Origin of the sequence: Alsobacter ponti, from assembly GCF_024294805.1 — a bacterium.
Lineage (GTDB): Bacteria > Pseudomonadota > Alphaproteobacteria > Rhizobiales > Beijerinckiaceae > Alsobacter > Alsobacter ponti.
Map to the genome: position 1 here is coordinate 57,222 of NZ_JANCLU010000011.1, position 56,455 is coordinate 113,676.

The 56,455-nt window shown below is 67.7% G+C and carries 51 protein-coding genes and 1 tRNA gene (1 of these 52 running past the window's edge); 17 read left to right on the forward strand and 35 right to left on the reverse strand.

What is annotated here, in order from left to right; translation table 11 throughout:
• The 6 genes from scpB to NK718_RS12595 form a co-directional block, all read right to left on the reverse strand.
• Positions 1–594: the 5' portion of an SMC-Scp complex subunit ScpB gene (gene scpB, locus NK718_RS12570; RefSeq protein ID WP_254742659.1), read on the reverse strand. Its footprint begins 183 nt before the window's first position; 594 of the gene's 777 nt are visible here — the first part of the coding sequence; it begins with the start codon at positions 592–594; its stop codon lies off the left edge, out of view.
• Between the two features lie 29 nt (positions 595–623).
• Entirely contained in the window at positions 624–1,406 is a 783-nt protein-coding gene (locus NK718_RS12575; protein WP_254742662.1) for a segregation and condensation protein A, read from the reverse strand.
• 62 nt (positions 1,407–1,468) lie between these two features.
• Positions 1,469–2,488 (reverse strand): beta-N-acetylhexosaminidase, encoded by a 1,020-nt coding sequence (nagZ, locus tag NK718_RS12580; protein WP_254742665.1) that lies wholly within the window; start codon positions 2,486–2,488, stop codon positions 1,469–1,471.
• A gap of 25 nt (positions 2,489–2,513) precedes the next feature.
• On the reverse strand, positions 2,514–3,998 hold the full coding sequence (locus tag NK718_RS12585) for an SPOR domain-containing protein (RefSeq protein WP_254742668.1): 1,485 nt from the start codon (positions 3,996–3,998) through the stop codon (positions 2,514–2,516).
• A 140-nt stretch (positions 3,999–4,138) separates the two neighbouring features.
• A complete protein-coding gene (gene argS, locus NK718_RS12590; protein ID WP_254742671.1) occupies positions 4,139–5,890 on the reverse strand; it encodes an arginine--tRNA ligase in 1,752 nt (583 codons plus the stop codon).
• Between the two features lie 99 nt (positions 5,891–5,989).
• On the reverse strand, positions 5,990–7,216 hold the full coding sequence (locus tag NK718_RS12595) for a deoxyguanosinetriphosphate triphosphohydrolase (protein WP_254742674.1): 1,227 nt from the start codon (positions 7,214–7,216) through the stop codon (positions 5,990–5,992).
• Positions 7,217–7,346: 130 nt separating this feature from the next.
• On the opposite strand from NK718_RS12595, the gene erpA reads away from it, so the two are divergent.
• The 3 genes from erpA (at position 7,347) to NK718_RS12610 (ending at position 10,786) form a co-directional block, all read left to right on the forward strand.
• Positions 7,347–7,691, forward strand: coding sequence for an iron-sulfur cluster insertion protein ErpA (gene erpA, locus NK718_RS12600; protein WP_254742677.1), 345 nt, complete (start codon positions 7,347–7,349; stop codon positions 7,689–7,691).
• 145 nt (positions 7,692–7,836) lie between these two features.
• On the forward strand, positions 7,837–8,730 hold the full coding sequence (locus NK718_RS12605; protein ID WP_254742680.1) for a sugar kinase: 894 nt from the start codon (positions 7,837–7,839) through the stop codon (positions 8,728–8,730).
• Positions 8,731–8,815: 85 nt separating this feature from the next.
• Positions 8,816–10,786: an aq_1923 C-terminal domain gene (locus NK718_RS12610; protein WP_254742683.1), complete on the forward strand. Its 1,971-nt coding sequence runs from the start codon at positions 8,816–8,818 to the stop codon at positions 10,784–10,786.
• Between the two features lie 24 nt (positions 10,787–10,810).
• Here the strand turns inward: NK718_RS12610 and NK718_RS12615 are convergent, their stop codons facing one another.
• The 3 genes from NK718_RS12615 to aspS form a co-directional block, all read right to left on the reverse strand.
• Complete coding sequence (locus NK718_RS12615; RefSeq protein ID WP_305883671.1) at positions 10,811–13,099, reverse strand: NADP-dependent malic enzyme; 2,289 nt, start codon at positions 13,097–13,099, stop codon at positions 10,811–10,813.
• A 135-nt stretch (positions 13,100–13,234) separates the two neighbouring features.
• Positions 13,235–13,504, reverse strand: a complete 270-nt coding sequence (locus NK718_RS12620; RefSeq protein WP_254742689.1) for a hypothetical protein — start codon at positions 13,502–13,504, stop codon at positions 13,235–13,237.
• A gap of 116 nt (positions 13,505–13,620) precedes the next feature.
• Entirely contained in the window at positions 13,621–15,393 is a 1,773-nt protein-coding gene (aspS, locus tag NK718_RS12625; protein ID WP_254742691.1) for an aspartate--tRNA ligase, read from the reverse strand.
• 166 nt (positions 15,394–15,559) lie between these two features.
• On the opposite strand from aspS, the gene rnd reads away from it, so the two are divergent.
• Positions 15,560–16,705, forward strand: coding sequence for a ribonuclease D (rnd, locus tag NK718_RS12630; protein WP_254742693.1), 1,146 nt, complete (start codon positions 15,560–15,562; stop codon positions 16,703–16,705).
• A 6-nt stretch (positions 16,706–16,711) separates the two neighbouring features.
• On the opposite strand, the gene ppx is transcribed toward rnd, so the two are convergent.
• The 5 genes from ppx to NK718_RS12655 all read right to left on the reverse strand — a co-directional run bounded on the left by ppx (position 16,712) and on the right by NK718_RS12655 (position 22,970).
• Entirely contained in the window at positions 16,712–18,241 is a 1,530-nt protein-coding gene (ppx, locus tag NK718_RS12635; protein ID WP_254742696.1) for an exopolyphosphatase, read from the reverse strand.
• Positions 18,242–18,332: 91 nt separating this feature from the next.
• Positions 18,333–20,540: an RNA degradosome polyphosphate kinase gene (locus tag NK718_RS12640; RefSeq protein WP_254742699.1), complete on the reverse strand. Its 2,208-nt coding sequence runs from the start codon at positions 20,538–20,540 to the stop codon at positions 18,333–18,335.
• Positions 20,541–20,621: 81 nt separating this feature from the next.
• Entirely contained in the window at positions 20,622–21,326 is a 705-nt protein-coding gene (locus tag NK718_RS12645) for an HdaA/DnaA family protein (RefSeq protein ID WP_254742702.1), read from the reverse strand.
• Complete coding sequence (locus NK718_RS12650) at positions 21,323–22,411, reverse strand: AI-2E family transporter (protein WP_254742705.1); 1,089 nt, start codon at positions 22,409–22,411, stop codon at positions 21,323–21,325. The genes NK718_RS12645 and NK718_RS12650 overlap by 4 nt, the downstream gene beginning before the upstream one ends.
• A 28-nt stretch (positions 22,412–22,439) precedes the next feature.
• A complete protein-coding gene (locus NK718_RS12655) occupies positions 22,440–22,970 on the reverse strand; it encodes a CDP-alcohol phosphatidyltransferase family protein (RefSeq protein ID WP_254742926.1) in 531 nt (176 codons plus the stop codon).
• Between the two features lie 135 nt (positions 22,971–23,105).
• Here NK718_RS12655 and purM point away from each other — a divergent pair, with 135 nt between their 5' ends.
• The 6 genes from purM (at position 23,106) to NK718_RS12685 (ending at position 28,284) form a co-directional block, all read left to right on the forward strand.
• On the forward strand, positions 23,106–24,203 hold the full coding sequence (purM, locus tag NK718_RS12660) for a phosphoribosylformylglycinamidine cyclo-ligase (RefSeq protein WP_254742708.1): 1,098 nt from the start codon (positions 23,106–23,108) through the stop codon (positions 24,201–24,203).
• A gap of 7 nt (positions 24,204–24,210) precedes the next feature.
• Entirely contained in the window at positions 24,211–24,882 is a 672-nt protein-coding gene (purN, locus tag NK718_RS12665; RefSeq protein WP_254742711.1) for a phosphoribosylglycinamide formyltransferase, read from the forward strand.
• A 29-nt stretch (positions 24,883–24,911) separates the two neighbouring features.
• On the forward strand, positions 24,912–25,124 hold the full coding sequence (locus tag NK718_RS12670) for a hypothetical protein (protein ID WP_254742714.1): 213 nt from the start codon (positions 24,912–24,914) through the stop codon (positions 25,122–25,124).
• A 131-nt stretch (positions 25,125–25,255) separates the two neighbouring features.
• Positions 25,256–25,678: a nucleoside-diphosphate kinase gene (ndk, locus tag NK718_RS12675; protein WP_254742717.1), complete on the forward strand. Its 423-nt coding sequence runs from the start codon at positions 25,256–25,258 to the stop codon at positions 25,676–25,678.
• 110 nt (positions 25,679–25,788) lie between these two features.
• A complete protein-coding gene (locus tag NK718_RS12680; protein WP_254742720.1) occupies positions 25,789–27,876 on the forward strand; it encodes a molybdopterin-containing oxidoreductase family protein in 2,088 nt (695 codons plus the stop codon).
• Between the two features lie 57 nt (positions 27,877–27,933).
• Positions 27,934–28,284: a hypothetical protein gene (locus tag NK718_RS12685; protein ID WP_254742723.1), complete on the forward strand. Its 351-nt coding sequence runs from the start codon at positions 27,934–27,936 to the stop codon at positions 28,282–28,284.
• On the opposite strand, the gene NK718_RS12690 is transcribed toward NK718_RS12685, so the two are convergent.
• Positions 28,268–28,834 carry a dihydrofolate reductase family protein gene (locus NK718_RS12690; RefSeq protein ID WP_254742725.1) on the reverse strand — a complete coding sequence of 189 codons (567 nt, stop codon included), beginning with the start codon at positions 28,832–28,834 and terminating at the stop codon, positions 28,268–28,270. The two genes, NK718_RS12685 and NK718_RS12690, sit on opposite strands and share 17 nt — an antisense overlap.
• Positions 28,835–28,944: 110 nt before the next feature.
• Here NK718_RS12690 and xth point away from each other — a divergent pair, with 110 nt between their 5' ends.
• Entirely contained in the window at positions 28,945–29,730 is a 786-nt protein-coding gene (xth, locus tag NK718_RS12695; RefSeq protein ID WP_254742728.1) for an exodeoxyribonuclease III, read from the forward strand.
• 18 nt (positions 29,731–29,748) lie between these two features.
• Here xth and NK718_RS12700 read toward each other — a convergent pair whose 3' ends face one another.
• Complete coding sequence (locus tag NK718_RS12700; RefSeq protein ID WP_254742731.1) at positions 29,749–30,597, reverse strand: tetratricopeptide repeat protein; 849 nt, start codon at positions 30,595–30,597, stop codon at positions 29,749–29,751.
• Between the two features lie 485 nt (positions 30,598–31,082).
• Here NK718_RS12700 and recG point away from each other — a divergent pair, with 485 nt between their 5' ends.
• On the forward strand, positions 31,083–33,185 hold the full coding sequence (gene recG / locus NK718_RS12705) for an ATP-dependent DNA helicase RecG (protein ID WP_254742734.1): 2,103 nt from the start codon (positions 31,083–31,085) through the stop codon (positions 33,183–33,185).
• A 6-nt stretch (positions 33,186–33,191) separates the two neighbouring features.
• On the opposite strand, the gene NK718_RS12710 is transcribed toward recG, so the two are convergent.
• The 3 genes from NK718_RS12710 to glmU all read right to left on the reverse strand — a co-directional run bounded on the left by NK718_RS12710 (position 33,192) and on the right by glmU (position 37,468).
• Complete coding sequence (locus NK718_RS12710; protein WP_254742738.1) at positions 33,192–33,890, reverse strand: DUF502 domain-containing protein; 699 nt, start codon at positions 33,888–33,890, stop codon at positions 33,192–33,194.
• A 168-nt stretch (positions 33,891–34,058) separates the two neighbouring features.
• The gene (gene glmS / locus NK718_RS12715; protein WP_254742741.1) at positions 34,059–35,885 is read right to left on the reverse strand and encodes a glutamine--fructose-6-phosphate transaminase (isomerizing); all 1,827 of its coding nucleotides are present in this window, start codon (positions 35,883–35,885) and stop codon (positions 34,059–34,061) included.
• A gap of 215 nt (positions 35,886–36,100) precedes the next feature.
• Positions 36,101–37,468, reverse strand: coding sequence for a bifunctional UDP-N-acetylglucosamine diphosphorylase/glucosamine-1-phosphate N-acetyltransferase GlmU (gene glmU, locus NK718_RS12720; RefSeq protein ID WP_254742744.1), 1,368 nt, complete (start codon positions 37,466–37,468; stop codon positions 36,101–36,103).
• A 371-nt stretch (positions 37,469–37,839) separates the two neighbouring features.
• Between glmU and NK718_RS12725 the strand changes: the two genes are divergently transcribed.
• The 4 genes from NK718_RS12725 (at position 37,840) to NK718_RS12740 (ending at position 42,066) form a co-directional block, all read left to right on the forward strand.
• Positions 37,840–39,384, forward strand: a complete 1,545-nt coding sequence (locus NK718_RS12725; protein WP_254742747.1) for an OpgD/OpgG family glucan biosynthesis protein — start codon at positions 37,840–37,842, stop codon at positions 39,382–39,384.
• Positions 39,360–41,537, forward strand: a complete 2,178-nt coding sequence (gene mdoH / locus NK718_RS12730; protein ID WP_256515598.1) for a glucans biosynthesis glucosyltransferase MdoH — start codon at positions 39,360–39,362, stop codon at positions 41,535–41,537. Before NK718_RS12725 ends, mdoH begins: the two co-directional genes overlap by 25 nt.
• Before the next feature lie 67 nt (positions 41,538–41,604).
• Positions 41,605–41,680: transfer RNA gene (locus tag NK718_RS12735), tRNA-Lys, on the forward strand.
• A gap of 134 nt (positions 41,681–41,814) precedes the next feature.
• Positions 41,815–42,066, forward strand: coding sequence for a hypothetical protein (locus tag NK718_RS12740; protein ID WP_254742750.1), 252 nt, complete (start codon positions 41,815–41,817; stop codon positions 42,064–42,066).
• Positions 42,067–42,077: 11 nt separating this feature from the next.
• Here NK718_RS12740 and NK718_RS12745 read toward each other — a convergent pair whose 3' ends face one another.
• From NK718_RS12745 to NK718_RS12755, 3 genes are all read right to left on the reverse strand, one after another.
• Positions 42,078–42,557 carry a hypothetical protein gene (locus NK718_RS12745; RefSeq protein ID WP_254742753.1) on the reverse strand — a complete coding sequence of 160 codons (480 nt, stop codon included), beginning with the start codon at positions 42,555–42,557 and terminating at the stop codon, positions 42,078–42,080.
• Between the two features lie 197 nt (positions 42,558–42,754).
• On the reverse strand, positions 42,755–42,985 hold the full coding sequence (locus NK718_RS12750; RefSeq protein ID WP_254742756.1) for a hypothetical protein: 231 nt from the start codon (positions 42,983–42,985) through the stop codon (positions 42,755–42,757).
• A complete protein-coding gene (locus tag NK718_RS12755) occupies positions 42,982–43,230 on the reverse strand; it encodes a hypothetical protein (protein WP_254742759.1) in 249 nt (82 codons plus the stop codon). Before NK718_RS12755 ends, NK718_RS12750 begins: the two co-directional genes overlap by 4 nt.
• Positions 43,231–43,349: 119 nt before the next feature.
• Between NK718_RS12755 and NK718_RS12760 the strand changes: the two genes are divergently transcribed.
• The gene (locus tag NK718_RS12760; RefSeq protein WP_254742762.1) at positions 43,350–43,613 is read left to right on the forward strand and encodes a helix-turn-helix domain-containing protein; all 264 of its coding nucleotides are present in this window, start codon (positions 43,350–43,352) and stop codon (positions 43,611–43,613) included.
• A gap of 116 nt (positions 43,614–43,729) precedes the next feature.
• Here NK718_RS12760 and NK718_RS12765 read toward each other — a convergent pair whose 3' ends face one another.
• The 13 genes from NK718_RS12765 to NK718_RS12830 form a co-directional block, all read right to left on the reverse strand.
• On the reverse strand, positions 43,730–43,957 hold the full coding sequence (locus NK718_RS12765) for a hypothetical protein (RefSeq protein ID WP_254742766.1): 228 nt from the start codon (positions 43,955–43,957) through the stop codon (positions 43,730–43,732).
• A gap of 44 nt (positions 43,958–44,001) precedes the next feature.
• Positions 44,002–44,370, reverse strand: coding sequence for a response regulator (locus NK718_RS12770; RefSeq protein ID WP_254742769.1), 369 nt, complete (start codon positions 44,368–44,370; stop codon positions 44,002–44,004).
• A 129-nt stretch (positions 44,371–44,499) separates the two neighbouring features.
• The gene (locus tag NK718_RS12775; RefSeq protein WP_254742772.1) at positions 44,500–46,935 is read right to left on the reverse strand and encodes a tape measure protein; all 2,436 of its coding nucleotides are present in this window, start codon (positions 46,933–46,935) and stop codon (positions 44,500–44,502) included.
• A 50-nt stretch (positions 46,936–46,985) separates the two neighbouring features.
• Positions 46,986–47,879 carry a hypothetical protein gene (locus tag NK718_RS12780; RefSeq protein WP_254742775.1) on the reverse strand — a complete coding sequence of 298 codons (894 nt, stop codon included), beginning with the start codon at positions 47,877–47,879 and terminating at the stop codon, positions 46,986–46,988.
• 8 nt (positions 47,880–47,887) lie between these two features.
• A complete protein-coding gene (locus tag NK718_RS12785) occupies positions 47,888–48,187 on the reverse strand; it encodes a hypothetical protein (RefSeq protein ID WP_254742778.1) in 300 nt (99 codons plus the stop codon).
• Between the two features lie 15 nt (positions 48,188–48,202).
• Complete coding sequence (locus NK718_RS12790; protein ID WP_254742781.1) at positions 48,203–49,612, reverse strand: phage terminase large subunit; 1,410 nt, start codon at positions 49,610–49,612, stop codon at positions 48,203–48,205.
• Positions 49,609–50,088, reverse strand: a complete 480-nt coding sequence (locus NK718_RS12795) for a hypothetical protein (protein ID WP_254742783.1) — start codon at positions 50,086–50,088, stop codon at positions 49,609–49,611. The genes NK718_RS12790 and NK718_RS12795 overlap by 4 nt, the downstream gene beginning before the upstream one ends.
• A 586-nt stretch (positions 50,089–50,674) precedes the next feature.
• On the reverse strand, positions 50,675–51,226 hold the full coding sequence (locus NK718_RS12800) for a recombinase family protein (RefSeq protein ID WP_254742785.1): 552 nt from the start codon (positions 51,224–51,226) through the stop codon (positions 50,675–50,677).
• Positions 51,227–51,845: 619 nt separating this feature from the next.
• Positions 51,846–52,937 carry an AAA family ATPase gene (locus tag NK718_RS12805; protein WP_254742787.1) on the reverse strand — a complete coding sequence of 364 codons (1,092 nt, stop codon included), beginning with the start codon at positions 52,935–52,937 and terminating at the stop codon, positions 51,846–51,848.
• Positions 52,930–53,403 (reverse strand): RuvC family protein, encoded by a 474-nt coding sequence (locus NK718_RS12810; protein WP_254742789.1) that lies wholly within the window; start codon positions 53,401–53,403, stop codon positions 52,930–52,932. The genes NK718_RS12805 and NK718_RS12810 overlap by 8 nt, the downstream gene beginning before the upstream one ends.
• Positions 53,400–53,960: a hypothetical protein gene (locus NK718_RS12815; protein WP_254742792.1), complete on the reverse strand. Its 561-nt coding sequence runs from the start codon at positions 53,958–53,960 to the stop codon at positions 53,400–53,402. Before NK718_RS12815 ends, NK718_RS12810 begins: the two co-directional genes overlap by 4 nt.
• Positions 53,961–54,473: 513 nt before the next feature.
• The gene (locus tag NK718_RS12825) at positions 54,474–55,184 is read right to left on the reverse strand and encodes a hypothetical protein (RefSeq protein ID WP_254742795.1); all 711 of its coding nucleotides are present in this window, start codon (positions 55,182–55,184) and stop codon (positions 54,474–54,476) included.
• Positions 55,181–56,407, reverse strand: coding sequence for a tyrosine-type recombinase/integrase (locus tag NK718_RS12830; protein ID WP_254742798.1), 1,227 nt, complete (start codon positions 56,405–56,407; stop codon positions 55,181–55,183). The genes NK718_RS12825 and NK718_RS12830 overlap by 4 nt, the downstream gene beginning before the upstream one ends.
• Between the last annotated feature and the right edge of the window lie 48 nt (positions 56,408–56,455).

Here is a 56,455-nt window from a genome sequence, read left to right on the forward strand (position 1 = left end):
GTCGAGGCCCGGCAGGTCGTCGATGCGCGACAGGCCGAAATGCACCAGGAACTGCTCGGTCGTGCCGTAGGTCACCGGCCGGCCGGGCGCGCGCCGGCGGCCGCGCAGGCGAACCCAACCTGTTTCGAGCAGCACGTCGAGCGTGCCCCGGCTCAGCGACACGCCCCGGATATCCTCGATCTCGGCGCGCGTGACGGGCTGGTGATAGGCGATGATCGACAGCGTCTCGAGCGCCGCCCGCGACAATTTGCGCGGCTCGACCGCCTCCCGCGAGAGCAGGTAGCCGAGGTCGTCCGCGGTGCGGAACGCCCATTTCCCCGCGAGTTCGACCAGATTGACGCCCCGCGAGGCGTATTCCTTCTGGAGAGTGCGCAGCACGCTCAGCACGGGCACGTCGCCCGGCAGCCGGCTGGCGATCGCTTCGGCGGCCAGCGGCTCGGACGAGGCGAACAGCAGGGCTTCGCCGATCCGGCACGCTTCCCCGAACGCCCGCAACGCCGCGGCGTCCTCGGCGACGTCCCGCGCGACGGCTTCGAGCGCCCCGGTGAGAGCCTCGGCCTCGTCGTCCTGGATCGCGATGGCCAGTGATTTCATGACGGGTCCATGTCCTTGCGACCGCGCGATCAGGCCGCCCGCGAGCGGATCCAGATCGGCGCGAACGCCCTCTCCTGCTGCACCTCCAAGAGGCCTTCGCGCACCATCTCGAGCGTCGCCGAGAACGCGGAGGCCCTCACGGTCGCGCGCATCGACGGCTCGACCACGAAGCGTGTGAGATAATCATCCAGGACGGTCCAGTCCACCGCCTGCCCGACGAGCCGCTCCAGCGCCTGCCGCGCCTCCACCAGAGACCAGAAATGGCGCTTCTTCATGGTGACGCGCGAGAACGCGTGCTTTTGCCGCTCCTGCGCGTAGGCCTTGAGCAGATCGTAGAGGCTCGCCTCCCAGGCCGGCGTCCTGGTCACGACGACAGGCTCCGGCATGCCGCGCGCGAAGACGTCCCTGCCCAGACGATTGCGCTCGACGAGCTTGCGCGAGGCCTCGCGGATCAGTTCGAGCCGTTGCAGGCGGAACGCCAACATGCCCGCCATGTCCTCGGCGCTCGGTTCGCCGGCCTTGGGCGGCTCGGGCAGCAGCAACCGCGACTTCAGAAACGCCAGCCAAGCCGCCATGACGAGATAGTCGGCGGCAAGCTCCAGCCGGAACCGCCGGGCCTGCTCGATGAAGGTCAGGTATTGTTCGGCGAGCGCCAGGACCGAGATCTTGTGGAGATCGACCTTCTGGCGTCGGGCGAGTTCGAGCAGCAGGTCGAGCGGCCCGGAGAATCCTTCGATGTCCACCACCAGCGAAGGTTCGGAATCGCCCTTTTCCAGCGGTACGGGATCGTCGAAGTCGAGCTGGCGGCTCATGCCGTGGCCCTTGGCTCCTGCTGATTCGCGGGCCCGACGCCCGTCGAATCAACTTGGCCGGGTCACGCCGCTACGGCAAGCGCGGCGTCCAGCCGCGCGCGGGCTTCCACAACATCTAGTGGCTCCGGCCGATGGCGGATCCTGCCCATGGCGGCTTCGACCCTCCGCAACGTGATGTCGGAGAGGTCCGGGGCGGCTTCGGCCACCTCGCGCATCTCCTCCATCGCGCCGTTGCAGTGCAGGACGACATCGCAGCCGGCGGCCAGCGCCGCCTCCGCCCTGTCGCGAAACGAGCCGCTCAACGCCTTCATGGAGAGGTCGTCACTCATCACCAGCCCGTCATATCCGAGCTCGCCCCGGATGATCCGGGCGAACACCTCCGGAGAGGTGGTGGCCGGCCTCGCGGCGTCGATGGCCGTGAACACGACATGGGCGGTCATGGCCAGCGGCATATCCGCCAGCATGGCGAAGGGCGCGAAGTCCCGCGCGCGCAGTTCGTCGAGCGGCGCGTCGACCACGGGCAGGGCCTCGTGGCTGTCCGCGCGGGCGCGACCGTGGCCGGGCATGTGCTTCATCACGGGAAGGACGCAGCCGGCCATCAGGCCGTCTGCCGCCGCCCGCCCAAGCACGGCGATGGCGTTCGGATCGTCGGCGTAGGCGCGGTCGCCGATGATGCCGTGGGAGCCGGGGACGGGGACGTCGAGGACGGGCAGGCAATCGACCGAGATGCCCACCTCGCGAAGATCCCGCGCCATGAGCGTGGCGGACAGCCGCACCAGCTCGCGGGCCGCGAGAGGATCGTTGGCATGGACCGACGCCAGCCGGCGAGCGGAGGGATAGTTGGGCCAGTGCGGAGCGGCGAGCCGCTGCACGCGGCCTCCTTCCTGATCGACGAGGACGGGAGCATCCGTCCGGCCCACGGCGTCGCGGAAGGCGTCGGTCAGCGCGCGCAACTGGTCCGGGCTTTCGACATTGCGCCGGAAGACGATCAGGCCCCATGGCTGCGCGTCCCGAAAGAACGCGGCCTCGTCCGCCTTCAGCGCCACCCCGGCGCAGCCCGCAATGAAGGCACGCGCGGCCATCGTCACGCTCCGGGGCGCGTCGGTTTCAGCTCTTGGCGACGAAGCACTGCCCGCCCGCGGCCTGAAGGCGCGAGCACAACGCGGTCGCGTCCTCCTTGGTCAGGCCCATGACGCGCACGCGGTAGAGCGTCTTGCCGTTCACGTCGGCCTTGCGGATGGCCGGCGTGACGCCGCCCAGTTCCGCCGAGAACCGCTTGGCGAGACGGCTGGCGGCGTCCTGTGCCTCCTGCTCGGAAGGCGTGCCGGCGAGCTGCACAGCCCAGCCGCCGGTCGCGGCCGCCGTGTCCTGCTCCGGAACCATCGGCTGCGCGGAAGCCACCTGGGTGGGCGCGGCCGGACGGCTCGGCGGGCTGGCCGTCGTGGTCGGGGCGGGCTTCGGAGCGGCCGGCGTCGCGGCGGGAGTCGCTCCCGCGCTCTCAACGCGCGGACGCGGCACCGGCGTCGGCGCGGGACCCGTCGCCGTGGCGCTGCTCGTTGCGCCGCGGGCGGGAGTCTCGTTCGTCGAAGCGCTGGAGGTGGAGACAGGGGTGAGCAGCGGGCCGGTGGAGGTGGACGCGCTGGGCGCGGCGGCGGGGATCGGAGCCGGCGCGGCGGGCGCGGAGACCGGCGCCGAAGCGGCCGCGACGACGCGCGGCGCCGATGCTTCGGGCGCTCCGTCGATCACGCTGCCGTCGGGACGAACCGAGACGGTCTTGACGCGGCGCGGCTCGCCGAGGCCCGGGAGAGGTCCTGTCGGCTCGGGCTTCTGGGCGGCGACGCCGGACGTCGAGGTCGTCGTGGCCGGGCCGGACGCCGCAACGGGGCTCGGGGGCGAAGCGCGCCGCGCGGCCGCGAGCACGTCGACAGGCTGCTCCTCGCCGTTGACGACCTTGGCCGTCTTCGTGTCTTCGGTGTTCTGCTTGTTGTAGATCTGGCGGTCCTGGTTCGGAACCACCGTGCCGCCCGGATCCTCCGGCTGCACCTTTGACGGCCCGGTTTCGGCCTGGATGACCGGCGGCGCGCCGGCGATTTTCATGACCGAGCTGTTGCGGGACACGGCGATCGCGCCCGCGCCGACCACGGCGAGCCCGATGACGCTGAGAGCGAGCACCTTCCTGACGCGGCCGCGACGACGCACCGGCGGACCGACATAGTCGATGTCATCGGAGCCGTAGTCCTGGTCGGAATAGGTGGGGCCGTGGTCAGCGGACGCCTGGCTTGCGCCGCGGCTCTCGAGCTCGCGGTAGATGTCGTTCTCGTCGGAAGCCGGGCGGTGCGGCGAACGGGCCAGCTGCTCCAGCTCGTCTTCGAAGCCGGCATGAGACTGGGGCGCGGGCGCCTGGGCCTGGGCCTGGCGCGGACGGTAATCCTCCTGCCCCACGATCCGGGCGAGTTCGGCCAGCGGGTCGTCCTTGGCGGCGTGGCTGGCGGGCTGGGCCGCGGAAGGCGCGCGCTGCCCGGCCGCCTCGCGCAGCTGCCGCTCGAGCTCGTCGAGGTCGATGGCGGGCCGCTGCCTGTTCTGATCGGTCATGGACGCACCCATTCTCCGTAGCCGGGGCGCGCCGAAACGCCAGCCGGAAATTCAAGCCGCCCCGAACCGGTCCTAGCGGAAATGCCTCGACGGCGACATACGCACCGACCCGCATGCCGGGACAGCGCCTCACCGTGCGGTCAGCGCATTTCCTCCGGCGCGGCAACCCCCAGGATCGCCAGCCCCGACGCAAGGACGGACATCACGGCCTTGACCAGCGCCAACCTTGCGTAGGACGACATTTGATCAGTTTCGATAACAAAGCGTAAATGCGGCGCTTCTTTGCCCTTATTCCAGAGGGCGTGAAATTCACTCGCGAGATCATACAGGTAGAAAGCGATCCGATGCGGCTCATGAGCCGCCGCCGCTGCTTCGATCTGTCGCGGAAATTGAGCCAGCCGCCGGATCACGTCGAGTTCCCCGGAGTCGCTGAGCACAGATAAATCAGCCGAGGCCAAGCTCTCGTCGGACACCGGCCCGAATGCCGCGGCCGCCTGGCGGAACACCGAATGGCAGCGGGCGTGCGCGTACTGCACGTAGAAAACCGGGTTGTCTTTCGACTGCTCGATCACCTTGGCCAGGTCGAAGTCGAGGGTCGCGTCGTTCTTGCGGAACAGCATCATGAAGCGGACCGCGTCGCGCCCGACTTCATCCACCACATCACGCAACGTTACGAACTCGCCGGCCCGCTTGGACATTTTCACCGGCTCGCCGTTGCGGAGCAGGCGAACGAGCTGGCAGAGCTTGACGTCGAGGACGCCCCGGCCCGCCGTCACGGCTTTGACGGCGGCGTTCATGCGCTTGACGTAGCCGCCATGGTCGGCGCCCCAGACGTCGATCATCACCGCGAAGCCGCGCGCGAATTTCGAGGCGTGATAGGCGATATCGGACGCGAAATAGGTGTAGGAGCCGTCCGACTTGAGCAGCGGACGGTCCACGTCGTCGCCGAAGGCGGTGGCGCGGAAGAGGGTCTGCTCCCGGTCCTCCCAGTCCTCGACGGGCTGGCCCTTGGGCGGCGCGAGGCGTCCCTCGTAGACCAGGTCGCGCGAGCGCAGGTCGTCGATCGTCTCGCGGATGCGGTCGACCGGGCCGCTCGACAGCGACCGCTCCGAGAAGAACACGTCGTGGCGAATGTCCAGCGCCGCGAGGTCGGCGCGGATCATGTCCATCATCATGTCGATGGCGGTCTGGCGCACCAGCGGCAGCCACTGCGCCTCGTCCTGGGTCAGCAGCGCGTCGCCATGGGCGCGCGCCAGCGCCTCGCCGACCGGCTTCAGGTAGTCTCCCGGGTAGAGCCCCTCGGGGATCGACACCGTCTCCCCCAGCGCTTCGCGGTAGCGCAGATAGGCGGAGCGGGCGAGCACGTCGACCTGCGCGCCCGCGTCGTTGATGTAGTACTCCCGCGCCACGTCCTCGCCGGCGAATGCGAGCAGGTTGGCCAGCGCGTCGCCGAACACGGCGCCGCGGCCATGGCCCACATGCATGGGACCGGTGGGGTTGGCCGAGACGTACTCGACGTTGACGCGCTCCGCCCCGCTCCGCGGGACCCTTCCAAAATCGCGACCCTGCGCCACGCAGGCCGCCACGACGCGGCGGAAAACGGCCCCTTCGAGCCGAATGTTGATAAAGCCGGGCCCCGCGACCTCGGCCGACACGACGTCCGGATCCTCGGCGAGCGCGGCGGCGATCCGCTCCGCGAGCGCGCGCGGATTGGACTTGGCTTCCTTCGCAAGCACCATCGCGGCGTTGGTGGCGAGATCGCCGTGCGAAGCGTCGCGCGGAGACTCGACAACGACCTTGCCGGTGTCGAGCCCGGGCGGCAGAGCGCCCTCGCGACCGAGCCGTTCGATGATCGCGGCGAGACGGCTCTGGAATTCGTCGAAAATGTTCATGAAAGACGTGTGTCCCGGCGGCGGAGCGGTCCGGCCGAACGCAGCCGCGCGCGCGCCGGCGTTCCCTCGTGACCGCTTCCGTGAAAGTCGAACGCGCGCCTAACGCAATTCCGGGGTCGCGTCAAACAGCCGGCGGTGCTCGTCGAGCGCGAAGCGATCCGTCATGCCGGCGATGTAGTCCGCCACCACGCGCGCCCTGCCCTCGGTCAGGAGCCCCTCCGCCGCCTTGCGCCATTCGTCGGGCATCGTCTCGGGCTCGGCCAGGAAGCGCCCGAACAGGTCGCGAACGACCTGGTCCGCCTGCCGGCGCACGGCCACGACGCTCGGGTGCCGGTACATGTTCACGAACAGGAACGCCTTGATGTCGCGGTCGGCCTGGGCCATCGGCTCGGAGAAGGCGACGACGGGACGGCCGGCGTGGCGGATCGCCGCCGCGTCGCGCGGCGCCAATGCTTCGAGCCGCCGCTCGCTCTCGCCGATCACGTCCTCGACGAAGCGGGTGATGACGCGCCGCCCCAGCTCGTGAATGACCCGGGCCCGCTCGAGCCCCGGCCAGCGCGCTTCGATGTCGTCCAGCAGCTCCGCGATGAACGGGACTGCGCGCAGGTCATCGAGATCGAACAGGCCGGCGCGCAATCCGTCGTCGATGTCGTGCGCGTCGTAGGCGATGTCGTCGGCGATGGCCGCCGCCTGCGCCTCGCCGCCTGCGTGGCTGGCGAGTTCCAGGTCGTGGACGGCGCAGTATTCGAGGATGGCGGCGGGCACGCCGCGCTCGCGGTAGCGGTGCGCGGGCGAACCGTCCGTCTCGAGCAGCGGGCCGTTGTGCTTCACGAGGCCTTCCAGCGTCTCCCAGGTCAGGTTCAGCCCGTCGAAATCCGCGTAGCGGTGCTCGAGCCGCGTGACGATGCTGAGCGCCTGGGCGTTGTGGTCGAAGCCGCCATAGGCCCGCATGCAGTCGTGCAGCGCGTCCTCGCCGGTGTGGCCGAAGGGCGTATGGCCGAGGTCGTGGGACAGGGCGAGCGCCTCGGCCAGGTCCTCGTCGAGTCCGAGCGCACGCGCCAGGGCGCGGGCGATCTGGGAGACCTCGATCGTATGGGTCAGCCGGGTGCGGAAATGATCGCCTTCGTGGAAGACGAAGACCTGTGTCTTGTGCTTGAGGCGGCGGAAGGCGGTGGCGTGAATGATGCGGTCGCGGTCGCGCTGGAATTCGCTTCGCGTCGGAGAGACGGGCTCCGGAACCAGCCTGCCGCGGCTATGGAACGGGTCGGCGGCGTATGGCGCGCGCCAGCGCCCGGCGCCGCGATGCGGGATCACTGGATCGCCCAAGTCGTGGCCTCCAAAGGGCGCGCCGGTTGAACTGCGCGCCATCGGCACTTACGTTCTCCGCGAGACGATTTGCAAGGGGGGCGCAGGTGTCGCGGCCTCTCCGCGCGTCCTGCCCCCGATGGAGAGCGCAATGAGCGAAGTGGCCGAGGCCGCGCCCCTTACCGTGACGAAGAACGCGGCGAAGCGCATCAATGCGGTTCTGCAGGGCGAGCCCGAAGGCTCGATGCTGCGCATCAGCGTCAGCGGCGGCGGCTGTTCGGGGTTCCAGTATGCGTTCACGGTCGACCGCTCCCGCAATCCAGACGACATCGTCATCGAGCGGGACGGCGCGACCGTTTTGGTCGACTCGGTGTCCCTGCCCTTCCTCTCGGGCTCGACCTTTGACTTCGTCGACGACCTGATGGGCCAGTCGTTCCGCGTGGAAAACCCCAACGCCACCTCCTCGTGCGGCTGTGGCACGAGCTTTTCCGTGTAGGTTCCGGGCGCGGGCTCCATTATCGTCCCGGCCGGCGCGAAACTGCGTTTCGTTCCGAATCGGCCGGCCCGAGACACCGGCCTTTTGACGCGGGCGGGGCCGGGTTGTCCGGTCGCGGGCGCGTCGGTCGCCAGCGAGTTCGTTCATGGACGCCCTTTTCATCGGCCAGACCTATATCGACGTGACCTTCCTCGCCGACCGGATGCCCACCGGCGACGAGAAGAGCGTGGCGCGCGACTACGCCGTGTCGTTCGGCGGGAACGCGGTCACCGCCGCCTTCTGCTGCGCCAAGCTGGGCGTGGTGCCGGACCTTCTGACCTCGCTCGCCGACGATTGGCTCGGGCGCATGTTCCTGGACATGGCGGCCAAGTACCGGATTTCGGTGCATGGGCGGAAGGTGCGCGAGAGCTCGCTGTCCTTCGTGCTGCCGAACAACGGCAAGCGCGCCATCATACGGTGCCGCGATGACCATTATCTGCACCCGTTTCCGATCCTCAACATCGGAAACATCCGGGCGCTGCACCTGGACGGACACCAGGGCGACGCCGCAATGCATTACGCCAGGGTCTGCCGGGAGAGAGGCGTTCTGACGTCCCTGGACGGCGGCGGGTTGCGCGAGAACACGCATGACCTGCTCGGCTTCATCGACGTGGCGATCTGCGCCGAGCGCCTCGCCGAGCAGATGAACCTGTCTCCGGAAGGTCTGCTGGCCTATCTGAAGGAACGCGGCGTCAAGATCGGTGGCGTCACGATGGGCGAAAAGGGCATGCTCTGGTACGACGAGCAGGGCGTAATCCGGCGCCAACCTCCCCTCGCGGTTCCCGCCTCGGCGGTGATCGACACCAGCGGCGCCGGCGACGTGTTCCACGGCGCCTATGTCTACTCGGCGATGCAGCGTCCGGACGCGCCCTGGCGGGAACATTTCGCCTTCGCCCGCGCAGCTTCCACCTATAAGATCCAGCACCTCGGCAACGAGGAGGGGCTGCCCTCGCTGGCCGACATCGAACGGATCGTGTCGGAGTACCGCGAGGCGGCCTGAGCGGCCGTTCCGCTTTCTTCATGGTTTCTTGACTTGATGACGCGCCGGCCGCGCGAGCCGGTTCGCCGTTCCCGGAGATGCCGCGATGACGCCTGCTCTTAGATTCCTCGGTCTCGCCGCCGGCGCTTCGGCGCTCGTCCTCGCCGCGTCGGCGGGGCTCGAGCGCTCCGTTCGCGGCGACGTGGACGCCCTGCTCGCCCGCCTCGCGCCGGATGCGTCGGTGACCCGGGACGCCGTGGCGGTCGATCCGTGGAGCGGACGTGTCCGGGTCGAAGGACTGCGATTCGCGCTGCCCGGCGGCACGCAGGTGACCATCGGCGCGGTCACGCTGCTCGCCGACACGTCTCTGCTCGGGCGGGCGCTGGCGGCCGAAACCGTCGCGCTCGAAAACGTCTCCATCGTCAGCGGACCGGTGACGGTCGAGATGCCCCGGCTGCAGGCGTCGGGCTCGAGCGCCTCGCGAGCGCAATGGCTCGAACTGTTCGACAAGGCGTCCGCCACGCCGCTCAGCCGGCGGCTCGCGGCGCTTTCGGCCGAGAGCGTCAGCGCGCCCGAAATCGTGATCCGCTCGACATTGGCGGAAGCGTCGAGCCGCGTTGTCTATCGCGACTTGCGCGTGTCCGGCCTGGCCGACGGCGTCGTCCGCTCGCTCGCGCTCTCCGGGGGCAGCCAGGAGGCGACCGCCTCGGGAAAGGCGCTGGCGCAAGGAGGCTTCGGTCCCGTCAGCATCAGCCAGCTCGACCTCGTACAACTCGCCCGCTTCTATTTCGAGGCGGCCGGGCCCGAGGACCGCGCGGCCAAGCCGGTCTACGCCTCCTTCTCGGCCGAGTCCTTCACCTGGTCGGACGCCATGGGCGCGCGCTCGACGGTTCGGCTGGTAACGGGCAAGGATTTCCGCGTGCGGCCGGGTCGGGCGCCGCTTCTTCCCCTCATTACGGACATGGCCGCCAACAAGCCCGATGCGATGGACGCGGCGGAACGCGGCCGCCTGATGGGCGCGGTGGCCGACATGCTGGACGGCATCGAGATCGGCACCAACGAGCTGATCGACTTCGAGATCTCGACGCCGGCTGGAAACGACCAGATCACCGTCCGCATTCCCCGCGTGGCGCTCAACGGCGCCGGCCCTGGCCGGCCGAGCGCGCTGCAGATCGATCGCTTCGAGCTGCGCGACAAGGATAATTCCGTGCGCATCGGCTCCGTGTCGCACACGGGATGGTCCTATAATCCGCTGATCGAGGCGCTGCGGAAACTTGCCGCGACGGGCGACCTCGACCCCGACGCCATCGATCCGCGCAGCTTCCTGCCCGATTTCGGGTCCCTGGTCATCCGGGACGTCGAAGTCGACGCGGCCGATCCGACGCTGTTCAGCAAGGACCGGTTCCGCATCGGCGTGAAGAGCGTTGAGCTCTCGGCCTCCGAGCCCGTCAATCATGTGCCCACCGCCGGCCGTTTCGCGGTCGACCGGGTGACCATGGCCGTGCCTCCGAAGCCGGAAGCGGACGGCCTGAAGGAGCTGGTGGGCCTGGGCTACAAGGATCTCGACCTTTCCGCGGCGCTCGACAGCCGGTGGATCGCCGCCACCAACGAGTTCTCGCTCAACCAGGCGCAAGTCCAGGGCGTCAACATGGGCAGCGTCAGCCTGACGGCGCTGCTCGGCAACGTCACCAAGGACGTGTTCGACGCCGACGCCACCATGGCGCAGCTGGCGGTGATGGCGGCGACCTTCCGCGAGGCGCGGCTGTCGATCGAGAACAAGGGTCTTTTCGAGCGCATCGTGGACCGCGAGGCCAAGAAGCAGAAGAAGAGCCCCGAGCAATTCCGGAAGGAACTGGGCTCCATGGCGCAGATGGCCGCCCCGATGATGCTCGGCAACGCCAAGGCCGGGGCCACGATCGGCGCCGCGGTGGCCAGGTTCGTGACCAAGCCGACGCGGCTCACCATCACGGCCAAGGCCAGGAGCACCGGCGGCGTCGGCGCGCTGGAACTGATGCAGTCGGGGGGCGACCCGGGCCAGATCCTCGACCTGATCGACGTGACGGCCAGCAACGACTGAACCGGGCGGTTCAACGCCGCGAGGTCAGCGGGCCTGCTGGGCCTGCGCCTCGACCACGGCCAGCGCCGTCATGTTGACGACGCCGCGCGCCGTCACCGACGAGGTGAGGACGTGCGCCGGCCGCGCCGGGCCGATCAGGATCGGCCCGATGGGCAGCGCGTCGGCCAGCACCTTGCTGAACTGATAGGCGACGTTGGCGGCGTCGATGTTCGGCATGATCAGCAGGTTGGCCTCCCCCGTCAGGCGCGACGAGGGCAGCTTGCGTTCGCGCACGAGCTGCGAGAGCGCGGTGTCGCCCTGCATCTCGCCGTCTACCTCGAGCTGCGGCGCGCGCTGGCGGATGAGACCCAGCGCCTCGCGCATCTTGACCGCGGAGGCCGTGTCGGCCTCGCCGAAGTCGGAGTGGCACACCAGGGCGATCTTCGGCGTGATGCCGAACCGTTCCACGTGCTCTGCGCACAGCACGGCGTTCTCGGCGATCTCCTCCGCGCTCGGGTTGGCGCGCACATGCGTGTCCGCCAGGAAGTAATTGCCCTTGGAGGTGATCACCAGCGTCATCGCCGAGAGGTCGCGGACGCCTGGCGAGACGCCGATGATGTCGCGGATCAGCCGGAGCTTGGACTGGAACCGTCCCTCCAGGCCGCAGATCATGGCGTCGGCATCGCCGCGCACGACCGCGACCGCCGCAATGACCGTCGTCGAGGTGCGCACCAGGGCGCGCGCGGCATCCGGCGTGATGCCCCTCCTCCCGGCGCGCTCCACGAACGTCGCCACATAGTCGCGATAGCGCGGATCGTCCTCGGGATTGATCACCTCGAGGTCCTTGCCGGGACGCAGCGACAGGCCGTAGCGCTGGCAGCGCGCCTCGATCACCGCCGGGCGGCCGACCAGGATCGGCACCGCGATGCCCTCTTCCAGCGCCACCTGCGCGGCGCGCAGCACCCGCTCGTCCTCGCCGTCGGCGTAGATGACCCGGCGCGCGTCGTCCTTTGCCTGGGTGAACAGCGGCTTCATGATGAAGCCGGAGCGGAACACGAACCGGGACAGCTGCTCCGTGTAGGCGTCCCAGTCGCCGATGGGCCGCTTGGCGACACCCGTCTCCATGGCGGCGCGCGCCACCGCCGGCGCGATGCGCAGGATCAGGCGAGGGTCGAACGGGCTCGGGATCAGGGACTCGGGCCCGAACGTGCCGATCTCGCCGCCATAGGCGCGCGCCGCGATGTCGGACGGCGCCTCGCGCGCCAGCCGGGCGATGGCGTCCACCGCCGCGCGCTTCATCTCCTCGTTGATCGTCGTCGCCGCCACGTCGAGCGCGCCCCGGAAGATGTAGGGGAAGCACAGGACGTTGTTGACCTGATTGGGATAGTCAGAGCGTCCCGTACAGATCATGGCGTCCGCGCGGACCGCCTTGGCCTCCTCCGGCATGATCTCCGGCGTCGGGTTGGCGAGCGCCAGGATCAGCGGCGCGCGGGCCATGGAGGCGACCATGGCGGGCTTCAGCACCCCGCCGGCGGACAGGCCGAGGAACACGTCCGCGCCCTCGATGATCTCGGCCAGCTTGCGTTTGTCCGTGTCCTGCGCGAACACCGCCTTCCAGCGGTCCATCAGCGCCGTGCGCCCCTGGTAGACGACACCCTCGATGTCGCTGATCCAGATGTTCTCGCGACGCGCGCCCAGCGACACCAGCATGTTGAGGCAGGCCAGAGCCGCCGCGCCGGCGCCCGAAGCGACGATCTTCACCTCGGAAATCGACTTGCCGGCGAGATTGAGCGCGTTCGTGACCGCCGCCCCGACGATGATCGCGGTGCCATGCTGGTCGTCGTGGAACACCGGGATGGCCATGCGGTCGCGCAGCCGCGCCTCGACCTCGAAGCACTCCGGGGCCTTGATGTCCTCGAGGTTGATGCCGCCGAAGGTCGGCTCCAGCGCGGCGACCACGTCGACGAGCCGCTCGACTTCCTTCTCCGCGACCTCGATGTCGAAGACGTCGATGCCCGCGAACTTCTTGAACAGGACGGCCTTGCCTTCCATCACGGGCTTGGAGGCGAGCGGACCGATGTCGCCCAGGCCGAGCACGGCCGTGCCGTTGGAGACGACGGCCACGAGGTTCTGCCGCGACGTGTATTCCGCCGCCATGTTGGGATCGGCGGCGATCGCCTCGCAGGGAGCCGCCACGCCGGGCGAATAGGCCAGCGCCAGGTCGCGCTGGTTGCCGAGCGGCTTCGTGGCCTGAATCTCGAGCTTCCCGGGCCTGGGGCTGCGATGATAGACGAGCGCCCCCGACCTCAGATCCTCGGACATGTTGGAAGCCATCGTCACACCCCCGGACGCACGCGATCCGCCTGTTTAAGCGCCGGAACCTCGACCGGTCCAGCGCAAACACGGGGTCCGGCGCGCCGCTCCGCAACCTGGAGTGGCGTCAGGCGAGGCTGGCGACGAAAATGAGGTTTAGCGCGGCAGCTGCCGCATGCCGGTGCTGTCGACGTGGGTGTTGAAATAGGGCTGGTCCATGTCGCGGACGCCCGTCGTCAGATAGCTCGGGTACTTGCGTTCGACCGAGTTGGGCGACAGGAAGAGATAGCTCTGGTCCTGCCGCGGCTGGGTCACCGGGGCCGGAGCCGGCTTGGCCTTGCGCGGCGCCGACTTCGTCTGCGCCAATGCGCCACCGGCGAAAGCCGTCGCGGCAAGGGCGATCAGAACGGTCCTGGTGACGGGCATCGCAATACTCCACGTGTCTTGGCGCACAGAAGGCCCGTGTTCCCGTTGATGTCAAGTTAACGCTAGGGAGGATGGGGCGCGCCCGGCGCCGAAGCGGGCCGGGCGCGACATTTTTCTCACTTTTCCGGCAGGTTGAGCCGGATGTGGAGATCGCGGAGCTGGCGGGCCGTGACGTCGGACGGCGCGCCCATCAGCAGGTCGAGCGCCTGCTGGTTCATCGGGAACAGCGCCACCTCGCGCAGGTTCTGCGCGCCGCACAGCAGCATGACGATGCGATCGATGCCGGCCGCCATGCCCCCATGCGGCGGCGCGCCGTACTGGAATGCGCGGTACATGCCGCCAAAACGCTCCACCACCGTCTCCTCGCCGTAGCCGGCGATCTCGAACGCCTTCACCATCGCCTCGGGGCGGTGGTTGCGGATGCCGCCCGAGGCGATCTCGAAGCCGTTGCATGCGATGTCGTACTGGAACGCCTTGATCGACAGCGGATCCTGCCCGCGCAGCGCCTCCAGCCCACCCTGCGGCATCGAGAACGGGTTATGGGAGAAGTCGACCTTCTTCTCGTCCTCGTTCCACTCGAACATCGGGAAGTCAACGATCCAGGCCAGTTCGTAGCGGTCCTCGTCGACGAGGTTGAGGTCGGTCCCGACCTTGGTGCGCGCCGCGCCCGCGAACTTGACGAACTTGTCCGGGTCGCCCGCGACGAAGAAGGCGGCATCGCCGTCCTTCAGCCCGAGCTGGGCGCGGATCGCCTCGACGCGCTCGGGGCCGATATTGTTGGCGATCGGGCCGGCGCCCGCGCCCTCTCGCCACATGATGTAGCCGAGCCCCGGCTGGCCTTCGCCCTGCGCCCAGGAGTTCATGCGGTCGCAGAAGGCGCGCGAGCCGCCACCCGGGCCGGGGATCGCCCACACCTGGTTCTTGGCGTCCTCCAGCATGCGGGCGAACACCTTGAAGCCCGCTCCGCGGAAATGCTCGGAGACGTCCTGCATCACGAGCGGATTGCGCAGGTCGGGCTTGTCCGAGCCGTACTTGCGCATCGCCTCGGCGAACGGAATGCGCGGCCACGGGGCCGGCGTCACCGGCTTGCCGCCACCGAACTCCTCGAACACTCCGGTGAGCACGGGCTCCACGGCCGCGAACACGTCGTCCTGGGTGACGAAGCTCATCTCCAGGTCGAGCTGGTAGAACTCGCCGGGCAGACGATCCGCGCGCGGATCCTCGTCGCGGAAGCAGGGAGCGATCTGGAAGTAGCGGTCGAAGCCCGCCATCATCAGCAACTGCTTGTACTGCTGCGGGGCCTGCGGCAGGGCGTAGAACTTGCCGGGATGCAGGCGCGAAGGCACCAGGAAGTCGCGCGCGCCCTCCGGAGACGAGGCGGTCAGGATCGGCGTCTGGAACTCGTTGAAGCCCTGCCCCTTCATCCGCTGGCGCAGCGAGTCGATGACGCGCACGCGCGTCATGATGTTCTCGTGCAGCTTCTCGCGGCGCAGGTCGAGGAAGCGGTACTTGAGGCGGGTCTCCTCCGGGTACTGCTGATCTCCGAACACCTGCAACGGCAGCTCGGCCGCCGCGCCCAGCACTTCCAGCTCGGTGACGAACAGCTCGATCTGGCCGGTGGGCAGGTCCGGGTTCTCGGTCCCCTCCGGGCGCTGCCGGACCTTGCCGTCGACCCGCACCACCCACTCGGCGCGCAGCTTCTCCGCGTCCCCGAACGCCGGCGAGTCAGGATCGATGACGCACTGGGTGATGCCGTAATGGTCCCGAAGGTCGATGAACAGCAGCCCGCCATGGTCGCGGATGCGGTGGCACCAGCCGGAAAGCCGCGCCTGCGCGCCGGCGTCGGAAAGCCGAAGGCCGGCGCAGGTGTGAGAGCGATAGCGGTGCATGGGACGGTCCTGGGCGGCCGGCGTCGAACGCCGGCGAACTGGGTGAGGGCCTGAGGGCCCGAGTGGGGCGGAAAAACCCACAGGCCCCTGTTTTTGTCAAGGAGCGGCATGCCGCCGCGTCCGGCGCTCTGGCGCGCTCGCGGCGAACGCGCTATCAGGGCCGGCCATGCCCCTGATCAACACCACTTCCGATCTCGCCGCCGCCTGCGAGCGGCTCGCCCGGCACGCTTTCGTGACGTTCGACACGGAATTCATGCGGGAAACGACCTACTATCCGAAGCTGTGCCTGATTCAGCTGGCGAGCCCGGAGGAAGTGGCGCTCGTCGACCCACTCGCGCCGGGCCTGGACCTCGCTCCCTTTCTCGACCTGATGCGCGATCCCGCGGTCGTAAAAGTGGTCCATTCCGGCCGCCAGGACCTGGAAATCCTCTGGAACATCGACAAGTGCATCCCCGCCCCGCTGTTCGACAGCCAGGTGGCGGCGATGGTGTGCGGCTACGGCGACAGCGTCTCCTACGAGCAGCTGGCGCACGATCTCGCGCACGCGCGGATCGACAAGTCGTCGCGATTCACGGACTGGTCCAAGCGCCCGCTCAGCGAGGCGCAGCTCACCTACGCGCGCTCGGACGTGACGCATCTGCGGCAGATCTATCTGGAGCTGGCCAAGAAACTGGAGCAGTCCGGCCGAACCCACTGGCTCCAGAACGAAATGGAGGTTCTGACCTCCCCCGCTACCTACGCCGCCCATCCCGAGGACGCGTGGCGGCGGCTGGTCGGGCGGGTGCGCAAGCCGCGCGAACTCGCCGTGCTGATGGAGCTCGCCGCGTGGCGCGAGCGCGAGGCGCAGAGCCGCGACGTGCCGCGCAGCCGCGTCCTCAAGGACGACGCCGTGATGGACGTCGTCTCGGCCGCGCCGCGCACCCCCGAGGCGCTGGCCCATCTGCGCTCGATTCCCTCTGGCTTCGAGCGCTCCCGCGCCGGAGCGGAAATTGTTGCGGCGGTGGAGCGCGGGCTTGAGCGCGATCCAAAGACGTTGCCGCCGGTGACGCGGGGCCATCGCCGCCCCTTCAACCAGTCGACCGTCGACCTGCTGAAGGTGCTGCTCAAGATGGTGTGCGAACAGGAGAACGTCGCCGCCAAGATCGTCGCCACGGTCGACGACCTGGAGGCGATCGCCGCCGATGACGACGCGGACGTGCCCGCCCTGCATGGATGGCGGCGCGAGCTATTCGGCGAACGCGCGCTCGGCCTCAAGCATGGAAGGCTGGCGCTGGCGGTCGAGAACGGCCGGGTGACCGGCGTCCCGCGCTGAGCCTGCTCAGGCGCTGCTGCGTTCGGGCTCGCGGAAGACGAAGTTGGGCGTGCGCCCCAGGATGCGCGCCAGCTGCTTGAGGCGGTTGAACAGACGCTCGTTCGCCAGCGGCGCAATGTCGGCCGGCAGTTCCAGTTCGAGCAGGCCGTGCCCGCAAGTCAGGGGCGCGCGCGGCAGAATGCCCGGCATCGCGGCCGTGACGAGATAGGCGACGCGCATCGCCCCGCCGAGAATGCGGGCGCGGTCCAGCATGCGGGAGGACACGAGTTCGCGCAGGCGCGGGCTCACCTCCTCGTCATTGAGCCCCATGTGGCGATAGGCGACCGCGAGAGCGATAAAGGCTCGCCCCGGATGGTCGATGCCCACGAAGCCGGCATGGGCGATGATGTTGAGCGACTGTTCGCCCCGATAGTCGGGATGCGCGCGCCAGCCGATATCGGCCAGCAGGCACGCCGCGTGGCGCAGCCGCCGCTCATCCGCCGTCTCCTCCAGGTGCGCGCTGGCGAGGAGCCGATCCGTCCAGGCGCAGAGCTCCTCGCCGTGCCGCGGCGCGCGCGAGCGCAGCGTGTTGAGCTCCCGCGCCGTCACCAGCAGCGGGTCCTGGGCGCGCTGGGCGTCGTCCAACAACTCGTAGAGCATGCCCTCGCGCACGCCGAGCGCCGACACCACGACCTCGGAGGGCCGGGCGAGCTTGATGATCTGCTCCAGCAGCAGCGCCCCATAGGCGAGCAGAGGCCGGCGCGCCGCCGACACCGATTCGATGGAGGCGAGCGAATCCGCCTCAACCCGCTCGACGAGGCCAGCGAAATCCTCGGCGTCGCTGGTCGGGATGACGTAATTGTGCATGACATGAAGCGGATAGCCGCGTTGCTTCATGTGCAGTCTCGCCAGGGCGCGCCACGTGCCGCCGACCGCGTAGAATGCCCGGCCGCGCACGGCCTCGAGATGCGGGACCTCCTTCAGCGCCTTGCGCGCGATCTTCGCCGCCTTCTTGAGGCTGCAGCCGGACTGGTCCTGAAGGGCGAGGCCGCCGAGCGGCAGCGACACCGCCGAGGTGAGGCGATGGCCGCGCACGTCGATGAGTTCGAGCGAGCCGCCGCCCATGTCGCCGACCAGCCCGTCCGGCTTCCAGATGCCCGAGACGATCCCCAGCGCGGAGAGCTTGGCTTCCCGCTTGCCCGAGATCAGCTCGACGGGCGCCTGCGTCACCTCCTGGCACCGCGCCAGGAACTCCGGTCCGTTCTCGGCGTCGCGCGCCGCGGCCGTGGCCAGCACGCGGACATTGGAGATGCCCATCGCCGCGCAAAGCACCCGGAAGCGGGCCAGCGCGGACAACGCTTTGTCCATCGCGTCCGATGAAAGCCGCCGCGTCGAGAGCACGTTGCGGCCGAGGCCGCAGAGCACTTTCTCGTTGAAGATGGGAGTGGGCGCGCGCGTCAGCCCCTCATAGGCGACGAGGCGGACGGAGTTGGACCCGATGTCGATAATGGCGATCGGGTCGCCGAGCTTCAGTCGGCCCTGGGCGTCTGTCGGCATGGCGCACACATGTCCGGGATCGCGACCGCGAAGTCAATCCGGGCCGAGGGCGTCCGGCAGGGTTGTCCTCGGTTGGGGCGGCGGCACGGCCTCAGCGGCGCGAAGGGGCGTGGCGGGCAAGGCTCTGCGGCGACGACGCCTTGAGCGACTTGCCGCGGCCCGACAGGCTGGGGTTGGTCATGAAGAACTTGTGGGCGTTGAACGGCTTCTGGCCTTCGGCCGCGTGAATGCGTCGGCTGGAGCCGTCCGACAGCACTTCCCAGCTCTGCTCCGTGTCCTGCAAATTTGCGATCATGATCTGGTCGAGCACCTGCTGGTGCACGGTCGGGTTGATGATCGGGCAGAGCGCCTCCACCCGCCGCTCCAGGTTACGCTGCATCAGGTCCGCCGACGAGATGTAGAGATGCGCCTGGGGATGCGGCAGGCCATGACCGTTGCCGAAGGCGTAGATGCGCGAATGCTCCAGGAAGCGGCCGACGATCGACTTGACCCGGATGTTCTCCGACAGCCCCGGCACGCCCGGGCGAAGGCAGCAGATGCCTCGCACCACCATGTCGACCTGCACGCCGGCGGCGCTGGCATCGTACAGGGCGTCGATGATCTGCGGGTCCACCAGCGCGTTGCACTTCAGCCAGATCGCGGCGGGCCGTCCCGCCTTGGCGTGCTCCGTCTCCTCGGCGATATGGCGCAGCAGCCGCTTCTTCAGCGTGAGAGGCGAGACCGCCATGCGCTCCAGTTCGGCCGGCTCGGCGTAGCCCGTGATGAAATTGAAGATGCGGGCGACGTCCCCGGCGATGACCGGGTCGGCGGTGAAGAATGACAGGTCGGTGTAGATGCGGGCCGTGATCGGGTGATAGTTGCCCGTTCCGACGTGGCAATAGGTGACGAGCTGCCCCGCCTCGCGCCGCACCACCATGGACAGCTTCGCGTGGGTCTTGAGCTCGATGAAGCCGAACACCACCTGGACGCCGGCCTTCTCCAGGTCGCGCGCCCAGCGGATATTGGCCTCCTCGTCGAAGCGCGCCTTGAGCTCGACGAGCGCGGTGACCGACTTGCCCGCCTCGGCCGCTTCGGCGAGCGCCTTGATGATCGGGCTGTCGGAGGACGTGCGATACAATGTCTGCTTGATCGCCACCACGTTGGGATCGCGCGCCGCCTGCTGCAGGAACTGGACGACGACGTCGAACGACTCGTAGGGGTGATGGACGATCAGGTCCTTCTGCTTGATCGCGGCGTAGCAGTCGCCGCCATGGTCGCGAATACGCTCTGGAAAGCGGGCATTGTAGGTCGGGAACTTCAGCTCCGGCCTGTCCAGCCCCACGAGCTGCGACAGGTCGTTCAGGGCGAGCATGCCCTCGACCACGAACAGCTCGTCCGGACTGACGTCGAACTCGCCCGCCACGAACTGGCGGAGGCTTTCCGGCATTCCGGCTTCGATTTCGAGCCGGATGACGACCCCGCGCCGACGCTGCTTCAGCGCCGTCTCGAACAGGCGCACGAGGTCCTCGGCCTCCTCCTCGACCTCGATGTCGCTGTCGCGGATGACACGGAAGCCGCCCAGCCCCTTGACCGTGTAGCCGGGGAAGAGCCGCGGCGTGAACAGCGCGATGACCTGCTCCAGCGCGATGAAGCGGCTCGCCCCCGTCTCGGCGAAGTCGGGAAGGCGCACGAAGCGCGCCACGGTGTTGGGCACGCGGATCAGCGCGTTCAGCGTGCGTCCATCGGACGGGCGGAAGAGCTCGAGCGCCAGCGAGAAACCCAGGTTCGGGATGAACGGGAACGGGTGCGCCGGGTCGACGGCCAGGGGCGTCAGGACCGGGAAGACGTGGTGCAGGAAGTAGTCGTCGAGCCAGGGCCGCTCCGCCTTCGAGACGTCGGCCGCGTCGACCATGACGATGCCCACTTCGAGCAGCTGCTCCCGCAACTCCCGCCAGCGGCGCTGCTGGTCGCCGGCCAGCTCCGTCACCGCGTCGCGGATGCGCGCCAGTTGCTCGAGGGGCGACAGCCCGTCCTGCGACTGCGCGGTCAGTCCGTTGCGCACCTGCCCGAACAGGCCGGCGACCCGGACCATGAAAAATTCATCCAGATTGTTGGCGGAAATCGACAGGAAACGGAGCTGTTCAAGCAGAGGATGGGACCTGTTCGACGCTTCTTCGAACACTCGTCTGTTGAAATGCAGCCATGATAGTTCACGGTTGAAGAAGCGTTCCGGCGAGGTGCGCAGGTCGGTCGCCGAGGCCGCGCCGGGCCGCGTCGTCGTCGCCTGAGCTTCCGTCTTCGCCTCCACGCTGCTGTCCACGCCGTCCTCCCATCGGGCCGCCCGGCCCCTGCAAGCCGTTGTTGTCGGCGCAATCCACGACAAAACAATGACCGGCGAAGGTCAAGCCCGGTCTGGCGCGCCCCGGCTTTCCAGCGAGCGCAGGATTTCACCCGCGAGGGGGCGGGTGATGCGCCGGCCGCGCTCCAGCCCGGCGCGGTCGAGCGCGTCCACCACCTCCCGGACCGCGCCCATGGAGCGCTCCAGCCGGGCGCAGAGAAACTCGACCACCGAGGTGTCGACGATCAGCTGCCGCTCGACGAAGTGCTTGACCAGTACGGCGCGCAGAAGCGCGTCGTCCGGCTCGCCGAGCACGGCGGACGGGGCAAGGCGCAGCCGCGACAGCAGGTCCGGCGTGGCGAGGCCCCAGTCCGAGGCGGGGGTGCGGGCGGTGAGCAGCACCCAGGCCCCGCGCTCGCGGGCCAGGTTGAGCAGGTGGAACAGCGCGTCCTCGTGCCCGCTCGCCCGGTCGCAATCCTCGACGACCAGCGCGCCCGAGGAGACGAGCCGGGGCACATCCTCGGCGCGCAGCCGCGCCCGTGGCAGCGTCCAGGCATGGGCGCGCGCCGCCCAGATCGCCGCGCAATGCGTCTTCCCGGAGCCCGGGGGGCCGATCAGCAGCAGCACGCGGTCCGGCCAATCGGGCCAGGCCTCGACGGCGGCATAGGCCGCCTCGTTGGAGGGACTGACCAGGAAGTCCTCGGCGTCGTGCCCCTCCTCCACCGGCAGGTCGAGGGCGAGTTGCCGCGGCGGCTCGCGCTTCGTCACGAGCGGGACTCCGGCCCCGGCGAGGAGACGGGCCCGCCGGCATAGAGGGGGCTCGCCAGGTACTGCCGCAGGGAGAACCGGGCCAACACGCCCACCGTCGCCGCCAGCGGCACCGCCAGCAGCAGGCCCACGAAGCCCAGCATGTTGCCGAAGGCGAACAGCGCGAACATGAGCCACACCGGATGCAGGCCGACGGCGTGCCCGACGAGCTTGGGGGAGAGGATGTTCCCCTCCAGGAATTGCCCGGAGAAGAACACCGCGAGGACGAGGCCGATCATCACGGGATCGGGCCAGAACTGGACGATCGCCACGCCGGTCGCGAGCACCAGCCCGGTGAGCGAGCCGACATAAGGAATAAACGTCAGGAAGCCCGAGAGCAGCCCGATCAGAAAGCCGAAATTCAGACCGGTCAGCGTCAGCCCGACAGCGTACCACGTTCCCAGCAGCAGGCAGACGAGCGCCTGCCCCCTCACGAAGCCGGCGATGGCGGCGTTGATCTCCCGCGCCAGCTCGCGAACCGTGTTGCGGCTGCGCACCGGCACCCAGCCATCGACGGTGGCGATCATGTGGTCCCAGTCGACCAGCAGGTAGAAGGCGACGACCGGCGTCACCACGATCAGCGACACCACGCCCAGCAGCGCCTGGCCGCCCGACCACAGCGAGGTGAGCAGGTCGCCAAGCCAGCTCGCGCCGCGCGACACGAACGTGCCGAGCGAGTTCTGCAGGTCCGGCAGGTCCCCGCCGAACCGTTCGGCGATGGGCGCGCCGTAGCGGGCCAGCAATTGCTGCAGCTGGCGCGCGTAATCCGGGATCTTGGCCAGAAACGCCGCGAGGTCGGTGACCACGATCGGCACGAGGAGCAGCAGCGCCACCGTGAAAATCATGACGAAGAGCGCCAGGATCAGCAGCGTCGCGAGCAGACGTCCCATGCCGAGCCGCTGCAGCCGGTCGGCGAGCGGATCGAGCAGGTAGGCGAGCACGAGGCCGGCGACGAAGGGCAGCAGGATGTCCCGGAACACCCAGATCGCGAGCGCGAACAGCGCGGCGGCCGCGAGCCAGAACGCGAATTGCCGTTGAAAGCTCATCCCTGCCCCGCCCTGGGCCGCGCTGCCCTCAAGAGGTCATGTGCCGCAGCCATCGGGCGAGATAGTCGGCGGCCGACACGCCCGTCAAGACGGCCACCGCGAACATGAACCCGTCGAGGGCCGCCCCGCCCTCGATATCGAAGCTGCGCAATCCCAGGAAAACCGCGGCGAGCGCGAGTTGCGCGGCCGTATTGGCCTTCGAAAGGTGGGAGGGGTTGATTTCCACCGGGTTGTCCATCAGCCACGACAGCACCACCGCGCCGACGATCATCATGTCGCGCGACACCACGACGATCGCCAGCCACACCGGCAGGTGGCCGACAATGGCGAGCGAGACGTAGATGCAGACGAGGAGCGCCTTGTCGGCGAGGGGGTCGAGGTAGGCCCCGAGCTCCGAGCGCATGTCCCAGCGCCGGGCGATGTAGCCGTCGACGGCGTCAGACACCCCGGCGACGACGAAGGCGATGAAAGCAAGGTGCCATTGCCCCTGGCTGATCATGGCGACAACGAATGGAACGAGGAAAAGCCGGCCGATCGTGATCAAATTGGGAAGATTCATCGACAAGTGCACGCCTCCACCTCTCCAATCTAGCCGAGGCGGAGCCGGACCGCGAGGGGACAGGCACACCCGGGCGCGCGGCCCTTGCAAAGCGGCGGCGAGGGCATTAACCCCTGCCCGACCCCGGAGAGCCCCATGGCGTCCCAACCCGAGCAGACACCGAACGATCCCGCCCGCGCTGGCCTGACCTACGCCGACGCCGGAGTCGACATCGACGCGGGGAACGCGATGGTCGACGCCATCAAGCCGCTGGTGCGCGCCACCCGCCGGCCGGGCGCGGACGCGGAGATCGGCGGCTTCGGCGGTCTGTTCGACCTGAAGGCGGCCGGCTACAAGGATCCGATCCTGGTCGCCGCCAATGACGGCGTCGGCACCAAGGTGAAGATCGCCATCGACTCCGGGCTCCACGAGACGATCGGCGTCGACCTCGTCGCGATGAGCGTCAACGACCTCGTGGTCCAGGGCGCCGAGCCGCTGTTCTTCCTCGATTATTTCGCCACCGGCAAGCTCGCTCCCCATGTCGGGGCCGAGGTCGTCAAGGGCATCGCAGCCGCCTGCGTCGAGGCCGGCTGCGCGCTGATCGGCGGCGAGACGGCGGAAATGCCGGGCCTCTACGCGGCGGGCGACTACGATCTCGCCGGCTTCGCGGTCGGCGCGGCCGAGCGGGGAACCCTGCTGCCGCACGGCGACGTGGCGCCGGGCGACGTGGTGCTCGGCCTGCCCTCGTCGGGCATCCATTCCAATGGCTTTTCGCTGGTGCGCCGCGTCGTCGAGATGAGCGGCGTCCCGCTCGACGCGCCGGCGCCGTTCGACGAGGCGCGCACGCTGGCCGCCGCCTTGCTGGAGCCGACCCGCCTCTACGTGAAGCCGATCCTCGCCGTGCTGAGGGAGACGACCGGCCTGAAGGCGCTGGCCCACATCACCGGCGGCGGGTTCCCCGACAACATCCCGCGCGTGCTGCCGGACGCGGTCGCGGTCCGCGTGCACCTCGACAAGGTGCCGGTCCTCCCGGTGTTTCGCTGGCTCGCCAAGGTCGGCGGCATCGCCGAAGCGGAAATGCTGCGGACCTTCAATTGCGGCATCGGCATGGTGGCCATTGTCGCGCCCGACCAGGCGGACGCGGTCGCGGCCTCCTTCGCGGCGGCCGGCCAGCCGGCGTTGCGTCTCGGCGAGGTCGTGGCGCGCCGCCCGGGAGAGCCGTCGGTGCTCTACGCCGGCGCGCTGGCGCTCTGATCGCAACATGGCGCGGATGCGCACGGCGATCCTGATCTCGGGGCGCGGCTCGAACATGACCGCGCTCCTCGAGGCCGCGCGCCAGCCGGCCTATCCGGCGCAGATCGTTCTGGTGATGTCGAACCGGCCGGACGCGGCGGGGCTCGCCCGCGCCGCGGAAGCCGGGTTCGCGACGGCGGTCGTCGATCACAAGGCCTACCCGGACCGCGCCTCATTCGAGGCGGCGATGCAGACCGAACTCGACCGACATGGCGTCGAACTCGTCTGCCTCGCCGGCTTCATGCGCGTGCTGACGCCCTGGTTCATCGAGCGCTGGACCGGCCGGCTCCTCAATATTCATCCGTCGCTCCTGCCCGCCTTCCGGGGGTTGCACACCCACGAGCGGGCGCTGGAGGAAGGCGTCAAGCTGCACGGCTGCACCGTCCACTTCGTCGTGCCGGAACTCGACGCCGGCCCCATCGTGGCGCAGGGCGCGGTTCCCGTGCTGGCCGGCGACACGCCGGACTCGCTGGGCGGACGGGTGCTTGCGGTGGAGCACCGGCTCTACCCGCTCGCCGTCGCGCTGGTCGCCAGCGGTCGCGCGCGGCTCGTGGACGGGCGGGTGCTGGAGCACGACGTCGCTGGGCCGTCGGGCATTCTGGTCAATCCGTCGCCCGACATCGGCGAGCCGGCCGCCTGAATCTGGGCGAGGCGCGCCCAAACACGGCCATGTTTACGCCCGGTTGCATGGGCGTTGTGGTTCCCGGCGGCGTCGACTGGGACGCCGATTCGGTCAACTCGATGCGCTGCAACCGTCTTTCGCTCGGAGCCATGCTCCTCGTCGCCCTGGCCCTCCTCGCCGGCCTCGCCGTGCTGGGCTCGGCCGGAAGCCAGATCCGCACCGCCCGCGTGGGCCTTCCCGCCGCTTCGATGCCGCTTTAGGCGCATGGCCGCGCCTTGTGGCGCGCTTCCGTCGAGGCTATAAGCCGCGCACTCTTCACCTATGGGTGTTGCACGGTTTCAAGCGCCGCCCGGCGGGCGACGCCGATTTCGACAATCAGGAAGGACGACCCATGGCGCTGCAGCGCACTTTTTCGATCATCAAGCCCGACGCCACCGAGCGGAACCTGACCGGCGCCGTCAACGCCGTCATCGAGGGCGCCGGCCTGCGCATCGTCGCCCAGAAGCGCATCCACATGACGCGCCAGCAGGCCGAGACGTTCTACGCGGTCCACAAGGAGCGTCCCTTCTTCGGCGAGCTGGTCGACTTCATGACCTCCGGCCCGGTGGTCGTGCAGGTGCTGGAAGGCGACAACGCCATCGCCCGCTATCGCGAGGTGATGGGCGCCACCAACCCGGCCAACGCCGCCGAGGGCACGATCCGCAAGCTCTTCGCCAAGTCGGTCGGCGAGAACAGCGTCCACGGCTCGGACGCCCCCGAGACGGCGGCGATCGAGATCGCCCAGTTCTTCTCGGGCAACGAGATCGTCGGCTGAGCGCACCGCGCGGACAATCCAGGGCGGCCTTCGGGCCGCCTTTTTCTTTGGGGCTCATGCTCGACACGCTGCGCGGGCCGCCCCATGATGAAGCGCTCCGAGACACGCCCATGAACGTCCCCTCCCCCGTCATCCGCAAGCCGTCGGCCTGCCCTCACGACTGCCCCTCGACCTGTTCGCTGGAAGTCGAGGTTCTCGGCGGCAACCGTATCGGCCGCGTGTACGGGGCGGAGGACCAGACCTACACCGCCGGCGTGATCTGCGCGAAAGTGGCGCGCTACGCCGAGCGCATTCACCACCCCGACCGGCTGCTGCATCCGCTCCTGCGCACCGGGCCGAAGGGCTCCGGCCAGTTCACCCGGATTTCCTGGGACGAGGCCCTCGACCGCGTCGCGGACGGCTTCCTGAAGGCGGAGCACGAGTTCGGCTCGCAATCCGTCTGGCCCTATTACTATGCCGGGACGATGGGACTGGTGATGCGGGACGGCATCAACCGCCTGACCCACGCCAAGCGCTATTCGCGCTTCTACTCCACCATCTGCGTCAATCTGGCGTGGCCCGGCTATATCGCCGGCACCGGCAAGCTGGCCGGGCCCGACCCGCGCGAAATGGCCAAGGCGGACTGCGTGGTGATCTGGGGCACCAACGCCGTCGCGACGCAGGTCAACGTGATGACCCACGCGACCCGCGCCCGCAAGGAGCGCGGCGCCAAGATCGTCGTCATCGACGTCTATCGGAACGCGACGATGAAGCAGGCCGACATGGGCCTGTGCCTGCGTCCCGGCACGGACGGCGCGCTCGCCTGCGCGGTGATGCACGTGCTGTTCCGCGAGGGACTCGCCGACCGCGCCTACATGGAGCGCTACACCGACGCGCCCGCCGACCTGGAAGAGCACCTGCGCACCCGCACTCCGGAATGGGCGTCCGCCATCACGGGCCTGTCCGTGGCTGAAATCGAGGCCTTCGCGCGTCTCGTCGGCACGACGAAGCGGACGTTCTTCCGCCTCGGCTATGGCTTCTCGCGCCAGCGCAACGGCGCAGTGAACATGCACGCCGCCTCCTGCATCGCCGCCGTCACGGGCGCATGGCAGTACGAGGGGGGCGGCGCGTTCCACAACAACGGCGCGATCTACCACTGGCGCAAGAGCCTGATCGAGGGGCTCGACGTGATGGACCCGTCGACGCGCCGGCTCGACCAGTCGCGGGTCGGACGCATCCTGACCGGCGACCGCGAGGCGCTGTTCGACGGGCCGCCCGTGAAGGCCATGCTGATCCAGAACACCAACCCCGCCTCGGTCGCGCCCGAGCAGGGTCTGGTCAAGAAGGGCTTCGCGCGCGACGACCTCTTCGTCTGCGTGCACGAGCAGTTCATGACCGAGACGGCGAAGCACGCCGACGTCGTGCTGCCCGCGACCATGTTCCTGGAGCACGACGACCTCTACCAGGGCGGCGGCCACCAGCACATCATGTTCGGGCCGAAGGCGATCGACCCGCCGGGGGATGCGCGCTCCAACCACGACGTCATCGCCGGCCTCGCCCGGCGCGTGGGAGCCGAGCATCGCGGCTTCGACATGTCTCCCCGCGAGATCATCGACTGGACGCTGCAGCACTCCGGCTGGGGCACGCTCGACAACCTCGAAGCGAAGAAGTGGATCGACGTGCAGCCGAGCTTCGAGGAGGCGCATTACCTGCGCGGCTTCGCGTGGAAGGACGGCAAGTTCCGCTTCAAGCCGGACTGGCCCAAGACGCCCTTCGCCAATAACGGGCCCATGGGTCCGATCGCGACGATTCCGAAGATGCCCGACCACTGGGCCGTGATCGAGGACGCCACGGAGGCCTACCCGTTCCGGCTCGCCACCAGCCCGGCGCGCAATTTCCTCAACTCCACCTTCACCGAGACGCCGACTTCGCGCGCCCGGGAGGAACGGCCGACCGTGCTCGTGCATCCCGCCGACGCGGCGGCCCTCGGCATCGCCGACGGCGACAAAGTGGCGCTCGAAAACGAGCGCGGGCGCGTGCGCCTGGCAGCCCGGCTGTTCGACGGCGTGCGGCGCGGCGTGCTGATCGCCGAGTCGGTGTGGCCCGACGCCGCCTACGAGGACGGCAAGGGCATCAACCACCTGACCGGCAGCGACGCGACCGCCCCGTTCGGCGGCGCGGCCTTTCATGACAATCATGTGAGCCTGACGAAGGATTGACGCCGCGCCCGCCCTGCCGAAACTGCGGAACCGGGATTCGACAGGGATTCGACAACGATGCGCGCCGTTCTGACTGCTGCCTGCCTTCTTCTCTCGACCGGCGTGGCCCTCGCCGGGGCGTCGTCGTCCAACTTCGCCAATCCCGCGCCGGACCCGGCGACCGCGACCATGCGCCGCTCGCAGGCCAAGGATTACGTGGCGGAGGGTTGCGAGAAGCAGTGGGCCAAGGAGAGCGGGTCCGCCGTCGCCAATCTGACGAGCGCCTGCCGCTGCTACGCGACCCGCACCGTGAACGCGCTCAGCAACAGCGAATTCGAATTCTTCCGCGCCAAGAGCTATTTCGACGACTCGGCGCGCGAAAAGGCGCTGAAGGCCATCGACGCCTGCAAGCTCAAGCGCCCGATCTGACGCGACGCCACACCGTCAGCGTCACCGGCCCGGCGGGATCGATGGTCTCCGCCGGCCCCGGGAGCAGGCCACGCCCGGCCAAAACGGCCTCGGCGGTGCGATTTGCCGACAGGCCCGAGAACAGCGTGCGCCCGTTTGGGATCGTCACGCCGTGCGCGCGGGTGAGATGGAACGCGTCGTAGCCGAGTTCGAGGAACAGGTCGAACACTCCCTGCCCGCCCGGCACCGCGATAATCCCGCCTTGCGGCGCGGCGCGCGCCAGCGCGTCGGCCCAGGAAAGCCGCGCCGGGTTCCACCACCAGGCGTCGGAGCGCCGCTCCAGCCCCGAGGAGCGCGACGACACCACCATGCGCGGCCGTTGCTTCGTGTTGGCGTGCGCCTCGTGCCCAAGCCGTCCGAGCACTACGAGGCTGGCCTTGTCGAGCTCGGCCTGGAAACGCCGCCAGTCCGCGTCGTTGCGCAGGCTGGCGGGCATCGCACCGGCGGCGTCGGCGATGCGGTCGTCCTCGGAGACGATGGCCAGGCCGACCACGGTGCAGGCTGCGGACACGGGGCGCTCCTTTCGTCCGCGCCGGCCTAGACCCTCCGCCGTCCACCCGCAAGCGGGTTCCCCTGCCGCCTGAATCTGATCTACTTTGCCGCCCCGCCCGGAGCCCGCCCATGCGTATCGCCACCTGGAACGTGAACTCGGTCAAGCAGCGCCTCGAACACCTCGTGGCGTGGCTGAAGGAGGCCCGCCCCGACATCGTCTGCCTGCAGGAGCTGAAGTGCCAGGACGAGGCGTTCCCGGCGCTGGAGATCGAGGCGCTGGGCTACAACGTCGCCACCCACGGGCAGAAGACGTTCAACGGCGTCGCGATCCTCTCGCTGCGGCCGTTCGACGAAGTCGTCCGCGGCCTTCCCGGCGACGACCAGGACGTCCAGTCGCGCTACATCGAGGCGGTGATCTCGCGCGAAGGCGGCGGGGTCGTGCGGGTCGCGTCGATCTACCTGCCGAACGGCAACCCGCCCGCCACCGAGAAATATCCGTATAAGCTGGCCTGGATGGACCGTCTCATCCGCCATGCGGAGGGTCTGCTGCGGCTCGAGGAGCCGCTGGTGCTCGCCGGCGACTACAACGTCATCCCGGAGCCGCGCGACGTCCACAATCCCGAGCTCTGGGTCGGCGACGCCCTCTATCTCCCGCGCACGCGCGCCAAGTTCCGGGAGTTGACGAATATCGGCCTCACCGACGCGCTGCGCGCCTGCGACGGGCGGGACGGCATCTACACGTTCTGGGACTATCAGGCCGGCGCGTGGCAGAAGAACAACGGCATCCGCATCGACCACCTGTTGCTGTCGCCCCAGGCGGCGGACCGGCTGTCCTGCTGCGAAGTCGACAAGCACGTGCGGGCCTGGGAAAAGCCGTCGGACCACGTTCCGGTGCGGATCGACCTCGCGCTGTAGCGCCGCGGCCGCGCGGCGTCAGGGCCGCTTCTTGATCTGCTGCTCGAGGAAGGCCAGCGCGGCCTGGCGGTCCGTATCGGCCGCCTCCTTGAACGCCTTGTCGTGCAGGTCGATGATCCAGCCGTCGCGATCGGGGTCGGCCGCGTCGCGTGCGATGGTGAGCCACATCAGGCCGCGCGCCCGCTGGCGCATGCCGCCCTCGCCGGTGAACAGCAGGTGCCCGAGCAGGGCCTGCGACGGTGCGTGCTGCTTCTCGGCCGCGAGGTTGAGCCAGCGCATGGCCTGGCGCAGATCCTTGCCGCCCCCGACGCCATCGAGATAGAGGCGCGCCAGGCTGTACTGGGCGTCCGGGTCGCCGAAATACGACGCCGCGTACTGGAACATTTCGCGCGCCCGCGCGCCGTTCGGCTTCACGTAGGTGTTCGGAATGCCGTCCAGATAATAGGAGCCGAGCGCGACGAAGGCGCTCGACACGAAGCGGGCGCTGGTCGAATCCGGGCTCTCGTCGGCATGCTCGTCGGCGATGCGCGAGAAGTTTTCGAACGCCTTGAGGTCGTCCTGCGGCACGCCGTCGCCGTTGGCGTACATGCGGCCAAGCTTCCAGCGCGCCAAAGCATGGCCCTGGCTGGCCGCGTATTCGAGCGCCTTGACGGCTCCCGCCTTGTGGCCGGCGTTATATTCCTCGATCCCCGCGCGGAACGCGTCGCGCGTGGACTTGAACGCGTCCATCGGCAACGTCGCGGAAGCGGGGGCGGACGACTTGCCGTCCAGCGCCAGCGCCTGCGTGGCGCACGCCATGGGAAGGACGGCGAGGATGAGGCCGCGGCCGAGGAGATCAGGAATGCGCATGACGGTGCATTTCAGCATCGGCGGGATCGCTGCGATCCGCCCGGCCGTCGGCGGCCGATGCGGACTGGGCCATCACGCCGGCGCCCCCCGTGCGGTCGTCCGTATGGCGCGACTTCAGGTCGAATTTGGGGCAGGCAGCGCCTGCGACGCCCGAAGTTGACTGAACACACCACGCCATGCCGCACAGACCCCTGAAGGCTTTCCACTGATGCCACGGCCCGCGTCCCGCGCAAGTCCCCGGAGGAAACGCCCATGGGCGTAGCGAACCAAGGGTTAACGCGAGGGGCGTGGTGAAAAATTGTAAGTTCTCAGTCACTTGCCTGACGGTGACGGTGCTGGCGGTTTGTGGCGGCAACGCGGCGTCAGCCGGGACTCGGCGTGGCGTGTGTTCATTCGTCCGCGATGTTGCGCGAAAGACACAAGCTTGGCCGTGGGCCGGATGCTTTGGCGACTGGACGAACCCTGTCGCATAGTGCCGTGCCCATGCCGCTGATTCCGGACCGATGCGACCCGCGCTCCTCAACCCGCTCTTCGCCAGCGTCGCGACGCTCCCCGGCGTCGGCCCCAAGGCCGCGGCCCATTTCGAGCGCCTGGTCGGCGAGGCCGGCAAGGGCGCGCGAGTCCTCGACCTGCTGTTCCACCTGCCCTACGCGGTCATCGACCGCAGCGCCCGCCCCCGCCTGTCCGAAGCCCTCCGCGACACGATCGTCACCGTCACCGTGCGCGTCGACGAGCATCGGCCCGCGCCGTCCGGCCGGTCGAAGGCGCCCTACCGCGTACTGTGTTCCGACGAGACCGGCGACCTGACGCTGATCTTCTTCGGCGGCGTCAGGCAGCGGCTGGAGAAGCTGCTCCCCATCGGCGAAATCCGCGTCGTTTCCGGCAAGCTGGAGACCTGGGACGGCCGACTCCAGATGGTGCATCCCGACCGCGTCCTCGACTTGCGCGCCGCCGAGACGATGGCCGCCTTCGAGCCGGTCTACGGACTTACGGAAGGGCTCTTCCCCGCCACGGTCGCCAGGGCGGCCGCCGCCGCGCTCGACCGGACGCCGACGCTCCCGGAGTGGCAGGATCCGTCCTGGCTGGCGCGGCAGCGCCTACCCTCGTTCGGGGACGCGTTGCGGACGCTGCACCAGCCGCGATCCGCCGACGATGTCGCGCCGCTCGGCCCGGCGCGAAAACGCCTCGCCTATGACGAAGTGCTCGCCAGCCAGCTCGCTCTCTTGCTGGTGCGCCAGCGCATGAAGAAGGCGGCCGGGCGGTCGCAGGCCGGCGACGGGCGCATCGTGTCGAAGCTGCTGGGGTCGCTGCCCTATTCGCTCACCGGCGCCCAGGCCCGGGCCGTCGAGGAGATCAAGGGCGACCTCGCCGCGCCCGAGCGGATGCTGCGGCTGCTGCAGGGAGATGTGGGGGCGGGAAAGACGGTCGTGGCCCTTCTGGCGTTGGCCAGCGTCGTCGAGGCGGGCCACCAGGGCGCTCTCATGGCGCCGACCGAAATCCTGGCCCGCCAGCATTACGATCGCCTGAAACCGCTTGCCGAGGCGGCCGGAATGCGCGTGGCCCTGCTCACAGGCCGAGACACGGGCGCCGCCCGCGAGAAGATCCTGGCGAGCGTGGCCGCCGGCCAGGTGGATATCGCCTTCGGAACGCACGCTCTGTTCCAGGAGGGCGTCGAGTTCCACGATCTCGGCCTGGCCGTGGTCGACGAGCAGCACCGTTTCGGCGTTCACCAGCGCCTCGCCCTGTCGCGCAAGGGAGAGGCGGTGGACGTGCTGGTGATGACCGCGACGCCAATCCCGCGCACTCTCGTCCTGTCCTATTTCGGCGACATGGACGTTTCGGTGCTGCGCGACAAGCCGGCCGGCCGCCAGCCCATCGACACCCGCGCCGTGTCGCTCGACAGGCTCGACGAAGTGGTGGACGCCGTCGGCCGCGCCGTCGAGGGCGGAGCGCGGGTCTACTGGGTCTGCCCGCTCGTGGAGGAGTCGGAAGAGCTCGACGTGGCCGCCGCCAGCGACCGGTTCGAAACGCTGCGCCGCCGCTTCGGAGAGCGAGTGGGCCTGGTCCACGGCAAGATGAAGGGGAAGGAAAAGGACGCCGCGATGGGCGCCTTCGCCCGAGGGGAGACGACCATCCTGGTCGCGACCACGGTCATCGAGGTCGGCGTCGACGTTCCCGAGGCGACGGTGATGGTCATCGAACATGCCGAGCGGTTCGGCCTCGCCCAGTTGCACCAGCTGCGCGGCCGCGTGGGGCGCGGCAGCGGGCGCTCGACGTGCCTCCTCCTCTACAAGTCCGGTCTCGGCGAGACCGCCCGCGCCCGGATCGACACCATGCGCCGCACCGAGGACGGGTTCGAGATCGCGGAAGAGGATCTGAAACTGCGGGGCGAAGGGGACGTGCTCGGCACGCGGCAGTCGGGCATGCCGGGGTTCAAGCTGGCGATTCCGGACATGCACGGCGAGCTGCTCCAGGCCGCTCGCGACGACGCCAGGTTGGTTCTGGAGCGCGACCCCGACCTCGTTTCCGAGCGCGGCCAGGCCTTGCGCGTCTTGCTCTACCTGTTTGAGCGGGACGAGGCGGCCCGGCTGATCCGCGCCGGCTGAGCGCCCTCAGCCCTGCTCGCGCACCGGCGTGATCGAGGTGCGCGGCGCGAGGCCCGGTCGCTTCGCCTCCGCCGCAAGGCCGGCGAGGCGCTTCTGCCCTTCCGGCTGGATGAGCCCCGCGGACATGATGAGCTTGGCCCCGTCCTCCACGGAGATCGAGAGTTCGATGACCTCCTTGCGAGGCAGGTAGAAAAAGAAGCCGGTGGTCGGGTTCGGGGTGCAGGGCAGGAACACCGCGACATGCTCGTCCGGTCCCGGCAGACGCTCCGCCATCTCGCCGGTCGGCGGCGTGGACATGAAGACGATGGACCACATCCCCTTGGTCGGGAACTGCACCAGCCCGACCGTTCGGAACGACGTGCCCGATTGCGAGAACACGGTCTCGAAGATCTGCTTCACGCTGCGATAGAGCCCGCGCACCACCGGCATGCGGCCCAGAAGCATCTCGCCGAAGTCGAGCATCGAACGCCCGACGAGGTTGGCGGTCAGGAAGCCGAGCAGCGTCAGTCCAAAAAGAGCGACGATCAGGCCGAAGCCCGGGATCGGGAAATCGAGATAGGTTTCCGGCAAATAGCGCGCCGGCACGAAGGGCTTCACCCATCCGTCGACGAGATTGATGAACCACCACGTGATGTAAGCCGTGATCGCCAGCGGGCCGGCGATGACGATGCCGGTGAGGAAATAGGCGCGCAGCCGATGGCTCATCGACCGCGTGGGTCGAAGGCTCTCCGGGGTGATGAACGCGGCGCCCGCGAGGGGGGCGTCGTCTCCCCCAGGTTCCTGTCCGCTCTTCATCGCAACCTTGTTCCGCTCACGTTGTCGCTTCGACGAAGGCGCAACAATGGCGGGTAACACCGCGCCGCGTCGAGAGGATTATTCAACCGTGACGGATTTGGCCAGGTTGCGCGGCTGGTCGACGTCCTGCCCGAGCACGACGGCGGTGTGATAAGCGAGGAGCTGGACGGGGACGGCGTACACGATCGGCGCGAAGTTCGGGGCCATGCGGGGCATCTCGATCGCCCGCAGATCGTCGACCCCCGCCTCCCCCACCGTCTCGCGGTCCGAGATCATGACGATGCGGCCGCCGCGCGCGGCGACCTCCTGCATGTTCGAGACGGTCTTCTCGAACAGCCCGTCGCGCGGGGCGATGACGATGACGGGCATCGTCTCGTCGATCAGCGCGATCGGCCCATGCTTCAGTTCGCCCGCGGCGTAGGCTTCGGCGTGGATATAGGAGATTTCCTTGAGCTTCAGCGCGCCTTCCAGCGCCATCGCGAAGCTCGTGCCGCGCCCGATATAGAGCACGTCCGACACCCGCGAAATGTCGCGCGCCAGCTCCTGGATGCGGTCCTCCGACTTGAGCGCCTCGGCGAGCAGGCCCGGAACCGCGATGAGTTCGCTGGCCAGCGCCTCGCCTTCGGCGGCGCTCAGTGCGCCTCGGGCCAGTCCGGCGGCGATGGCCAGGCAGGCCAACACGGTGAGCTGGCAGGTGAACGCCTTGGTGGAAGCGACGCCGATCTCGGGGCCGGCCAGCGTCGGGGCCACGACGTCGCTTTCGCGTGCGATCGACGATGTCGGCACGTTGACGACGGCCAGCACGTGCTGGCCTTGCTCCCGCGCGTAGCGCAGTCCGGCCAGCGTGTCGGCGGTCTCGCCGGACTGCGAAATGAACAGCGCCAGACCGTTTCGCGCCATCGGCGCCTCGCGGTAGCGGAACTCCGAGGCGACGTCGATGTCGACCGGCAGGCGGGCGTACCGCTCGAACCAGTATTTCGCGACCAGGCCCGCGTAGTAGGCCGTGCCGCAAGCGGAAATCGTGAGCCGCTCGAGCTTGGCCCAGTCGAACTTCGCCTCGAAAGGCAGCCGGATCTGGCCCGTCGCCATGTCGAGATAGTGGGCCAGCGTCCGCCCGACGACTTCCGGCTGTTCGTGGATCTCCTTCGCCATGAAGTGGCGGTACTCGCCCCGGTCGACGAGGAATGCGCCGGCGGCGGATTTCTGGCGCTTGCGCTTGACTGTCCTGTTCGCCGCGTCGCGGAAGCTCGCGCCCTTGCGCGACAGCACCACCCAGTCGCCGTCCTCAAGGTAAGTAATGGTGTCGGTGAACGGCGCCAAAGCGAGCGCGTCCGAACCGAGATACATCTCGCCATCGCCGTAACCGACCGCCAGCGGCGCGCCCTGCCTGGCGCCGATCAGCAAATCGTCCTCGCCGTCGAACAGGAACGCGAGGGCGAAGGCCCCGCGCAACTGCGGCAGGACAAGCGAAATGGCGGTTTCCGGGTCGGCGTTACGCGCCAGCTCACGGTCGACCAGCCGGGCCACCACCTCGGTGTCGGTTTCGGTCTCGAAGATGGCGCCCTCGGCTTCCAGCTTCTGCCGCAGCTCGCGGAAGTTCTCGATAATTCCGTTGTGAACCACGGCGAGCCGCTCGGTGGCGTGCGGATGGGCGTTGCGCTCGGTCGGCCGGCCATGCGTCGCCCAACGCGTGTGCCCGATGCCGGCGTGACCCTTCAGCGGCGCCTCGGCCAGCTTCGCCTCGAGGTTGCGCAGCTTCCCCTCGGCGCGACGGCGCGTCAGCCTGCCGTCCTCCAGCGTGGCGACGCCCGCCGAATCGTAGCCCCGGTATTCGAGACGCTTCAGGGCGTCCACGATGAGCGGCGCGACGGGGCTGGCCCCCAGAATTCCCACGATTCCGCACATGGCAGGACCCCCTCTTGTAATGCTCGCCCGCTACGGCAGGGCTCGTGACCATCCCGCCCGAGACGCGGGTTCGATGGGCAGGAAGATCGCGACTGGTCGTTAACTCTTTGTATTGCGGCGGCTTTCCGCCGATAAAGCCTTCGCTTCACTTTCCGATCTACGCAATCAGCAAGATTTCGGCCAATCACATTCGATGACACTCCGTGACAAGCTTGTCAGTCCCGCGCCTTCTTCGGCTGCCTCTCCCTGAACGACACCGCCCAGCCCTCCTTCACGACTTGCCGCCCCCGCCCCAGCGCCAGCGCGTCGGCCGGCACGTCGTCGGTGATGACGGAGCCGGACCCGACGAACGCGCCCGCGCCGACGCGAACCGGCGCGACGAGCGCGGAATTCGAGCCGATGAAGGCGTTGTCCCCGATCTCCGTCCTGAACTTGCGGAAGCCGTCGTAGTTGCAGGTGATCGTGCCCGCTCCGATATTCGCGTTCGCGCCGACGCTCGCGTCCCCGAGATAGGTGAGATGGCTCACCTTCGCCCCCGCGCCGATCTGCGCGCTCTTCACCTCGACGAAATTGCCGATCTTCGCCTTGGGACCGAGATCGGCGCCCGGGCGCAGACGGCCGAAGGGCCCGACCGTCGCGCCGGGGCCCACATGCGCGCCCTCCAGGTGAGAGAAGGAGTGAATGACGGCGCCGTCGTCCACCGTCACCCCGGGCCCGAAGACCACGTGGGGCTCGACCAGCACGTCGCGCCCGAGCCTGGTGTCGACCGACAAAAACACGGTCTCGGGCGCGACCAGCGTCGCGCCGCCGCGCATCGCCGCCGTGCGCAGCCGCCCTTGCAGGATCGCCTCGGCCTGGGCGAGCTGGACCCGGTCGTTGACGCCCATCACCTCGCTCTCGGGGGCGACCAGCGCGACGGCGGAAAGGCCCCTTCGGCGCGCCTCCTCGACGGCGTCGGTGAGGTAATACTCGCGCTGGGCGTTCGCGTTCCCGATGCCCTCCAGGAGCTCCAGCGCACCTTTTCCATCCAGCGCCATCAGGCCGGCGTTGCACAGCCTGACGCGGCGCTCCGCCTCGTCGGCATCCTTGTGCTCGCGGATGGCGACGAGCTGGCCGTCGCGCACCAGCATCCGGCCGTAGCCGGTGGGATCGGCGGCCTCGAAGGCGAGCGGCGCCACCGCCGCGCCCCGCGCCAGCGCCTCGCGCATGCGCCTGAAGGTCTCCGGCATGACGAGGGGGGTGTCGGCGAACACCACGAGCACGTCGTCGAACCCTTCCGCCAGCGAATCGCGGGCCGCCAGCACGGCGTGGGCGGTGCCGAGCCGCTCGCGCTGGACATGGATGCGGACCTGCGGGTCGACGCGCCGCGCCTCGGCGGCGACGTCGTCCCGGTCGGGGCCGACGACCACGGCCACCGCGTCCGCCCCGGAGTCCCGCACGGCTGAGACCACGTGCCAGAGCAGGCTGCGCCCACCGATCGCGTGCAGCACCTTCGGCACCTCGGACTTCATTCGCACGCCGCCGCCGGCGGCGAGGATGACGGCGAGACAGCGGCGCGCGGCGGCAGGGCGGGTTTCGGTCATGGTCGGCGGGTCCCGGATGGAAGGATCTCGCGCCGGTTCTAGCAGGCCCGGCGGTTCGGGCGAAAGCCGGGCGCACGCGGAACGCGTAGAGGCCTACCCGCCGCGAAATCGACACCCGCCTGCCACGCGCTCGGCGGAAACCGCCTCGCAACTGTGCCGGATGGCCGGATTCGCGTGACCCGGCCATCGAAATTGCCTCCCAATTAAGGGATTATGTGATAAAAGCTCGCCCGGCCTGTCCAAGACCCAAGAAATGGAGTTGGACAACACGTCTACCCCGCCCGGAGCGCCCCACGCTTTCGGGCGACATTTGTGTCGAGTCCATGCCCAGCGTTCCGCCGATAATTCCCGCTCTTCTCCCGGACGCCTCCATGGATCGCCGGCGGCTCCTGGCGCTGGCGGGCGGCGCGGCGGCGTCTCTGGTGGCGACCGGCGGCGCCAGCGCCCAGAACGCCACGTCCCAGGCGATCCAGGGAACGCTTGGTGAAGGTCAGCGCTTCAACCCGGCCTCGGTCGTCGAACTCGCCCGGCTCTTGTCGAAGAAGGCGTACACCCCGCCTCCGAGCGACCTGCCTGAGCCTTTCGCCAATCTCACCTACGAGCAGTATATCGGCATCCGGGCGCAGCCCAGCGCCGTGCTGTGGGGCGGCGAGGGCCGCAGCTTCTCGATCGAGCCGCTGCATCGGGGATTCGCCTTCCAGAGCGCGGTGCAGCTTTTCGTCGTCGAGGACAACGCGGTGCGCCGCGTGCTCTACGATCGGTCCCGCTTCGACTATGGCCGCCTGCAGGCCCCGGCCAATCTCCCCGACCTCGGCTTCTCGGGCTTCCGCGTGTTCGGCGACGCGCAGGGCGGTCGCACGCGCGAGGTCGCGATTTTCCAGGGCGCGACCTTCTTCCGCTCCTCGGCGCGCGGGCAGAACCTCGGGGTCATGGCGCGCGGCCTCACGCTCAAGGCCGGCGATTCGAAGGGTGAGGAATTCCCCTTCTTCCGCGCTTTCTGGATCGAGCAGCCCGGCCCGCAAAGCGAGAAGCTGGTGATCCACGCCCTGCTCGACAGCGAGAGCGTGTGCGGCGCGTACCGCTTCACGCTGCGCAGCGGAGAGGTGTCGATCATCGACACCGAGGTGACCCTGTTCCCTCGCGCCGCGGTCGAGAACTACGGCATCGGCGGGATGAGCTCGACCTTCCTGTTCGGTCCCAACGACAGGCGCGGGGTCGACGACGTGCGCCCCGCAGTGTTCGAGAGCTCCGGGCTGCAGATCAAGAACGGCAACGACGAGTGGCTTTGGCGGCCGCTCAGCAACCCTGACACGCTCCAGATTTCCGCCTTCGTCGACCCCTCCCCGCGCGGCTTCGGCCTGATGCAGCGGGAGCGCGACTACACGGCCTTTCTCGACGACGATCAGAACTTCGAGCGCCGGCCGAGCCTCTGGATCGAGCCGATCGGCGAGTGGGGCCCGGGGCTCGTTCAGCTTATCGAAATTCCGACCGACAGCGAGATCAACGACAACGTGCTGTGCTACTGGCGGCCGAAGCAGGCGCTCGCGGCCGGCGCGGAGGTCAGCTTCGCCTATCGCCAGTTCTGGTGCTGGCAGCCGCCGGAGCGGCCGAACCTTCTGCAGGTGGGCGAGACCCGCGTCGGGCGGGGCCGCAACAACGCCCAGCGCCGGTTCGTGATCGACTTCGAGGGAGAGGCGCTGAAATCCTCCCAGGCGATCCTGGAACTCAAGCCTGCCTTGTCGGCTTCGCCCGGCTCGGTGGTCAACATCCGAGTCTGGCCGTATCCGGAACGGAAAATGTGCCGTATTGGTTTCGACCTGGACGTCGGGACCGAGACGGTGAGCGAGTTGCGGCTCGTGCTCGAGGCGGCCGGCAAGCCCATCAGCGAGACATGGCTATACCGTTGGACACCGTGACCGCACCCATCGCCCTGCTGGCGCAGCCCGCCGAGCTGGCCGCATTGCCGCCCGAAGCGCCGCTGCGGATGCCGGTCCAGTCGCTGTCGACGTTTCCGCGCTCCGCCGTCCGCAAGCCGATCCGCCCGCGCTCGACGCCGTGGTTGACCCGGCTGTTCGTCTTCGGCGGCGCCATCGCCCTCACCGGCTGGGGCGCGTTCGAAATGTACAAGGTCGTGTCGGTCTCGGTCGTCACGCCGCTCCAGTGGGCGCTGGTCGCCCTGTTCACGGTGAACTTCTCGTGGATCGCGCTGGCCTTCACGAGCGCCATCGTCGGCTTCCTCTCGCTGCTGCGCCGCCCGCGGCCGCGCGGCCTGCCGTCGTCGCTATCGACGCGCACCGCGGTCGTGATGCCCGTCTACAACGAGGCGACGGCCCGCGTCTTCGCCTCGCTGCAGTCGATGATCGAGGACATTGCCACAACCGGCCTGCTGCAGCATTTCGACTTCTTCATCCTCTCCGACTCGACCCAGCCCAATGCATGGATCGCCGAGGAACGCGCCTTCTACGCGCTGCGCGAGCGCATGGGGCCGTCCGCCCGCATCTTCTACCGTCACCGCAAGCGCAACACTGGCCGCAAGGCCGGCAATATCGAGGACTTCGTCACGCGGTGGGGCGGCGCCTACGACCACATGCTGGTGCTTGACGCCGACAGCCTGATGACCTCGGCTTGCATCGTCGGCCTCACGGCGGCGATGGAGGCGGACCCGGACTCCGGAATCATCCAGTCGCTGCCGCTCATCATCAACCGGAACACGCTGTTCGCGCGCCTCCAGCAGTTCGCCGCCAAGATCTACGGCCCGGTGATCGCCACCGGCCTTGCCGTATGGTCCGGACGCGAGGGCAATTACTGGGGCCATAACGCGATCATCCGCACGCGGGCCTTCGCCGACCATTGCGGCATGCCGACCCTGTCGGGCAAGCCGCCCTTCGGCGGCCACATCATGAGCCACGACTTCGTCGAGGCCGCGCTGATCCGCCGCGCCGGCTGGTCGGTCTACATGCTGCCGGACCTGCAGGGCAGCTACGAGGAAAGCCCGCCCTCGCTGATCGACCTCGCGACCCGCGACCGGCGCTGGTGCCAGGGCAACCTCCAGCACGTCCGCGTGGTGGGTGCGGCCGGCCTCACCTGGCCGACCCGCCAGCATTTCACCACGGGCATCATGTCCTACCTCGCCTCGCCGCTCTGGCTGGCGCAGCTGCTGGTCGGCGTGATGCTGGTCCTGCAGACGCGCTACGTGCGGCCGGAATATTTCACCCGCGAGTTCTCTTTGTTCCCGACCTGGCCGCGCTTCGACGCCGAGCGCGCGTTGATGCTGTTCGGCGTCACCATGGCGATTCTCATTGCGCCCAAGATCTTCGGCCTCATCCTGGCCCTGATCCGCGGCGACGAGCGGCGGCTGAGCGGCGGCGGCTTCCGGCTCACGGTGTCTGCGCTGTTCGAGATCCTGATGTCGGCCCTGATGGCGCCGATCCTGATGCTGATCCAGTCCGGCGCGGTGGTGCAAATCATCTTCGGCCGCGACACCGGCTGGAACCCGCAGCGGCGCGACGACGGCTCCATTCCCTTCCGGGACATCGTGCGCCGGCATCGCTGGCATGTTCTGTTCGGCCTGTTTGTGGGCGTGTCGGCGTTCATGATCGCCCCCTCGCTCGCGGGCTGGATGTCGCCCACGATCCTCGGCCTGCTGCTCGCGATCCCGATTTCCTACGCCTCGGGACAGTTGTCGCTCGGCCTCGCCCTCAAGCGCGCCGGCCTGCTGCTGACGCGCGAGGAAACGCAGCCGCCGGCGATCGCCGGACGCGCCAATGCGCTGATGCGCGAACTGGAGGAGAGCGGCTTCGACGACGCCAACGGCGTCGAGGCGATCCATGCCGACCCGCTGCTGCGGGCCCGGCACGAGGCGATGCTGCCGGCCGCCGAGGGGCGCCGGCGCGGCGAGATCGACCGCGATCGCGTGCTGGCGCAGGCCAAGATCGGCGATGCCGAGACGATCGAGGATCTGATGGCCTGGCTCGACAACCGCGAGACGATGGTCGTGCTGCACGACCGCGCCCTGCTGGGTCTGCTCGCCGGCCTGCCCCGTCGAGAGACGGCCATCGCCGCCGAATGACCGTCGGGGCCCGCCCTCGGCGCTATTGACCAGCCCCGCGTGGCCGGATACGCAGGGGCCGCCTCGGGAGCGCGTAGCTCAGCCGGTAGAGCAACTGACTTTTAATCAGTAGGTCCTGGGTTCGAGTCCCAGCGCGCTCACCACCTAACCATTTGAAATGGTTAGGATATTCCCGAGAAGAACAGTGGTTTCTGGAGAAATGGTTGCGCCGGAGGCGCATTGGGTAACGAGAGGGTAACGAGATCTCTCTCTCGGTACTTGAGAAACGAGATGATCAATGGAAACGATTGAGAAGGTATCGGATTCACGTGGCGCCGAGCATGAGGTTCAAGTCACCTGGATCTTGATGCACACGCACGACAGCGGACGCCGATTCGGTCGTGACGCTGAGGCCTATATCCCCGGCGTCGTGCTCTTTGTACACGACGACAAGGAGCTTAGGCATGTATCGGGCAATGAGTGGGAACTGGAGGAAACTGGCCAGCGGTTTATTGCTTCATTTCCCAATTCGGTAACGAAGGAGACTTAGCCCCCATCTTCTCATTCGAGTCGGTAAATAGCAGTTGCGTAACTTACGATGAGAATGAAAAGAGAGACAAGCGCGCTTGGTACACAGATAATCAATGTTAAAATCCACCATCGAACCATAACAACGGATAACCGTTGTTCTGCCAGTTGGGCTTCTTTTACCTTACGCTCGAACGCAACTGGCTCCTGTTCTGAGAGTGCCAAACTATACATGCTCAGAAATAATTTCGCGTTGAGTACCATTTTTATTACCTCGAAGAAAACAAATGCAGAAAGAGAAAGCAGTAAAAGGCCACCGGTCCAGAGGGTAGCGCTTTTTGGCAAAAACATTTTTGTATTCGACCAGATTGTAAATGCAGCGGCGTATCCACCTATAAGTACAACATTCGTGTAAGCTGCCGCTCGATCGTAGGTCTTAGATAGTATCTCAACGAATATTGCCTGCCGTTCTTTCACATGTTTTTTCAGTTCCTCGCCTTCTAAATCGGCCATCAGCGCACTTCTCCGTTGTTCGAAAACAGCACAGTTCGGACTGTATTCTCTGGAGCACCCGACGCAAAGCGCTGGCTCTACCGGCGACTCCACTGCTGCATGTGGGACAGCCGGACGGGATGTGCGACGCGGGTGGCCTTAGAAAAAAGGCCGGGATGTGAGCCCGGCCAGGTTACGCGAGTTGCCAGCGCGCAGGTTCAATCTGTTCGCATGGCTTCTTTCTGGAAAGACTTGAGGATCTCTGCCGCCTCGTGGAGCTTCTGCAGGACCACGCCGCCGATCGCGATGACGGGAGAGACGTCATCATCTGGAAGGTGCTCGGCGGTGACGTTCATTGCTCGCACAAGATCCGTCGTCTCAGCGATCAGATCGGAGACGTCGAGCATTTTGCCCAAGCTGCCGTTCGCCACGCAGGGATCAACGCTCATTCATCACCCCCTTCTACACCCTGCAGCCGGTTGCGCACGGGCATCAGATCGCGAATGGCCTCGTCTACGGTCGCCCACACTGCTGCCAGAGATTGGGCGTCGTGCCATGTTCGATTTTCGGGGGACAGGGCGAGGTGAATAGTCCGTAACTTGTCCAAGGCTGCATCCATCAGGTCGCCAGCGTTGATTTTCTGCGCCGGCAGGACGATCGGCGACTCTGCGGCGATTTCATTAAGCGTAGCCATAGGGCGCATCTCCAGTTCATATCAAAACACTGACGTCACCACACTGCCCGTGGCGAAATTGAATGTCAACGCAAAACGCTGACATTGCCAGAAATCGCGACGCGGCTTAGGTTGTTGAAATGGTCACACCAGCCCAATCCCGCGCCGCGCGAGCTCTCCTCAATTGGGCACAGCCTGAGCTCGCCGCTGCGTCCGGAGTGAGCGTCTCAACAATCCGGGATTTTGAGATCGGCAAACGGACGCCGATCGGCAACAACCTCGCTGCGATCCAGCGCGCTCTTGAGGCGGCCGGCGTGATCTTCCTGGCGGAGAACGGAGAAGGGCCGGGAGTGAGGCTGAGGAAGCCGCAGCTGCCGCTTCCGCTCTCTGGAAGAGCCCGCTGAACTTTAAGGTTGCCGGGGCCCCGCATAGAGCAACACGCGCGCAGAAAATGACTGAGCTGGGCGCCAATGACTTGGCAGCCCAACTCAGATTGACGCGGTTCAAGCTGTAAGCAACGTCAACGGGTGGGATTCTTAGAGCGTGCGGAAGCGTACCTCAATGAGGAAGTTTCGACCCGCTGACGGCGATCCGCCACCCACACGCTGAGTCTAAGGTTCGCGTGGTCGAGTTCAAGGACGGAAAGGATCATCGAGCGGGTGCGACTGCACTCAGCAACGGCGCGGACGTACGCGAAGACGATCAGGACGGCCGTCGCGATGCAGCCGCCAGTGAACAGCACTGCCATGCTTCTTCTCTGCCTTTCACGCAGCCGAATCGCAACCCCGAGCTTCAGTCTCCCGAAATCAGGCGCAACAGGCACGCTTCCAGATCGGATGCTCTGAAGGGCTTCTCGATCAACGGCACGGTACTGAACTGGTCTGGGACGGTTCCCGGCGCATAGGCCGTGACGAAGGCGAATGGGACGCCGAGATCCCGAAGAGATCCCGCCAACGAGAAGCTGGTTCCGTCGACCAGCTTGATGTCGATCAGAGCTGCACTGGGTTTGTCGACGGCAAGAGCCGCCGTCGCAGACGCGGCTGTCAGGAATGGGCCGAGCACGGCATAGCCGGCGTCGGACACGATCTCGCTGATCAGCGTACCGATGACAGCCTCGTCTTCCACGATCAGAACCGACCCACGTTGCAGGCCAGGGGTCATGACCCGCCATCCTTAGGAACGCCACGCTGCACGAGCGATTATGCCGTAACTCTCGCTCTCGGCGCGATTAGTAGCTTCCCTTAAGGCAGAGGTGAGTTGCTGCGCGAGACCCGCCTCGCGCGCCTTTTCTCAGGCCACGCGCCTCCACAAGGTCGAGGTGAGTTCATCGACGATCTGGCCCGCCGACTTGTTGAACGAGTCGGCGTCCGTCACCCCGTTCACCGTCATGTTGACGTTGACGGTGGTGCTGCCCGCCGTGCTGCCGCCCGTCACCGCGCCAAGCCCGCGCATCAGGTTGCCGAGCGAGGTGGGCGCCACCGCGTTGCCGACGCCGTAGAGCTCGCCCGCGCCGAAGGCGGACAGGTGGTCGCTCGCGCCGTTGAGGTTCTTGGAGGCGTCGTTGAGGCCGGCCGCCGCGTCGCGAAGATCCTTGTACATCGGCGCATCCGGATTGAAGCCGAGTTGCTTCAGGGATTTGAGCGCCTGTTCCGCCGTGCCGACGCCGTACCGGTAATCGCGGAGGACCTTGTCGGCGTTGATGTACCTTTCGTTGGCGAGGTAGGAGGCCGTCGGGCGCAATTCCTGAGAGACGTACTTGCTGTCCGTCTGCCAGTAGATCTCATAATTGCCCGGGCCGTAGGCGTAAGCCCCGCGCACGTCGAGCTGGCGCATGCGGTCATAGCTGGGGATGACGTAGCCGCCGCCACCGCCAGGCGACGAGCCAAAGGCGCTGGACTGCTGGAAATTGCGGACGGCGCTATCGAAGGACTGCCCGAGCGACTCGACGGCGCGCTCGAACGAGGTACCAAGCTGTTGCAGGCCACTGAGGTTCTGGTTTGCGGCCTGGAGCTGACGGTCGCTGTTTCGCTTGAGTTCGGAAACGATGTTCCCGTTGGCATCCTTGTAGCTGACCGTGCCGGTGAAGATCCCCTCCGAGATTTGGCCGAGCAGGTCGACCGAGGTCTCGGTCAGGCCGATCAGCTGGTCCGTGCCCTCCGAGCCCGATATGACACCCACACCCATGCCGCCGCCCCGCTGCATGGCGTTCAGCGTGGACAACTGGCCCGGCGTGAGTTGCGGCGTCGGCTGCGAGGCGAGGTAGTCGTACCCGAAGCCCAGTTCGGCGCCGAGGCCAGCGCCGCTGATGCCACCGATGGCCGCTCCACCGAGGACACCAACCGGGCCGCCCAGCGCGCCCACCGTCGCGCCGGCCGCCGCGCCCGCCATCATGCCCGCAAGCGCGCCCGTAGCGACTCGCGACGCCGTGTCGAGCCGGGCGGCGTCCTGTTCTGTCTTGGCGACGAAGTCGCTGAACGACGTCGAGGTGTCGGATAGCCACTTCTGCAGCCCGGTGTTCGAGGTGATCGACGAGCCGAGCCGGAGCAGGCTGTTCGAGATCAGGTCGACGGACTGGGAAACCGGCTTGCCGCGCTCTTCGATCCTCTTGAGCTCTTCGGCGACCGCGTTCTTGATGGTCGGCCGGTTAAACGCGTCGACGAACTCGCCGAACGTGACCGCGCCGGCTTTCACCGAGTCGCGGAACGTCCGCATGTTCATGCCCATCGACTGGGCGAGCCGCTCGACGGTGCCGCGCGACTGGTCGTAAATCGCGTCGAGCGAGCGCACGGAGAGCGTGTTCTCCTCGGCGTCGCCGGACACCTGGCGCAGCACTCGGCTGATGGCCTCGCCGGCGGCGCCGCTCGCCTGCATGGACTTGGTCAGCGTGTCCAGAGCACCGGCCGCCTCCGCCGGCGTTCGCGACAGCTTGCCGGGCTGGATGGCGTAGTCCTGGATCCGCAGAAAGGGGTCGGAAACCTTGTCGAGCGACGCGCCCATGCCGCGCGCCGTCTCGTCGAGCTGCTTGATGATCTCTCCCGTCTTGCTTCCGAGGTTGCCGAAGTCCTCCAGATCCTTCTTGGACTGGGCAACCTTGTCGCTGAACTCGGTGAAGGACTTGATGAGGGAGCCCGCAACCACGCCGGCGAGCGCCGCCACTACCGGCGTGACGAAGCCGGAGATGGTGCGGCCGAAACCCATGGCCGAGGCGTTCGCCTTCTCAAAGCTCGCGGCGGCGGCGCTGGCGGCCGATCCACCGCCCGCACCACCGCCGGAGCCTCCGCTACCCCCAGCAGAGCGCGGAATATTGGAATTGGCTGCCAGGGCCGCCAGGGCGTCGCGCTCGGCCTTCGCCCGCTCCGCCGCGTCATAGGCGGCCTGCAACGCAGGCGAGCGCGTGTAGGCGGGAAGCGGATCGAAGCGCACCCCCGAGCCTGGCACGCGGCCGGACGTCAGCGGGAGAAGGTTTGACGGCATCCTCTTCGCGGTGGCCTCGACCTTCTGCAGTTCCTTGGCCAAGGCCTCGGCCGTGCGCGCGGTCTTGGTCAGGCCGGCCGCGCCGTCCTTCCCGACTTCGGTCAGGGTCTCGCCGGCCTTCTCGCCTTCGCGGGTGACGGACTCCAGCGCGGTGGAGACCGACTGGCTCGCGTCGCCGACGGAGGCGATCTCCCGCTTGGCGGCGTCCAGGCCGATGACGGACACTTCAATCTGATAGCTGCCCTCGACCATGTCGCCGGCTCCTTTGTTCAATCCCGTCGATCAGTCACGCCCGTGACCGATCAGAACCGATGCCATTTGCCCTCGAGCTGGTACTCGAGCGTTGCGTCGACGTGCCGGAAGGGAATTCCCCGCCCCTGGAGCCAGACCTCCTGATTTTTCAGCTGGGCGAACTTCCCGAGTTCGTCCCGCTGGTCATAGGTCAGGAGCGTCATGGCCTGCTTGAACTTCGCGAGATCCGGCGCGGCGTCCGGGTGAGCGGCGAGGTAGCGCTCGTGACGCTCGGCGAGCGACAGCTTCTCCTGCTCCTCGTTGACCGGAATGCCCACTTCCTTGGTGATCGCCCCGAGTTCGGCGCCGACGCTGTCCGCCATGGCGCTCGTGGCGACCGCGAGAGCCTGCCCGGCGATGGTCACCGCCTCGTCTAACTCGGCGAGCTCGGCAATCTTCGGGCCGAACAGTTCGTTGAGCCGCTTCTCGCGCAGTTTCTCGTACATGTCCGGCGGGATCTCGCTGACGGCCGCCGGCATGCCGAGCGCGATGTCCGCGATCTGGGGATCATCCCAGGCGGCGCTGAAGGCCGCGGCGGGGCCCAGCGAGCGCAGCCAGGTGCGGATCTCCATCCCGGCGATCGCGCCGGCCGCGTCGCGCGGGTCGGGCTTCGGAACGGCGATGGCCGCGCGCTTCTCGTCGGCGATCTCCTTCACGCGGCCGAACTCGTGATGCAGGCGCAGCAGGGCAGCGTAGGCGCCCTCGCGGGCGTAGGCGGCCATTCGCTTCTGAAGCCCGGCTTCGGTGAGCTCCTTCGAATTGGCGAGGTCACTTCGCTTCGACCTCGCCTCGAGCGCGGCGGCGCACGCTTTCTCGTAGACGGCGGCGAGCCGGCCGACGGGGGACTTCGGGTCGCCGCTCAGCGAGAAGGCGGCGATGCCGAGGGCTTGGTTGACCTGGGCCATGCTTCACCTCACGAGCCGGAGAAGGCGGCGAGCTTCGTTGCAGCCGCGGCGGCAACCGCGTCCTGCCAGGGCTGGTCCGGAACCGTCGAGGGATAGACCGGGTGCTTGAGACGGTTCGGGATGCCGCCGTTCTCGACCAGGAAGGAACGCACCGGCAAGGCCGAGTGGAACCGCGCAACGCGGTCATTCGCGAGCGCCAGTTCGAGGCCCGCGAGGTCGACATAGGCGGCGTAGAGCTCCTCGAGCGCTGCCTCGTATCGGGCGCCGGCGGTGGCTCGGGCGGCAAGCATTTCGGATGCAGTGGCCATGCTGGGGGTGTCCTTTCAAAGCCGAAGTTCACGCGTCACAAAGGTTCGCTCCTGGCGCAGGCAGCCGTAGCGCGCCGCGTCAGCGCCGTGGTCCGCCGCCCGGCTGTCCACGTCATCGGGCTTCTTCGGATCGCGCGGCAGGATCGGGAGAGTGGTCCACAGGTACTCACACGGGCGGGCTACATAGAGCCCGGGCTGGTCGGGCTTGCCGGCATCCAGGAACAGCCGGCGCATGATTTCCCAGCCGGTGCGTCGGTCCGCCTTCTTCGCCGGCGTGAAGTAGACGCCTTGCGCCCGAAACTCGTCGGCGATCGAACCCGTGCCGTGCCCGGTGCGCGCGAAGATCGCATCATCCGCGACGCCTTCGGGCCTCATGGCCCAGCGCTTGGCGAGTTCCTTGATGTCCTCGGCCAGGCGCGGGACGGTGTAGCCCATCCCGGCGTTGAGCTGGCCCGGCGCGTTCGTCGCGCTCTCGTCGAGCACGACGAGCGAGTCTTTCGGGTACCAGCGGCCGTCCGGGCCCTGGATCCCGGGCGACTTGCCCATGACGAGTGTGACGGCCGGCGCCGAGACGCCGAAGTCATGGGCGAGGTAGAGTTTCCAGCCGTCGCCCCGCGGGCTGGCGCGCACGACGGTTTCCGGCTCCCACCGCTCCACCATGTTGCGCGCATGATCGAGCACCGCCGAGAAGAACGCGCCGCGCTGCACCGACCAATCGCCATGCAGCCAGGCCTTGCCGAGTTCGGGGTCGGTCGACGTCGCCGCGGCGAGCTGGCGCGCGTAGCCCTCGCGATCGAGGTTCGGATTGTCCACGAACGTTGACGGAGCCGTCACGAACGTGCGGCCCGACGCCGTCTCGAGGTAAGGCTCCCACGGCGCCGCGGTCAGGATGTGGCGCTTGAGCAGCCAGTGGTGCCCCGGGCCGCCGGGATTCGCCGCCAGGACGAACCGCGGCTGCATTGGCGCCGGCGCGCGAAGGCACGACCGCAGGAGATCGATCGGGCCCGGGTCCGCGTACTGGCCCGCCTCGTCGATCGCGATCATGGAAAAGCTCTTGCCCTGGAACTTGCTGAAGTCAGCCAGGCCTTCGAACTGGTCGAGCTGCAGCGTCGCGCCGGACGGAAAACGCCAGAGGTGCGTCGAGGCGTTGTAGGTCGCCCGGCCGCCGTACACGAGGCCGAAGACCTCGCGCGTCACCTGTTCGAAGTCGACGAGGCCAGGGAAGGACTGCCGCACGAACAGCGCCCGCGCCCGCCCGCCATATTGCTCGATGTGCCGAAGGAAGAGCAGAGCGAGTGTCACCGACTTGCCGCCGCCGCGCCCGCCCCCGAGGAACAGGTCGAACGCCTCCGGCACGGTGAGCGCGCGCGCCTGGAACGGCGTCGGCGTCAGTGTCGGGAGGTGGACAGCCGCGGCAGCGCTCATGCCGCCTCGCTGCCGCTCTGTGGGCCCGTCAGGCCCATCGGCGTGACCCTGACCAGCTTGGCGTAATCCTCAGGCGACATCGGCGCCGGGATGTTGACGACGACGGCAACGCGCTGGTCCGCCCCGCCCTCCGACGCCGCGCCGGTGTCGCGGTAGTCGTGCCGGGCCTTCAGGAGGAAAGCTGCCGCCCAGGCGTCGCGCTTCACTTCGGCGCGCACGACGTTGCCCTCGGCGTCGTACTCGGCAGGCGCGCCGACTGCCATGTTGAACAGCGATGAGACGAGGGCGTCATGCTCGATCGCCTTCGCCTCCTCCCACGCGCGCTTAGCCTCCTGGTCTTCCTCGCGGATGCGCTTCCAGGTGTGCCAGGACATGCCCAGCGCCCGGGCGACCTCCACCTCGCGCACGCCACGGCACGCCAGGTCGGAGATGATCCGAAGGCCGTTGGCCGGAAGTGTCTTGCGGGGGCGTCCCATGTTGATCTCGCGCGGTGGCAAATCACTTTGCGCGAGTATTGTGTAGAGTTACGCTTCGAAAGCAACGATTAATGAAGGTTTATGACTGCTCATATTGTTTGCCATTGTCCGTTACTGTCGCGCCTTTTCGCTTATAGTCATCAGTGGTGCTGAAAAATATTTTCGATTCGATGCTCGTCGGTCGAGTTCCAACGGAACCGATCGCATTTTCGCGCGTTGAAATCGCGTCTGAGTGTAACCAGCCTAGACCACTTCGGTGCGACTTCCCCGATGGGCCGCACTCGCTGTACGCCTCCGGTCCGGCGCCCCGTATTCGCCTAGACGAAATACGAAAAGGGGTCGCTGTGGAGAAGATTGCGCCAGTCCTAGGGCCGTTTGATTTGTTCAAGGCTCTGGAGCGGGGAATCCGCGACGCGCTGGGACCGGCAACGGCGGAACCGCTGCCAGGCGTATTCCTGAACCTGCTCGAGCAGCTTGACCGCGCGGAGCGCGAGCGGTCGTCAACTACCTTGGAAGGGTCAGATATTGGTCACCCCGAGCCCGATGGGGACAACGGGCCCACAAGCCCGGAGTGAATTCGCTGGCCTTACGCCGCTCCGGCATGCAGAACGCGGTACACGTGCACGCGCGAGCACCCGACAGCCGCCGCGATCTCGCTGGGCCCCATCCCCGAGGCCCTGAGTTCCCGGATCCGGTCGTGATCGAGTTGCCGCTTGCCGCCCGTGTAGACGCCGGACTTCTTCGCCTTCGCGATCCCCTCCATCTGGCGCTCGCGCCGGAGGTTCGTCTCGAACTCGGCGAACACGCCCAGCATGTCGAGGAACGCCTTGCCGGCCGACGTGCCGGTGTCGATCGGCTGCTCGAGCGCTTTGAGCGCAACGCCCTTCCCCTTGAGCTCGCGCACGATGTCCTGCAGGTCGCCCATCGATCGCGCCAGGCGATCCAGCCGGGTCACGACCAGCGTGTCACCGGCCCGGAGAAAGTCGAGCAACGTGCGCAGTTCCTCGCGGCCCTTCGTCGTGGTGCCGCTGCGTTTCTCGGACCGGACCTTCTCGCAGCCAGCGGCCTTCAGCGCCTCGATCTGCAGGGCGAGGTCCTGGTCGGTTGTCGACACGCGGGCATAGCCGAAGAGGGGCATGGCTGTTACCTCAGGTTCTAGACCATTTGGATATAGCGTTACATCAACCCGATTGCAACCCTGATGTTACGCGATCCGGTGTAACATCCGCGTGTATCATCAGGCTATACCCTGATGTGTCTCATGCTGCGGTGTCGAGATCGAGTGAGAGCCTGGCCGCGTCCTTCACGTCGACCATTGCCGAGACAGCGGCCTCCCACGCCACCAGTCGCCGCGCCTTGCCTCTCCGCTGCGCCCGGTACAGTTCGCCCATGGCCCGCAGGTAGGCTCGGCGCGTCTCGGCCGGGACCCGCTGCCAGTGCTGCCGGCAGAGGATGCCCTCGGCATCGTCCGGGCCCGCGTGCCGAGCCTCGCAGATGCAGCACCGGACCATCCCGTCAGCCTCGCGTGCGCGCGCCCGCGCGACGGCGTGGATATGCAGGAAACGGTGTCCTATTCTTCCTCCCATCGGGTCGGGAAATGCGCGCCGATTTCAGGCAGGGCTGGCGTCCCTGCCCCCGCGTCTTCAGACGTGGGGCGGTCTTCAGACGCCCACGGGGGTTATAGGGGGTGTTTGAGTACAGGCCGTTTGAAGGCGTCTGAACGTCGTCTGAAGGCGTGTGAAGAGGTGCGTCTGAAATCATTCGGCATCCCTCCTCTTCAGGGCCTTCAGGCGGCGGGACGGCGGTCCGATGTCTTCGATCACCACGCGGCCGGAGGCGAGGAGCCGGTCCATGGCAGCGCGGAAGCTGACCTTGCTGATACTGAGCGCGTCCGGATGCTTGGCGAATTCGTTGGGCGCGTAGTTCGCCCCTGAGTTCGGGCTGACGGTGCGCCCCTGCCGCTCGAACTGGGCGAGGAGGTCGAGGAAAACCTGGTCAGCTTCGGCCGCGCCGTATGCGGTCCCACCCCCGAGGTCGGGTACGAAACGCCCGTCCTGGTAGCGCAGCCGGATTTCGGCACCCTTCGCCGAGTAGTTCGATTTCATGGTCCGCAGCACGCGAACGTCGGTGTCACGTTCGACGCCGCTCTCGTCCTTGACGCGCTCAAGGTAGAGGCGGCTGCGGACGCTGTTGTTCCATGCGGTCGAGCCGCTGAGGCCGGAGCCGGAGCTCATGCCAGTGAGCGACGGGTGCGCGAGGAGAAGCACGGCGAGGTCAGCCTCGATCGCGAGACCGCGCAGCATGCCTACGAACTGCCGGACCTGGCTTCGGTCGTTTTCGTTGCCGGCGAACACGTCGGCTTGCGTGTCGAGCACGACCAGGATGGGCCGGAGGTCCAGGACCTCCTCGCGCAGGGCCTGCCACAGCGGCGTCGCGACGATCGACTGCGATCCGGGACGCAGGCCGGCCAAGACGGCATCCTCCCCCGCCAGCGGGACGATCCGCAGCGCAGAGAGATCGTCGAGCGCGAGGCCACGCGCACGCGTGATAGCGTCAAGCCGCCGGTGGATCTCGTCGCGGTCATCCTCCGCGCTGAGGTAGATCACACCGCCCGGCCGCGGGATGCCGATCGGCGAGTCCGTTGCCGTCACCGCCGCTACCGCGACCTGGTTCGCGATCAGCGATTTTCCCGTACCGCCGTCCGCGGATAGCTGCGTCACGGTGCGAAGCGGGATCTGGCCCTCAACGAACCAATCCCGATGTGGCACGGGCTGGCCGGCGAAGGCGTCCGCGTTGAAGGCCGAGAGCCTCCGCCGATCAGGCGGGAAATCGCGGATGATCTCAGCCATACGCACCGCCGATCCCCGTTTCGGCGGCAAACCGGGCCAGGAGCGCGGCCTCGGCGCGGTTGTGGTCCATCTTGCGGGCGAAGGCATCCGACGAGGGCCAGAGACGCAGCGCGAGCGCGCGCGACTGATCCTTGTCGGCGCCTAGGCCGAAGTGCTTCTTCCACCGCCCTGGCGCGGCAAGGTGCGTCGGGACTTGCATCGCGGCGAGCACGCCGATGACGGCGCCGAACGCTGTGCCGAATTTGAAGGTGCTCGAGACACCCTGACCAGGCATCGCGCCGACGCGCTCGACGATGGCGACGCTGGGTGCGAACTGTCGGACACGGGCGGCCAGCGTGACCGGATCCACTGCGCTCGCAGCAGCGGGCATGTCGAATGCGGCGATCTGCGCCGGATGCCCCGGGAAGTAGAAGGCGATTCCGCCGGACACGCCGGGGTCGATGCCGAGAATGCAGGGCTCGCTCATGCCGCAGCCCTCACGAACGTGCAGGCGATGATCGGCGGCGGATGCCGGGTGAGCTTGTCCGTCAGTTCCTTCACGTGCGGCCCATCTTCCGCGCGGAGCGGACCGGCGAGCGCGAGTTCCTCGGCTGCCTTCGTCTCGTCGAGAATGACGATCCCCTCGCGACCACCTGCCAACCACGAGAGCGGCGTGCGGCACACAGCGAGGCTCCTGAAGGCGTCAAGCCGCGGGGCCCAGACGTTGTCCTGGCCGAGAGCGAATGCTCTCCCCAGCCAGGTGGCGAGCCGGCCGGACCTGGGCTGCCATGCGGCGAGGTCGATCGCGCCGAAGGCGTCATTGACCAGGAAGACGATGGCCTTCTCGGGCTTCTCGGTTGCTGCACCGGCGAACTCGAAGCGCCTGCCCGGCAGGAACTCGACGCGGCTCTCGGCGAGCCATGGCAGGTCGCCGATCGCGGACGCGGGCACCCGTTCCTTGCGCAGCCACCGGATCACCCCCTGGTTGACGACCGGGAGCGTAGCGAACGTGCGCTCGATCATGTGGGATGTGGGCTCAGTCATGCCGGCACCTCCCGAAAGACGTGCTCAGCGATCATTCGCGCGGTCGCCAGCGGCACGCCGAAGCGGACCGCGAGCCAGTGCGAGGGGAAGTCTTGAGGCGATCCCACCTTCGCGCTATTTTCCGGGAAGCTCGGGCCTGCAAGCAGAGCATTCTCAGGAACCCCGCGTCGCGCCGGCGCGGGGTTTCGCTTTCTGGAGGTCATGCGTTACGCAGCCTCCCGCCTGACCGCCGCTCGGGAACGTTCCCAAGCTTCCAATTCGGCTAGGTCAAAATACCGCCTCGTGTTCACGACCCGGGCAGGCGGGAAATTCAACCGATTGTCACGTAGCCAGCGCGCGAGCGTGCGGTCCGTAATCCCGTACCGGTCGCACACGGCGCGGCTCGGAAGATATCGGGTTTCAGTCTTCGGAGATTCGGGCACGGAGGCCTCCTTTTCCTGCAATGACAGGGAAAGGATCGCAGCGGTTCGGAAGCACCGAAATTGAGGGCAAAGCAAATGCCCCCAGGCAAATTCACCGATAGGACGAGGGGGCGCGATACCGAGAGAGGGCCTTTTTCACGGGGGCTGATGGCGGAGAAAATGCGACCTTGCTGCCATTCAGTAGTGGTTCGGGGCAGCGCCACGGGTTCCAATCTGAAACGACGTCGTAACTGTTAGCCAATTCAGAGATGTATTCCGCGATTGAAATCAGATCTAAAAATCTCTCAGTCATCATTTCGCGCTTGTCGGAAATATTTTTATATTTATCCAGCAAATATTCATCTGTACTTACTAATATCCATCCCGCATACAGATGCGAAACATCCTTTTTCTCTCTCCACGTTCTCTTGAGGGTAGATTCATCCTGAGGAACAGCGTGTCCGTTGATCGTAGTGGCACCTTGCGAGGCCGATAAGACTAAGTGCCTCGCCTTTCGCATGCTCAACCGTGGGCATTCCGGATTGATTGCGAACTGGACTAGGTAGAGGAGCATGTCACCGACGAGGCATCCAGCTGGCATAGCGCGCCGAAGCGGCATCCACGAGCCATATATCTCGTTCATCATTAGGTCGTTCGCCGGAATTCCTTCCTGAAGACCTTCCTCAACTTGGGCCTTCATGCTTGAGATAAACCCGCTCCGCTTAACGGATGAGTTGGGCCAAGCGAGCAACGCATGGAAGATCAGCCAATGATAAATTGAGAGATGGCCATCGCGATCGAGGATTGGCAGATCGCGCCTCATTGGGACAGTTCCTCGACCCACTTGGCCCATGCAACGAGCGCGGCGCGCTTCTCGTCGGCGAAGCTGTGACGGTTGTAAATCCCAGCCACCCCGGAAAGCGAACCACTGATGTGGTTGATCACCTTTTCAACCACGATCTGTGAGACGCCGAGCCGCGCCATATTCGTGGCCGCGGTGCGCCGCAAGTCGTGGAGGGTCCAGCGCGGCAACGGCTCGGCGTCCAGGTTCTCGCTCCGAAGGCGTGCCAAAACGAACCCGTCGAGCCGGCTCTTGGCCCGCGAATAGCCGCCGAGGGGCGTCGTGCCCGTGGTCGTGAAGACGAAACCCGCCCTTCCTTCGATCCGCGGCAGCTCTTTTAGGATCGCAACGACCGGTTCAGATAGGGGCACCTCGTGCGCCTGGTCGTTCTTCGCCCGCTCGCGAGGGATCGTCCAAATTCGCCGACCGAGGTCGACCTCGCTCCAGCGCATCTCCCCGACCTCGTCGCGCCGCTGGGCGGTCAGCAGGAGCACCTTGAACAGGGGGCCGAAGGGCCACCCAATATCGTCGAAAGCCGCCAGGACGACCCGGAGCTCCTCGTCGGAGAGCACCCGGTCACGCGAGCGCTCGACTGACGGCGCCTTGACGCCGGCCGCTGGCGACGCCTCGAGGATGCCTCGCTCTACGCACCACGAGAACATCCGGCGCACCACCGCCAGAACGCGATTGGCGAGGATCGGCGCCCCCCTGTCGACGACGGAGTCGAGCAGTGCGATCACGTCGCGCCGGGTGATCGACTGCACCCGCCTTCCCTTCCAAGCCGGCAGCACGTCCACATTGAGGATGCGCTCAGTCTCCCGAGCCGAGCTGGCCCTCGTTTTGGTGCGCACGTGCCTCTTCAGGAATTCCTCTGAGACGTTGTGCATCAGGTCTGCGGTAGCGTTCCTCGCCGCCTTTGCGGCCGCGCGCCGCTCGTTCCTCTCGTCCGTCGGATCAACGCCCGCATGCACCTTGGTCAATGCAGCGCGGCCGAGCTCCCTCGCCGTCGCGAGGTCGACCGTCGGAAAAGCTCCAAGGGTGTGCTTCCGGGGCCGCCCGTCGATTCGGAACCGCACTGCCCACGAACGTGCGCCACTCGGCTGAACGATGAGGTAGAGGCCTGGCAGAATGCCGTCTGGGATTTCCCGCCGCGCCGGGCCCGGTTGTGCGGTTTCGACGGCTTTGGTCGTGAGGATTTTGGCCAACTGATTTTTCCGAGCCGGACCAACTGATGCCTTTTCCGGGTAACATAT

Bases quoted from the DNA above. Each gene is read 5' to 3' on its own strand.
- NK718_RS12740 (WP_254742750.1), top strand. From the start codon at position 41,815: ATGGAAACGATTGAGAAGGTATCGGATTCACGTGGCGCCGAGCATGAG.
- NK718_RS12775 (WP_254742772.1), bottom strand. From the start codon at position 46,935: ATGGTCGAGGGCAGCTATCAGATTGAAGTGTCCGTCATCGGCCTGGAC.
- NK718_RS12760 (WP_254742762.1), top strand. From the start codon at position 43,350: ATGGTCACACCAGCCCAATCCCGCGCCGCGCGAGCTCTCCTCAATTGG.
- NK718_RS12610 (WP_254742683.1), top strand. From the start codon at position 8,816: ATGACGCCTGCTCTTAGATTCCTCGGTCTCGCCGCCGGCGCTTCGGCG.
- NK718_RS12765 (WP_254742766.1), bottom strand. From the start codon at position 43,957: ATGGCAGTGCTGTTCACTGGCGGCTGCATCGCGACGGCCGTCCTGATC.
- NK718_RS12770 (WP_254742769.1), bottom strand. From the start codon at position 44,370: ATGACCCCTGGCCTGCAACGTGGGTCGGTTCTGATCGTGGAAGACGAG.
- purM (WP_254742708.1), top strand. From the start codon at position 23,106: ATGGCGTCCCAACCCGAGCAGACACCGAACGATCCCGCCCGCGCTGGC.
- NK718_RS12650 (WP_254742705.1), bottom strand. From the start codon at position 22,411: ATGAGCTTTCAACGGCAATTCGCGTTCTGGCTCGCGGCCGCCGCGCTG.
- NK718_RS12710 (WP_254742738.1), bottom strand. From the start codon at position 33,890: ATGAGCCATCGGCTGCGCGCCTATTTCCTCACCGGCATCGTCATCGCC.
- xth (WP_254742728.1), top strand. From the start codon at position 28,945: ATGCGTATCGCCACCTGGAACGTGAACTCGGTCAAGCAGCGCCTCGAA.
- NK718_RS12795 (WP_254742783.1), bottom strand. From the start codon at position 50,088: ATGGGACGCCCCCGCAAGACACTTCCGGCCAACGGCCTTCGGATCATC.
- NK718_RS12790 (WP_254742781.1), bottom strand. From the start codon at position 49,612: ATGAGCGCTGCCGCGGCTGTCCACCTCCCGACACTGACGCCGACGCCG.
- glmS (WP_254742741.1), bottom strand. From the start codon at position 35,885: ATGTGCGGAATCGTGGGAATTCTGGGGGCCAGCCCCGTCGCGCCGCTC.
- argS (WP_254742671.1), bottom strand. From the start codon at position 5,890: ATGAACATTTTCGACGAATTCCAGAGCCGTCTCGCCGCGATCATCGAA.
- NK718_RS12615 (WP_305883671.1), bottom strand. From the start codon at position 13,099: ATGGCTTCCAACATGTCCGAGGATCTGAGGTCGGGGGCGCTCGTCTAT.
- NK718_RS12680 (WP_254742720.1), top strand. From the start codon at position 25,789: ATGAACGTCCCCTCCCCCGTCATCCGCAAGCCGTCGGCCTGCCCTCAC.
- NK718_RS12605 (WP_254742680.1), top strand. From the start codon at position 7,837: ATGGACGCCCTTTTCATCGGCCAGACCTATATCGACGTGACCTTCCTC.
- NK718_RS12585 (WP_254742668.1), bottom strand. From the start codon at position 3,998: ATGACCGATCAGAACAGGCAGCGGCCCGCCATCGACCTCGACGAGCTC.
- mdoH (WP_256515598.1), top strand. From the start codon at position 39,360: ATGGCTATACCGTTGGACACCGTGACCGCACCCATCGCCCTGCTGGCG.
- NK718_RS12620 (WP_254742689.1), bottom strand. From the start codon at position 13,504: ATGCCCGTCACCAGGACCGTTCTGATCGCCCTTGCCGCGACGGCTTTC.
- NK718_RS12815 (WP_254742792.1), bottom strand. From the start codon at position 53,960: ATGACTGAGCCCACATCCCACATGATCGAGCGCACGTTCGCTACGCTC.
- NK718_RS12805 (WP_254742787.1), bottom strand. From the start codon at position 52,937: ATGGCTGAGATCATCCGCGATTTCCCGCCTGATCGGCGGAGGCTCTCG.
- NK718_RS12780 (WP_254742775.1), bottom strand. From the start codon at position 47,879: ATGGCCCAGGTCAACCAAGCCCTCGGCATCGCCGCCTTCTCGCTGAGC.
- NK718_RS12655 (WP_254742926.1), bottom strand. From the start codon at position 22,970: ATGAATCTTCCCAATTTGATCACGATCGGCCGGCTTTTCCTCGTTCCA.
- aspS (WP_254742691.1), bottom strand. From the start codon at position 15,393: ATGCACCGCTATCGCTCTCACACCTGCGCCGGCCTTCGGCTTTCCGAC.
- recG (WP_254742734.1), top strand. From the start codon at position 31,083: ATGCGACCCGCGCTCCTCAACCCGCTCTTCGCCAGCGTCGCGACGCTC.
- NK718_RS12825 (WP_254742795.1), bottom strand. From the start codon at position 55,184: ATGAGGCGCGATCTGCCAATCCTCGATCGCGATGGCCATCTCTCAATT.
- NK718_RS12685 (WP_254742723.1), top strand. From the start codon at position 27,934: ATGCGCGCCGTTCTGACTGCTGCCTGCCTTCTTCTCTCGACCGGCGTG.
- purN (WP_254742711.1), top strand. From the start codon at position 24,211: ATGGCGCGGATGCGCACGGCGATCCTGATCTCGGGGCGCGGCTCGAAC.
- NK718_RS12810 (WP_254742789.1), bottom strand. From the start codon at position 53,403: ATGAGCGAGCCCTGCATTCTCGGCATCGACCCCGGCGTGTCCGGCGGA.
- ppx (WP_254742696.1), bottom strand. From the start codon at position 18,241: ATGCCGACAGACGCCCAGGGCCGACTGAAGCTCGGCGACCCGATCGCC.
- NK718_RS12750 (WP_254742756.1), bottom strand. From the start codon at position 42,985: ATGAGCGTTGATCCCTGCGTGGCGAACGGCAGCTTGGGCAAAATGCTC.
- NK718_RS12800 (WP_254742785.1), bottom strand. From the start codon at position 51,226: ATGCCCCTCTTCGGCTATGCCCGCGTGTCGACAACCGACCAGGACCTC.
- erpA (WP_254742677.1), top strand. From the start codon at position 7,347: ATGAGCGAAGTGGCCGAGGCCGCGCCCCTTACCGTGACGAAGAACGCG.
- NK718_RS12700 (WP_254742731.1), bottom strand. From the start codon at position 30,597: ATGCTGAAATGCACCGTCATGCGCATTCCTGATCTCCTCGGCCGCGGC.
- NK718_RS12745 (WP_254742753.1), bottom strand. From the start codon at position 42,557: ATGGCCGATTTAGAAGGCGAGGAACTGAAAAAACATGTGAAAGAACGG.
- NK718_RS12575 (WP_254742662.1), bottom strand. From the start codon at position 1,406: ATGAGCCGCCAGCTCGACTTCGACGATCCCGTACCGCTGGAAAAGGGC.
- glmU (WP_254742744.1), bottom strand. From the start codon at position 37,468: ATGACCGAAACCCGCCCTGCCGCCGCGCGCCGCTGTCTCGCCGTCATC.
- rnd (WP_254742693.1), top strand. From the start codon at position 15,560: ATGCCCCTGATCAACACCACTTCCGATCTCGCCGCCGCCTGCGAGCGG.
- NK718_RS12670 (WP_254742714.1), top strand. From the start codon at position 24,912: ATGTTTACGCCCGGTTGCATGGGCGTTGTGGTTCCCGGCGGCGTCGAC.
- NK718_RS12725 (WP_254742747.1), top strand. From the start codon at position 37,840: ATGGATCGCCGGCGGCTCCTGGCGCTGGCGGGCGGCGCGGCGGCGTCT.
- ndk (WP_254742717.1), top strand. From the start codon at position 25,256: ATGGCGCTGCAGCGCACTTTTTCGATCATCAAGCCCGACGCCACCGAG.
- nagZ (WP_254742665.1), bottom strand. From the start codon at position 2,488: ATGGCCGCGCGTGCCTTCATTGCGGGCTGCGCCGGGGTGGCGCTGAAG.
- NK718_RS12785 (WP_254742778.1), bottom strand. From the start codon at position 48,187: ATGGCCACTGCATCCGAAATGCTTGCCGCCCGAGCCACCGCCGGCGCC.
- NK718_RS12755 (WP_254742759.1), bottom strand. From the start codon at position 43,230: ATGGCTACGCTTAATGAAATCGCCGCAGAGTCGCCGATCGTCCTGCCG.